Source organism: Nocardia sputi (assembly GCF_023501985.1).
In genome coordinates this window covers 57,672-101,687 of sequence record NZ_JAMFLC010000031.1, presented here as the reverse complement: position 1 = coordinate 101,687, position 44,016 = coordinate 57,672, and the positions used below count along the sequence as shown (strand labels likewise).

43 protein-coding genes (1 of these 43 cut by a window edge) are annotated in these 44,016 nt (G+C 68.9%); 35 read left to right on the top strand and 8 right to left on the bottom strand.

Annotation, left to right across the window (positions count from 1 at the left end):
- Positions 1-136: 136 nt before the first annotated feature.
- The 4 genes from M8859_RS32520 to ruvB all read left to right on the top strand — a co-directional run bounded on the left by M8859_RS32520 (position 137) and on the right by ruvB (position 2,919).
- Positions 137-580 carry an acyl-CoA thioesterase gene (locus tag M8859_RS32520; protein ID WP_195072347.1) on the top strand — a complete coding sequence of 148 codons (444 nt, stop codon included), beginning with the start codon at positions 137-139 and terminating at the stop codon, positions 578-580.
- Between the two features lie 81 nt (positions 581-661).
- Positions 662-1,231, top strand: coding sequence for a crossover junction endodeoxyribonuclease RuvC (gene ruvC / locus M8859_RS32515; protein ID WP_159920223.1), 570 nt, complete (start codon positions 662-664; stop codon positions 1,229-1,231).
- Positions 1,228-1,830 carry a Holliday junction branch migration protein RuvA gene (gene ruvA, locus M8859_RS32510; protein WP_195072348.1) on the top strand — a complete coding sequence of 201 codons (603 nt, stop codon included), beginning with the start codon at positions 1,228-1,230 and terminating at the stop codon, positions 1,828-1,830. Before ruvC ends, ruvA begins: the two co-directional genes overlap by 4 nt.
- A 6-nt stretch (positions 1,831-1,836) precedes the next feature.
- Positions 1,837-2,919, top strand: a complete 1,083-nt coding sequence (gene ruvB, locus M8859_RS32505) for a Holliday junction branch migration DNA helicase RuvB (RefSeq protein ID WP_195072349.1) — start codon at positions 1,837-1,839, stop codon at positions 2,917-2,919.
- A gap of 36 nt (positions 2,920-2,955) precedes the next feature.
- Here the strand turns inward: ruvB and M8859_RS32495 are convergent, their stop codons facing one another.
- Both M8859_RS32495 and M8859_RS32490 read right to left on the bottom strand, forming a co-directional pair.
- The gene (locus M8859_RS32495) at positions 2,956-3,519 is read right to left on the bottom strand and encodes a DivIVA domain-containing protein (RefSeq protein ID WP_159919398.1); all 564 of its coding nucleotides are present in this window, start codon (positions 3,517-3,519) and stop codon (positions 2,956-2,958) included.
- 151 nt (positions 3,520-3,670) lie between these two features.
- Positions 3,671-4,294, bottom strand: a complete 624-nt coding sequence (locus M8859_RS32490) for a TetR/AcrR family transcriptional regulator (protein ID WP_195072350.1) — start codon at positions 4,292-4,294, stop codon at positions 3,671-3,673.
- 78 nt (positions 4,295-4,372) lie between these two features.
- Between M8859_RS32490 and M8859_RS32485 the strand changes: the two genes are divergently transcribed.
- The 8 genes from M8859_RS32485 to M8859_RS32450 all read left to right on the top strand — a co-directional run bounded on the left by M8859_RS32485 (position 4,373) and on the right by M8859_RS32450 (position 14,261).
- A complete protein-coding gene (locus M8859_RS32485; RefSeq protein ID WP_159919394.1) occupies positions 4,373-5,863 on the top strand; it encodes a flavin-containing monooxygenase in 1,491 nt (496 codons plus the stop codon).
- Between the two features lie 185 nt (positions 5,864-6,048).
- On the top strand, positions 6,049-6,408 hold the full coding sequence (gene yajC, locus M8859_RS32480; RefSeq protein ID WP_159919392.1) for a preprotein translocase subunit YajC: 360 nt from the start codon (positions 6,049-6,051) through the stop codon (positions 6,406-6,408).
- 120 nt (positions 6,409-6,528) lie between these two features.
- Entirely contained in the window at positions 6,529-8,202 is a 1,674-nt protein-coding gene (gene secD, locus M8859_RS32475) for a protein translocase subunit SecD (RefSeq protein ID WP_159919390.1), read from the top strand.
- Positions 8,203-8,209: 7 nt separating this feature from the next.
- Complete coding sequence (gene secF / locus M8859_RS32470; RefSeq protein ID WP_195072351.1) at positions 8,210-9,445, top strand: protein translocase subunit SecF; 1,236 nt, start codon at positions 8,210-8,212, stop codon at positions 9,443-9,445.
- An 18-nt stretch (positions 9,446-9,463) separates the two neighbouring features.
- Positions 9,464-11,185, top strand: a complete 1,722-nt coding sequence (locus M8859_RS32465; RefSeq protein WP_249645402.1) for an ABC transporter substrate-binding protein — start codon at positions 9,464-9,466, stop codon at positions 11,183-11,185.
- Positions 11,186-11,222: 37 nt separating this feature from the next.
- Positions 11,223-11,795, top strand: a complete 573-nt coding sequence (locus M8859_RS32460; RefSeq protein ID WP_159919384.1) for an adenine phosphoribosyltransferase — start codon at positions 11,223-11,225, stop codon at positions 11,793-11,795.
- Between the two features lie 104 nt (positions 11,796-11,899).
- Positions 11,900-12,505: a DUF4291 domain-containing protein gene (locus tag M8859_RS32455; RefSeq protein WP_195072352.1), complete on the top strand. Its 606-nt coding sequence runs from the start codon at positions 11,900-11,902 to the stop codon at positions 12,503-12,505.
- A 166-nt stretch (positions 12,506-12,671) separates the two neighbouring features.
- Positions 12,672-14,261: an ATP-binding cassette domain-containing protein gene (locus M8859_RS32450; RefSeq protein WP_195072353.1), complete on the top strand. Its 1,590-nt coding sequence runs from the start codon at positions 12,672-12,674 to the stop codon at positions 14,259-14,261.
- A 53-nt stretch (positions 14,262-14,314) separates the two neighbouring features.
- On the opposite strand, the gene M8859_RS32445 is transcribed toward M8859_RS32450, so the two are convergent.
- Positions 14,315-14,728 carry a nuclear transport factor 2 family protein gene (locus M8859_RS32445; RefSeq protein ID WP_249645401.1) on the bottom strand — a complete coding sequence of 138 codons (414 nt, stop codon included), beginning with the start codon at positions 14,726-14,728 and terminating at the stop codon, positions 14,315-14,317.
- 79 nt (positions 14,729-14,807) lie between these two features.
- Between M8859_RS32445 and M8859_RS32440 the strand changes: the two genes are divergently transcribed.
- Positions 14,808-15,308, top strand: coding sequence for a winged helix-turn-helix transcriptional regulator (locus M8859_RS32440; RefSeq protein ID WP_195072354.1), 501 nt, complete (start codon positions 14,808-14,810; stop codon positions 15,306-15,308).
- A 308-nt stretch (positions 15,309-15,616) separates the two neighbouring features.
- Here the strand turns inward: M8859_RS32440 and M8859_RS32435 are convergent, their stop codons facing one another.
- Together M8859_RS32435 and M8859_RS32430 are read right to left on the bottom strand one after the other, a co-directional pair.
- Complete coding sequence (locus M8859_RS32435) at positions 15,617-15,949, bottom strand: YnfA family protein (protein WP_195072355.1); 333 nt, start codon at positions 15,947-15,949, stop codon at positions 15,617-15,619.
- The gene (locus M8859_RS32430) at positions 15,946-16,728 is read right to left on the bottom strand and encodes a metallophosphoesterase family protein (RefSeq protein WP_236565233.1); all 783 of its coding nucleotides are present in this window, start codon (positions 16,726-16,728) and stop codon (positions 15,946-15,948) included. The genes M8859_RS32435 and M8859_RS32430 overlap by 4 nt, the downstream gene beginning before the upstream one ends.
- Positions 16,729-16,892: 164 nt before the next feature.
- Between M8859_RS32430 and M8859_RS32425 the strand changes: the two genes are divergently transcribed.
- The 19 genes from M8859_RS32425 (at position 16,893) to M8859_RS32335 (ending at position 38,078) form a co-directional block, all read left to right on the top strand.
- Positions 16,893-17,870 (top strand): alkaline phosphatase family protein, encoded by a 978-nt coding sequence (locus M8859_RS32425; RefSeq protein WP_159919374.1) that lies wholly within the window; start codon positions 16,893-16,895, stop codon positions 17,868-17,870.
- 393 nt (positions 17,871-18,263) lie between these two features.
- Entirely contained in the window at positions 18,264-20,663 is a 2,400-nt protein-coding gene (locus M8859_RS32420) for a RelA/SpoT family protein (protein ID WP_159919372.1), read from the top strand.
- A 288-nt stretch (positions 20,664-20,951) separates the two neighbouring features.
- Positions 20,952-22,550 carry a cutinase family protein gene (locus M8859_RS32415; RefSeq protein ID WP_195072356.1) on the top strand — a complete coding sequence of 533 codons (1,599 nt, stop codon included), beginning with the start codon at positions 20,952-20,954 and terminating at the stop codon, positions 22,548-22,550.
- A 57-nt stretch (positions 22,551-22,607) separates the two neighbouring features.
- Positions 22,608-23,576, top strand: a complete 969-nt coding sequence (locus tag M8859_RS32410) for a DUF8176 domain-containing protein (RefSeq protein WP_159919368.1) — start codon at positions 22,608-22,610, stop codon at positions 23,574-23,576.
- A gap of 15 nt (positions 23,577-23,591) precedes the next feature.
- Complete coding sequence (locus M8859_RS32405; RefSeq protein WP_159919366.1) at positions 23,592-24,470, top strand: MinD/ParA family ATP-binding protein; 879 nt, start codon at positions 23,592-23,594, stop codon at positions 24,468-24,470.
- Positions 24,467-25,129: a DUF6668 family protein gene (locus M8859_RS32400; protein WP_159919364.1), complete on the top strand. Its 663-nt coding sequence runs from the start codon at positions 24,467-24,469 to the stop codon at positions 25,127-25,129. Before M8859_RS32405 ends, M8859_RS32400 begins: the two co-directional genes overlap by 4 nt.
- 51 nt (positions 25,130-25,180) lie before the next feature.
- Positions 25,181-25,477: a hypothetical protein gene (locus M8859_RS32395; RefSeq protein WP_159919362.1), complete on the top strand. Its 297-nt coding sequence runs from the start codon at positions 25,181-25,183 to the stop codon at positions 25,475-25,477.
- 8 nt (positions 25,478-25,485) lie between these two features.
- Positions 25,486-25,761 carry a hypothetical protein gene (locus tag M8859_RS32390; protein ID WP_223513292.1) on the top strand — a complete coding sequence of 92 codons (276 nt, stop codon included), beginning with the start codon at positions 25,486-25,488 and terminating at the stop codon, positions 25,759-25,761.
- 31 nt (positions 25,762-25,792) lie between these two features.
- Positions 25,793-26,449 (top strand): DUF8175 domain-containg protein, encoded by a 657-nt coding sequence (locus M8859_RS32385; RefSeq protein ID WP_223513295.1) that lies wholly within the window; start codon positions 25,793-25,795, stop codon positions 26,447-26,449.
- The gene (locus M8859_RS32380; RefSeq protein ID WP_159919358.1) at positions 26,446-27,258 is read left to right on the top strand and encodes a DUF8175 domain-containg protein; all 813 of its coding nucleotides are present in this window, start codon (positions 26,446-26,448) and stop codon (positions 27,256-27,258) included. Before M8859_RS32385 ends, M8859_RS32380 begins: the two co-directional genes overlap by 4 nt.
- Before the next feature lie 35 nt (positions 27,259-27,293).
- Positions 27,294-28,088, top strand: a complete 795-nt coding sequence (locus M8859_RS32375) for a DUF8175 domain-containg protein (RefSeq protein ID WP_504928424.1) — start codon at positions 27,294-27,296, stop codon at positions 28,086-28,088.
- The gene (locus M8859_RS32370) at positions 28,082-29,554 is read left to right on the top strand and encodes a hypothetical protein (protein WP_159919355.1); all 1,473 of its coding nucleotides are present in this window, start codon (positions 28,082-28,084) and stop codon (positions 29,552-29,554) included. The genes M8859_RS32375 and M8859_RS32370 overlap by 7 nt, the downstream gene beginning before the upstream one ends.
- The gene (locus M8859_RS32365) at positions 29,551-31,041 is read left to right on the top strand and encodes an SCO6880 family protein (RefSeq protein WP_159919353.1); all 1,491 of its coding nucleotides are present in this window, start codon (positions 29,551-29,553) and stop codon (positions 31,039-31,041) included. Before M8859_RS32370 ends, M8859_RS32365 begins: the two co-directional genes overlap by 4 nt.
- Positions 31,042-31,048: 7 nt before the next feature.
- Positions 31,049-33,193, top strand: coding sequence for a putative type IV secretion/conjugal transfer ATPase (locus M8859_RS32360; protein ID WP_159919351.1), 2,145 nt, complete (start codon positions 31,049-31,051; stop codon positions 33,191-33,193).
- Positions 33,190-33,498 carry a transposase gene (locus M8859_RS32355; RefSeq protein ID WP_159919349.1) on the top strand — a complete coding sequence of 103 codons (309 nt, stop codon included), beginning with the start codon at positions 33,190-33,192 and terminating at the stop codon, positions 33,496-33,498. The genes M8859_RS32360 and M8859_RS32355 overlap by 4 nt, the downstream gene beginning before the upstream one ends.
- 37 nt (positions 33,499-33,535) lie before the next feature.
- A complete protein-coding gene (locus tag M8859_RS32350) occupies positions 33,536-35,200 on the top strand; it encodes a peptidoglycan DD-metalloendopeptidase family protein (protein WP_249645399.1) in 1,665 nt (554 codons plus the stop codon).
- Positions 35,201-35,265: 65 nt separating this feature from the next.
- The gene (locus M8859_RS32345) at positions 35,266-35,820 is read left to right on the top strand and encodes a hypothetical protein (RefSeq protein ID WP_249645398.1); all 555 of its coding nucleotides are present in this window, start codon (positions 35,266-35,268) and stop codon (positions 35,818-35,820) included.
- 42 nt (positions 35,821-35,862) lie between these two features.
- Positions 35,863-37,695, top strand: coding sequence for a type IV secretory system conjugative DNA transfer family protein (locus M8859_RS32340; RefSeq protein WP_159919345.1), 1,833 nt, complete (start codon positions 35,863-35,865; stop codon positions 37,693-37,695).
- Positions 37,692-38,078 (top strand): DUF4913 domain-containing protein, encoded by a 387-nt coding sequence (locus M8859_RS32335; RefSeq protein WP_236565231.1) that lies wholly within the window; start codon positions 37,692-37,694, stop codon positions 38,076-38,078. The genes M8859_RS32340 and M8859_RS32335 overlap by 4 nt, the downstream gene beginning before the upstream one ends.
- A gap of 81 nt (positions 38,079-38,159) precedes the next feature.
- Here the strand turns inward: M8859_RS32335 and M8859_RS32330 are convergent, their stop codons facing one another.
- A complete protein-coding gene (locus M8859_RS32330) occupies positions 38,160-38,708 on the bottom strand; it encodes a hypothetical protein (protein WP_159919343.1) in 549 nt (182 codons plus the stop codon).
- Between the two features lie 409 nt (positions 38,709-39,117).
- Positions 39,118-39,996, bottom strand: coding sequence for a peptidylprolyl isomerase (locus M8859_RS32325; protein ID WP_159919341.1), 879 nt, complete (start codon positions 39,994-39,996; stop codon positions 39,118-39,120).
- 139 nt (positions 39,997-40,135) lie between these two features.
- Between M8859_RS32325 and hisS the strand changes: the two genes are divergently transcribed.
- From hisS to M8859_RS32310, 3 genes are all read left to right on the top strand, one after another.
- Positions 40,136-41,407, top strand: a complete 1,272-nt coding sequence (hisS, locus tag M8859_RS32320; RefSeq protein WP_195071719.1) for a histidine--tRNA ligase — start codon at positions 40,136-40,138, stop codon at positions 41,405-41,407.
- Between the two features lie 152 nt (positions 41,408-41,559).
- Complete coding sequence (locus M8859_RS32315; RefSeq protein WP_159919337.1) at positions 41,560-42,207, top strand: hypothetical protein; 648 nt, start codon at positions 41,560-41,562, stop codon at positions 42,205-42,207.
- Between the two features lie 241 nt (positions 42,208-42,448).
- Positions 42,449-43,387 carry a malate dehydrogenase gene (locus tag M8859_RS32310; protein ID WP_249645404.1) on the top strand — a complete coding sequence of 313 codons (939 nt, stop codon included), beginning with the start codon at positions 42,449-42,451 and terminating at the stop codon, positions 43,385-43,387.
- 24 nt (positions 43,388-43,411) lie between these two features.
- On the opposite strand, the gene M8859_RS32305 is transcribed toward M8859_RS32310, so the two are convergent.
- Positions 43,412-44,016: the 3' portion of a 2-oxoacid:ferredoxin oxidoreductase subunit beta gene (locus M8859_RS32305; RefSeq protein WP_195071720.1), read on the bottom strand. The gene runs 475 nt beyond the window's last position; only the last 605 of its 1,080 coding nucleotides appear in the window; the start codon falls outside the window, past its right edge; its stop codon occupies positions 43,412-43,414.

Sequence of the window (44,016 nt, the reverse complement as noted above, 5' to 3'; positions counted from 1 at the left end):
CGGCCGGCGCGCGGGACCCTGACCGCCGGTCAGACCAAGTGATGGTCAACCCAGCAGGGCGACAGTCGGTGCCAGAGACACGACGATCAAGATCTTTTCCATCATCAGTGTCGGTGCCTCCTGGCACAGTCGGCTCGTGTCGTTCAGTACTCGAATCGAAGTCCGCGTGTCCGATCTGGATCCGCAGTTGCACGTCACCGGCGCGGCCTACCACCAATTCGCCGACCACGCGCGTTTCGCGTGCGTCCAGGCGGCGGGTGTCTCGGTCGACGAACTGATCGCTTCCGGTCTGGGCCCGGTCAATCTGGAGACCGTGCTGCGCTTCCAGCGGGAACTGCGCGGCGGCGACTCGGTGGACGTGTCGTGCGCCTGGCAGCGGGGTGCGGGTAAGACCTATCGAGTCGAGCACGTCCTGACCCGTGCCGACGGGGTGGTCGCCGCGACGGTGACCAACATCGGTGGCTTGCTCGACCTGGCCGCGCGGCGCCTGGTCGCCGATCCCGCGCGGCAGTGGGCGATTCGCGCGAGCCGTCCCGAGCTGCTCGGGCTGCCGGGGGAGGCCCCGGAAGCGGGCGGATAGCCTGCCGTGTCGCTGGACGGCGAAAGGCCAAGCCTTCGCTAGACTCTCGAACAGTTGTTCGCGTCTGTGAGAGGGGTTGTCGTGCGGGTGATGGGCGTCGACCCCGGACTCACCCGATGCGGCCTCAGCATCGTCGAGGGCGGATCGGGGCGGAAGGTCACCGCCGTGGACGTCGACGTGGTCCGCACACCCGGGGATATGGATCTGGCCCACCGCCTGCTCGCGGTCGCAGACGCCGCCGAACGGTGGATGGACACCCACAAGCCAGGGGCCGTCGCCATCGAACGCGTCTTCGCCCAGCACAATGTCCGTACCGCCATGGGCACCGCGCAGGCGGGCGGAGTGATCGCGCTGGCCGCCGCGCGCCGGGGAATTCCGGTCGCGTTCCACACACCCAGCGAGGTCAAGGCCGCGGTCACGGGCAACGGCAGCGCGGACAAGAAGCAGGTCACCGCCATGGTGACCCGCATCCTCGGTCTGCCTGCCGCGCCGAAACCGGCGGACGCGGCGGATGCGCTCGCTCTGGCGATCTGCCATTGTTGGCGGGCCCCGCTGCTGGAGCGGATGGCGACGGCGGAGGCCGCGGCGGCCGCGGCGCAGCGCCGATACATCGAACGACTGGCCGAACAACGGAAGGCGGTGCACGGGTGATCGCGTCGGTACGCGGTGAGGTGCTGGAGATCGCCCTCGACCATGCGGTGATCGAGGCGGCCGGCGTCGGCTACCGGCTCAACGCCACGCCGTCCACGCTGGCCGGGCTCACCCGCGGCGAGGAGACCAGGCTCTACACCGCGATGATCGTCCGCGAGGACTCGATGACGCTCTACGGTTTCGCCGACACCGAGGCCCGCGACCTGTTCGGTCTGCTGCAAACCGTCTCCGGTGTCGGACCTCGTCTCGCCATGGCGGTGCTGGCGGTACTCGAGCCCGAGGCGCTGCGCAAGGCGCTGGCCGAAAGCAACGTGGCCGCGCTGACCAGAGTGCCGGGCGTCGGTAAGCGCGGCGCCGAGCGCATGGTGGTGGAACTGCGGGACAAGGTGAATCTCGTTCCGGTGCCCTCCGGTCCGCCCGGATCGGCGCCGGCGGCGGGCACGCCGGTGCGCGATCAGGTCGCCGAAGCGCTCGTCGGGCTCGGATTCTCCGCCAAGCAGGCCGAACAAGCGATCGATGCGGTGCTGGTCGACCAGCCCGCCGCCGACACCTCCACCGCCCTGCGGGCCGCGCTCGGCATGCTCGGCAAGAATCGGTAAGGCGTCATGGACCACCCAGAGGAACCCACCGAATCCCCGGTCAGCCCGGACTATCTGAATTCCGACGGTGAGATCGAGGCGAGTCTGCGGCCGAAGTCACTGGACGACTTCATCGGTCAGCCCCGAGTGCGCGAACAGCTCGCGCTGGTGTTGCGTGGGGCCAAACAGCGCGGCGGCACACCGGATCACGTCCTGCTGTCCGGCCCCCCGGGGCTGGGCAAGACCAGCATGGCGATGATCATCGCCGGGGAACTCGGCACCGCCCTGCGGATCACCTCCGGTCCCGCGCTGGAGCGGGCGGGCGACCTCGCCGCCATGCTCAGCAATCTGGTCGAGGGCGACGTGCTGTTCATCGACGAGATCCACCGGATGGCCCGGCCCGCCGAGGAGATGCTGTATCTGGCGATGGAGGACTTCCGGGTGGACGTGGTCGTCGGCAAGGGGCCGGGCGCGACCTCCATTCCTCTGGATATCGCCCCGTTCACCCTGGTCGGCGCCACCACCAGGTCCGGAGCGTTGACCGGGCCGCTGCGCGATCGTTTCGGTTTCACCGGGCACATGGATTTCTACGAGCCCGGTGAGCTGTTGCGCATCCTGCAACGGTCGGCGCACATCCTCGGCGTCGTCATCGAGGAGGAGGCGGCGGCGGAGATCGCGGGCCGCTCGCGCGGCACGCCCCGCATCGCCAACCGCTTGCTGCGTCGCGTCCGCGACTACGCGGAGGTCCGTGCCGACGGCCGGATCACCCGTCCGATCGCGCAGGCCGCGCTCGAGGTCTACGACGTGGACGTGCTCGGCCTCGACCGCCTCGACCGCGCGGTATTAGGCGCGCTCGTCCGCAGTTTCGGCGGTGGCCCGGTCGGGGTGTCCACCCTGGCCGTAGCGGTCGGCGAGGAGGCGGCGACCGTCGAAGAGGTCTGTGAACCGTTCTTGGTGCGTGCGGGCATGGTCGCGCGCACACCCCGCGGCCGGGTCGCCACCGCCGCCGCCTGGGAGCACCTCGGCCTCGTCCCGCCACCGGACCTGGTCTTCGGCTCCATCGAAGTGCGCGGTCGCGAGCCGCACCCCACCCTGGACCTGTTCGAGTGAACCGCGCGTTCGCGTGAACCGACCCGCGGTGGCGGGTCAACGGCGGCGGCGCAGCGCGGCGGCGACCAAGTCGAGGAAGGCATCGACCTCGTCGCGTTGATAGCCGCGCGTGCCGAGGCGAGCCTCGGTGAATCGGACCGCTTGGACGTCGTCGATGGTGAGGCTGCCCGGTCCGCCGTGCGCGAGGGTAGCGGTGACCAGGTCGAGGAACGCGGCGACCTCTTCCTCGTCGTATCCGCGTCGGCCGACCGGGGCATGGGTGAATCGCATGCGCCGCACGTCATCGGCGGTGAGCAGGCTGTGGCCGTCGCCGTTCGCGCCCGGCACCGGCCGGACGCCGCGTTGGCGGAACTCCAGCTCGACGCGCAGCTGATCGAGATACTCGTCCACCTGGTCGGCGCGGTAGCCGCGCCGGCCGAGCCGAGGCGGGCCGAAACCGACACGCCGCAGATCGTCGGCGGCGAGTTCGCCCTCCCCTGCCAAGGTCGCGGCGACCAGCTCGAGGAAGGCGTCTACCTCGTCCGCGTGGTAGGCGCGATGCCCGGGCGTCGGGGTCGCGAAACGGGTGCGGCGCACGTCCTCGGGGGTCACGGGCCACATTCTGTCAGGCTCGGTGCGTCGGGCCGCTCCGAAGGAAAATCTCGCGATTCCCTGGCCTCTAGCGAACAAGGGCCGTCCCCCTGGCGAAAGCGTCGGATCAGTGCGCCTCACCCTAGCGCCGGTGGTCGTGTCAGGGGGATTGCCGAGTTGCTCAGTCCTTGCGGACACCGTCCACGAGCAGGCGTCGGATCGCCTGGTTCAGCCCGGCGATCGCGGCCTCGTCCGGCTCCCGCAACGAGTACACGACGCCCCCGATCAGCATGCCGGTCACCGCACGCGCGGTGTTCACGGTGTCCAGGTCGGCGCGCAGGTAGCCCTGCTCGACACCGTGGTCGAGATAGCCCGCGGTCAGCGCGTCGGCGGTGTCGAGCAGGCCGTAGAGCCGCTGGGTGAGTTCGTCATCGATGCCGGTGGCGTGGAACAGCAACAGCTGGGCCACCCGGCGATCGGCCAGCAGGATCTCGGTGAGAGCCACGCCGATTCGGTCGATCTGGGCGCGGTATTCGTCGAGATCGGCGGCGGCGTCCGGGGCGTTCTCGGTGCCCAGCGCGGCGATGATGCGCGCGGCCAGATCGTCGATGACGTGATCGATGATGTCGCGCTTGTTGCTGAAGTAGCGGTAGAAGGTGCCGTGTCCGATGCCCAGCTGCCCCGCGATGTCGGCGATGCCGGTGGCGTGATAGCCCTTCTCCGCGAAACAGACGAACGCGGTGTCGATGATCTCCTGGCGCAGTTCGGCTTTGCGTCGCTCGGCACGCGTGGATGGCTTCGTCACCTAGCCGATGATACAGTCGTCAGCAACGGAATGATGTGTCATTCTGTGATATGCGGTTCAGCTAGCAGGAGGTTCGGTGTGGCGCCTCAATACGACGCGGTCGTGGTCGGTGCGGGGTTCGGAGGCATGGGAGCGGGCATTCAGCTCGATCGGCTGGGTCTGAGCAATTACGTCATCCTCGAACGCGAGGACGATCTCGGTGGCACCTGGCACGTCAATCACTACCCGGGTCTGGCGGTCGACATCGCCTCGGTCACCTACTCGTACTCGTTCGAGCCTTACCCGCACTGGTCTCGGTTGTTCGCGCCGGGCGCGGAGCTGAAGAAGTACGCCGAGCACGTCGCCGACAAGTACGGCCTGCGCAGGCGGATGCGCTTCGGCACCACCGTCGACGGCGCGCGCTGGGACGAAGAGCAGCAGCACTGGGTGGTCTCGCTGGCGGGCGGCGACACCGTCACCGGTCGCTATCTGCTGACCGCGACCGGCTTCCTGTCCCAGCCCTACACCCCGCCGTTCCCCGGCATCGACTCGTTCGCGGGCAAGATCATCCACACCACCGCCTGGGAGGACGACTTCGACCTCACCGGCCGCAGGGCCGCGATCATCGGCACCGGCGCCACAGCCGTGCAGCTGGTGCCCGAGGTGGCCGATAAGGCCGAGGCGCTCACGGTGTTCCAGCGGACCCCGATCTGGGTGGTCCCCAAGATCGACACCGCGATCCCCGCCGCGGTGCGGAAGCTGTTCGAACGGGTCCCCGCCACGCAGAAGGCCGCGCGACTGGTCAACACCAGCCTGCTCGAGGCGTTGATGGTGGTCGGTGTACTGCACTTCAAGCAGGCCAGGCTGATGAACAAGGGCGCGGCCGCGCTGGCCAAAGCGCACCTGCGGGCGTCCGTGCGGGACAAGCAGACGCGCGAGCAGCTGACACCGCACTACGACTTCGGATGCAAGCGGCCGACTTTCTCCAACCGCTACTTCACCACGTTCAACCAGCCGCACGTACGGCTGGAGACGAATTCGATCGACCACATCGAGCCCGACGGCATCGTCACCGCCGACGGGCACAAGACCGAGATCGACACGCTGATCCTGGCCACCGGTTTCAACCTGTGGGACGTGAACTTCCCGGCCATCGAGATCATCGGCCGTGACGGGGTGAATCTCGGAAAGTTCTGGCGGGACAACCGCTTCCAGGCCTACGAGGGCATCACGGTGCCGAAGTTCCCCAACTTCCTCAGCCTCAACAGTCCCTACTCCTACAGTGGCTTGTCCTACTTCACCACCATCGAAGCGCAGATGAAGCACATGGGCAGATTGTTCGGCGAGATGCGCCGCCGGGGCGAGACCACCTTCGAGGTCACCGAGCAGGCCAACGCGGCGTTCCTGGACCGGGTCACCGCCAAGCTCGGTTCCTCGGTCTTCTACGGCGGTGACTGCGCCACGGCGCGCAGTTACTACTTCAACCCGCACGGCGAGGCCGCCCTGTTGCGGCCCACCAGCACCCTCAACGCCCACCGCGAAGCGGTCGGCTTTCCGCTGGAGGATTACGTCTACGGCAAGACGGCCTGAGCCGGGGCCGGGCCGCGCCGCACACACGATCTCGCCCGCCGGAGTATGTTCCGGCGGGCGAGTCGCTGTGTGAAGGAACGTTGTAGCTGCCCAGCAGGTGTGCCGGTGTGGCACGCGCGCGGCGAACTGGCAGACTGTGTGGGTACTTGTCCATCCACCCACAACACTAGGGACTGACTTCGACGATGGAACTGCTGTTTCCGCTGCTACTGGTAGCCCTGCTCGTGCCGATGTTCCTCGGTGTCCGCCGTCAGAAGCGGGAGGCCGAGAAGGTCGCCAGCATGCAGGACAACCTGAAGATCGGCGATCAGGTCATCACCACGTCGGGTCTGTACGGCACCGTGGTCGAACTCGACGACACCACGGTCGACCTCGAGATCGCCGAGGACGTGGTCACCACGTGGTTGCGCCAGGCCATCCGTGAGGTGCGCGCCGACGACACGGCGAGCACCGAGGAGACCGGCGCGGACGCCACCGGCTCGGACACGCCCGAGGCCGTCGAGGAATCCACCGAGCAGACCGAGACCCGCCTGACCAAGGACTGATCGTCCGGTTGTGCCCCGGCTCGCCGGATTGTCGCCGCGGCCGTCCGTCCGCGCACCCGGCGTCGCTGGTGCATGCCCGCTTGTTCCATCCTCGACTTCCCGCCTAGGAGATGACGTACTGTGCCACCTTCCCAAGGATCGGCGCACCCGCTCCGGCTGCTCGGCGTCTATGCCGCGCTGCTGGCTGTGGTCTATGCGCTGGTGTTCTTCACCGGTGACAAGTCCCCGACACCCAAGCTCGGTATCGATCTGCAGGGTGGCACCCGGGTCACGCTGTCCGCACGCACGCCCGACGGCAGCAAGCCGAGCCAGGACAGCCTGAAGAAGGCGCAGGACATCATCGAGAACCGCGTCAACGGTCTCGGCGTCGGTGGCTCCGAGGTCGTCATTGACGGCGACAACATCGTGATCACCGTGCCCGGCGACGACGGGCAGCAGGCGCGCGCGCTGGCGACGACCGCCAAGCTCTACATCCGCCCCGTGCTGCAGGCCGTTCCCGCGACAGGACGCGGCGCCACCCCGCAGACCGCACCGGGCACGCAACCCGCCCCCGCCGCGCAGCCGGAGACGACCGCGACGCCGGACACGCCGGAGACGACGCAGCCCACGCCCGCTCCGCAGCAGCGTGTGTTCCCCGCCCAGCAGCCGACCCAGCCGCCGGCCGATCCCGCCCTGACGCCCACCGAAGAGGCCACCAGGGAGATCCAGGCCGCCAAGGCGCTGCGGCAGAGCGCCGATCCGGCCGTGCAGCAGACCGCGCTGGCCACCCTGGACTGCGCGAAGGCCGATCCGCTCATCGGCAACGACGATCCGGCGCTTCCGCTGGTCACCTGCTCGACCGACGGCACCGAGGTCTTCCTGCTGGACAAGAGCCGCATCGACGGCCAGGAGATCAAGGACGCCACCTCGGGCCTGAACCAGCAGCAGGCCAGGCACGAGGTCTACCTGGACTTCAAGTCCGGCGGCAGTGACGCATGGGCCTCGCTCACCGGCGAGTACGTCTACAAGCGGGTCGCCTTCGTGCTCGACTCGAAGGTGGTCAGCGCCCCGGTCGTGCAGCAGGGCCCGCAACAGGGCGGCCGCACCCAGATCTCGGGCAACTTCACCGCGACGTCGGCGAAGGAGCTGGCGAACACGCTGAAGTACGGCTCGCTGCCGCTGTCGTTCCAGACCTCCGAAGCCGAGACGGTCTCCGCGACGCTCGGCCTGTCGTCGCTGAAGGCCGGTCTGATCGCGGGTGCGGTCGGTCTGGCCGTGGTGTTGCTCTACTGCCTGGTGTACTACCGGATGCTGGGCTTCGTCACCGGCTTGTCCCTGGTCGCCTCCGGCTTGGCCGTCTACGGCATCATGGTGCTGCTCGGGCGCTGGATCGGCTTCACCCTCGACCTAGCCGGCATCGCCGGTCTGATCATCGGTATCGGTATGACCGCCGACTCGTTCGTGGTGTTCTTCGAACGAATCAAGGACGAGATGCGCGAGGGCCGCAGCTTCCGTTCCGCGGCCCCACGCGGCTGGCAGCGCGCCCGCCGGACCATCCTGTCCGGCAACGCCGTCAGTTTCATCGCGGCGGCCGTGCTGTACATCCTGGCCGTCGGCCAGGTGAAGGGCTTCGCGTTCACCCTCGGTCTCACCACGATCCTCGACGTCGTGGTGGTGTTCCTGGTCACCTCGCCGCTGGTGTTGCTCGCTTCGCGGACGGCGTTCTGGTCCAAACCGTCGGTGAACGGCCTCGGCGCGATCCAGCAGATCGCCCGCGAGCGGAAGGCGGCCCAGGCCGCCGTCGGGAAGGCGTGAGGACGCGATGACCAACAGCCACACCACTCCCTCGCTCGACAAGTCGAGCGCCACCGAGACCACCGACGTGTTCCCGGCGCTCACCGAGCCGCGGCCACCCGAGCACGGCTTCTTCACCCGCCTCTACACCGGCACCGGCGCGATCGACGTCATCGGCAAGCGCCGGATGTGGTATCTGATCACCGCCGTGATCGTGCTCGTCTCGCTGGCCAGCATCCTGTTCCGGGGCTTCAATTTCGGCATCGATTTCGAGGGCGGTTCGCGCATCCAGTTCCCCGCGGGGAACGCGACCACCAGCGCGGTGGAGGACGTCTACCGCGGCGCGATCGGCACCGACCCGGTCTCGGTGCAGACCGTCGGCACCGGGGCCTCGGCCACCATGCTGATCCGCTCCGAGGCGCTGGACCAGAAGCAGGTGGAGGCGGTGAACAACGCGCTGTTCGCCGAATTCCAGCCGAAGGACAAGAACGGCACCCCGAGCCTGGCCGCGATCAGCACCTCCGACGTCAGCGAGACCTGGGGCAGCCAGATCACCCGCAAAGCGCTCATCGCGCTCGCGGTGTTCCTCGTGCTCGTCGCGGTCTACATCGCGGTCCGCTTCGAGACGCACATGGCCCTGGCGGCCCTGGCGGCGATGGCCTTCGACGTCAGCGTCACCGCGGGCGTGTACTCGCTCGTGGGGTTCGAGGTCACCCCGGCGACGGTGATCGGCATCCTGACCATCCTCGGCTTCTCGCTCTACGACTCGGTCGTCGTGTTCGACAAGGTCGAGGAGAACACCCACGGGATCCTGCACTTGACCCGGCGCACCTACGGTGAGCAGGCCAACCTCGCGGTGAACCAGACACTCATGCGTTCGATCAACACCGCCTTGATCGGCATCCTGCCGATCGTCGGCTTGATGGTGATCGCGGTGTGGATGCTGGGCGTCGGCACACTCAAGGACCTAGCCTTGGTGCAGCTGGTCGGCCTGCTGGTCGGCACGTACTCCTCGATCTTCTTCGCGACGCCACTGCTGGTGTCGATCAAGGAGCGCTGGGGCCCAGTGGCGACCCACACCAAGAAGGTTCTGGCGAAGCGGGCCGGTGCGGCCGGCGCCCGTGCGGGTATCGCCGCCGAGCGCCGGGCGCGCGGGGCAGCGGGCCGGGACTTCGACGAGACTCCGCGCCGACAGCGCGAGGCCGCGCAGGCGCCGCGCCCCGGCGCGCGCCCGAGCGGGAAACGACACAAGAGGCGGAACTGACACCAGGCAGGGGGTTTCATGCGACAGCCACGCAGGGCGGTACGACTGATCGGAGCGCTCGTTGCGGGCACGCTGGCCGCCGGGCTGATGGTCGGCTGCTCGAGCAAGAACCAGGTGCCCTCCATCGGTTACGCGACCGATGCCACCATCGCCACCTATAACGGCGGCAGCACGCTAGGGGCCGGTTCCGGCTCCGTCGCGGTGTTCTCGCGGGTGCTCACCGGATTCTTCTACACCGGTCCCGACGGCCAGCAAGTCGCCGACACCGACTTCGGGACCGCCAAGGAGGTGCCGGGCGAGTCGCAGACCATCCAGTACCGCCTCAACCCCGACGGCGTGTACTCCGACGGGGTCCCGACCTCGTGCGACGACTTGGTGCTGGCCTGGGCCGCCCGCAGCGGGCGGTACACCAAACCTGGGGACCGGGGACCGGTTCCGCTCTTCGACGCCGCGGGCACCAGCGGCTACGACGCCATCGAGCGGGTCGATTGCCAGCCCGGCTCGCGGGATGCCACGGTGGTGTTCCGGCCCGGGCGCCGGTACCTGCCGTGGCGCAACCTGTTCGCGGCCGGTGAGCTGATGCCCGCGCACGTCGCGGCCCGGGTGGCGAACGTGCCCAACGTCGTTTCGGCGTTGCAGACCGGCGACCCGAACGCCCTCGGCCGGATCGCGGAGTTCTGGAACACCGGATGGACCATCCCGGCCGACGGCCGCTTGGACCTGTCGCGCTTCCCCTCGTCGGGGCCGTACCGCATCGAATCCTTCGGCAAGGAGGACGGTTTGGTGCTGGTCGCCAACGAGCGCTGGTGGGGCAACAAACCGGCGACCGGGCGAATCGTGGTGTGGCCGAAGACGTTCGATGTGCGGCAGAAGGTCGGCGAGAACGCCGTCGGCGTGCTGGACGTGGGCGCGAATTCGGTGAAAGACCTGAATCTGAGCGGCTTCTCGGTGCAGACGCTGCCCGGACGGGGCGCCGAGCAGTTGGTACTCACGACCGGTGGAGTGTTCGCCTCGGTGGAGGCGCGCCGTGCTTTCGCGCTGTGCCTGCCGCGGCAGACACTGTTCGACAAGCTCGGCAAGGTGCCCGACGCACCGAAGACCGGGCTCGGCTCCGGCCCGCTCAACGCCCACATCGTGCAGCAGGATTCCCTGCTCTACCCGGCGGTGATCAGCGCGTCGAACAAGTACTCCGGCGGCGACGTGGCGAACTCGACCAGGGCGGTCGCGGCCTCCGGTGCGCCGAACCCGACCGTCCGGATCGGCTACCTGGGGCCGGACGATCGCCGCGCGCAGACCGTCTCCATGATCGCCGAAGCCTGTAAATCGGCGGGTATCACCGTGGTGGACGCCGGCTCGTCCGATTTCACTCCCACCCGGCTCACCGAGGGCAAGGTCGACGCCGTCCTGGGCAGCACCGCGTCGTCTTCCGGTCCGGCGGGCTCGATTGCGGGAGTGGCCGCGACCAGTGCGTTGCGCACCGGTAGCGGGCTCAATTTCGGGCGGTTCGGCAACGGCCGTTACGATGCGATCACCGAGCAGCTCGGGGCCGACGACAGCTCGGCCGCCCAGCTGAATCTGCTCACCGAGGCCGAAAACCTGCTGTGGGCGGAGCTGCCGAGCATTCCGTTGTTCGCCACCCCGCGCACGATCGCCTTCGGCAAGGGGCTGCGCAACGGGATCGCCGCCCCCACCCAGGCCGGATCCGGCTGGAACATGGACCGGTGGGTGCTCGAGCGGTGACAGACGGTGTGGGTGATGTGATCATGGAGAGGTGTCGATGAGCAAGCATGCGGCAATCGAGTCCGAGGACATAGCCGCCGAACGGACCACCAATGCCGCACGAGTGGTCGACCGTTTGACCCGCTGGCACGACGACTTCCCCACACCGGGTGTGCGTTTCGCCGATCTCACCCCGGTGTTCGCCGACGCCGAGGGCTTCCGCGCGGTGATCGACTGCCTGGCCGCGTGCGCGCCCGACGCCGACCTGGTGGCGGGGGTCGACGCTCGCGGCTTCCTGCTCGGGGCCGGTGTCGCCGCGACCCTCGGCACCGGTGTGCTCGCGATCCGCAAAGCGGGCAAGCTGCCGCCGCCGGTGATCAGCCGGGAGTACAGCCTGGAATACGGCACCGCCGCGTTGGAGATTCCCGCGGACGGCATCGAGCTGGCGGGGCGGCGGATCCTGCTGCTGGACGACGTGCTCGCCACCGGTGGCACGCTGGCCGCGGCCGCCGAACTCTTCAAGCAGGCCGGCGCCGAGGTGGCCGCCGCCGCGGTCGTGCTGGAACTGGGCTTCCTCGGCGGGCGCGAACGGCAGGGCGACTACCCGCTGACCTCGATCGTCCACATCTGAGCCAGAGCAAGACCGGGTGCGCGGGATCTCCCGCGACCGCGGCCATCGGTGGCCGCGCGGAAACTTCGTTGCCCGCAACCGGCGTCGGCTGCCGGGATCGCGGCATGCGAACCGACGAGCCGCTGCGCCGGATCCGGGCGGTCTACGACGAGCACACCATCGTCGTCTACCAGGCGTACGCGCCGGAGATCGTCGAACCAGCCCTTGCCGCAGGCACTTTCGTCGCCCCGTTCCGCCGGGAGCGGATGACGTGGGTCAAGCCCTCGTTCCTGTGGATGATGTATCGCTGCGGGTGGGCGAGCAAGCCCGGCCAAGAGCGCGTCTTGGCCGTCACCATCACCCGAGCCGGGTTCGAATGGGCGCTGGCGCATTCCTGCCTGAGCCACTACGAGCCGAAACTCCATTCGAACCGAAAGGCATGGGCCGAGCGGCTCGAAGCGAGTCCGGTGCGCATCCAATGGGACCCGGAACGCGATCTCGGGCATCGGCCACTGTCGTACCGCTCCTTGCAAGTGGGCTTGGGCGGCATCGCCGTGGGGCACTGCGTCGACCGCTGGATCACCGGTATCCGTGATGTCACGCCGGAGGTGCGGCAGCTGCGGCAGATGGTAGCCGCCGGAAAGCTGGAGGCGGCGGCTCGTTGGCTTCCGGACGAGCGGCCCTATCCGCTGCCTGCGGCCGCGGCGGCCGTCGTCGGCGCGTCGTCCTGACCGCAGAAGTGTGATCCGGATCGCACTGGCGCATCCGGCCGAGTTGTGTTTAACCTGGATGAGTCTTATCCCCGTTGATCGGAGTTCTGCCGTTGCTCATCTGAGGTAGCCACTCGTACGGCCTGCATTCGCGCGCCGTGTTTCGTTGCAACCTCTGGGAGCTGGCATGACCAATCTGTCTTTTTCCGATCTCACTTTCGGCTGGCCGGACGGCACCCCGGTTTTCGAGGGGCTGGATGCCGTCCTCGGCCCTGGTCACATCGGCTTGGTCGGTGGAAACGGTGCGGGCAAGTCCACGTTGCTGCGATTGATCGCGGGGGAGCTGAGACCGATTCGTGGATCCATCACGGTCAGCGGGCAGCTCGGGTATCTGCGCCAGGATCTCGGTCTGGGCGCGGGCCAGCGCGTCGACGCGGTACTCGGCATCGCGGAAGTCCGAAAAGCGCTGCACCGCATCGAGTCCGGCCAGGGTGATGACGCCGACTTCGACCTCGTCGGAAACAACTGGGACGTCGAGGAGCGGGCGTTGGCGTTGTTGGCCCGGCTCGGCCTGCACTACGTCGCGGACTCGGTGCGACAGCTCGATCGCACACTCGACACCCTCTCCGGCGGCGAGACGGTGCTGCTCGGACTGGTCGCCGAGCTGCTCGCCGAGCCCGACGTGCTCTTGCTGGACGAACCGACGAACAACCTGGATCAGGTGGCTCGCGGGCGGCTCTACGAGGTGGTCGGTCAGTTCTCCGGCACAGTGCTCACGGTCAGTCACGATCGTGAGCTGCTGGAGCGGATGACGTCCATCGCGGAGCTGCGCCACGGCGAACTCCGGTTGTTCGGCGGGAATTTCAGCGAGTACGAGCGGATCGTCGCCGCAGAGCAGGAAGCGGCCCGCGCGGCGATCCGGGATGCGCGCAGCGACGTCCGCAAGCAGGCACGCGAACTCGTCGAGGCGCGCGTCAAGCTGGATCGCAGACAGCGGTACGGGCAGAAGATGTGGGACCAGAAGCGGGAGCCGAAAATCATCATGGCCGAACGCAAACGGCAGGCGCAGGTGTCGGCCGGCAAGCTGCGCAACAACCACATCGAAAAGCTCGACACCGCCAAGGAACAGCTCGAGCAGGCCAAGGAGCTGTTGCGCGACGATCGGGAGATCCGGGTGGAGCTGCCCGACACGCGGCTGTATCCCGGCCAGGACGTGATCGAGCTGGACCAGGTCGAGCTGGCGTGCGGGCCGACGGTGACGTTGCGGATCTGCGGGCCCGAGCGGATCGCGTTGACCGGCCGCAACGGCGTCGGAAAGACGACGCTGTTGCGACGCGTCGCACAGGAAGGGCCGAAGGTGCCGTGGCGGATGCTGCCGCAGCGCCTGGACGTGTTCGACGAGCGGCGATCGGTGTTCGAGAACGTCGCCTCGACGGCGCCGCACGCGTCGGCGGAGCGGATCCGGGCGCAGTTGGCCCGCTTCCTGTTCCGGGGCGCGGACGCCGACGTCGCAGCAGCGGCGCTGTCCGGCGGTGAACGGTTGCGTGCGGCGCTGGCCATGCTGCTGCTGGCCGATCCGGCGCCGCGGCTGCTGCTGCTGGATGAGCCGACCAACAACCTCGACCTGCCCAGTCTGGAGCACCTCACCCAGGCGCTGGCCGGCTTCGAGGGCGCGCTGATCGTGGTCAGTCACGATCCGCGTTTCCTCGACGAGATCGGGGTGACCCGGCGCCTCGAGCTGACCGCGGAGGGGCTGTCGGAGACGCTGGTGACCTGACTCGCCGTCGATCCGGCCACGGTGGCCGGTACGCGGTGGCCGGTACGCGGTGGCTACGCGGCCTGGGCGGCGCGCCGCAGGACGCCGGGGTGCCGGAACAGGCCGGGTGCCAACCGCACCGCGAGGTAGGTGAGCGTGAGCCAGGGTCGTAAGTGCGGCTGCAACGTGCGGATGCGCCCGTGCTCGTCGAGGCCGAGCACCAGCGCCTCGGTCAGCCGGAACGGCCCGATCGTGGCGCTGGCAAGCAGGACGCGCCGCGTGCCCGCGCCGATCTCTTCGGTCCAGCGCAAGCCGGTGAGGCTGCCGTAGGCCGCCGAGAGCAGCACCCGCAGATCGTCTCGGCCGCGGAACACCAGCCGGCCCGACAACGGCGAGATCAGTTCCGCGTCAGGCGCCAAGACCTGCGTCAGCGCATCGATGTCACCGGTCTCGGTCGCCCTGCGGAACTCGGCGATCGCATCGGACATGTCCGCTCACCCCTTTTCTCGTCGATCGTCCGAACCTAGTTCAAGTCACTTGCAAAAAGCAACGGACTAGACTGGCCTGATGGCCAAGGCTGCTTTCTCCGACATCGTCTGCTCGATCGCGCGCACGGTCGACGCGATCGGAGAGCGCTGGACGCCGCTGATCCTGCGTGACCTGTTCGTCGGGCTGACCCGGTTCGAGGATCTCCGCCGCGATCTCGGCATCGCCTCGAACGTGCTGGTCGCGCGTCTCGATGGGCTGCAGAAGCACGGCATCGTCGAAAAGCGCGCCTACCAGTCGAATCCGGTGCGCTACGAGTACCTGCTCACCGAACGTGGGCGCGACTTGTATCCAGTGCTCACCATGTTGATCAGCTGGGGCGACAAATGGCTGGCGGGCGTGGAAGGGCCGCCCGCCGTCGTGGTGCATCGCGAGTGCGGGCGGCCGACGGCCGGGGTGGTGGTGTGCCGGGAGTGTGGCGAGCCGCTCACCGCGACCGACGTCCGGTGGATGCCCGGCCCGGGTGGCAGGCAGGGGCCGGGAACGATGCTCATCGGCGGCTTGCTCGACGCCGAGAACTGATCCGCGCACGCCTCATGTGTCGGAATGGGTTGCCACGCTGAAGATCTACCTGCCCGGAAGGTGACTCCGAACGTGCTCGATCGAGCCCGATAGTCGAAGGCGCCGTGCGGGCGACTTTCCCTGGCGGCCCTCCCGGGTCTGGCGCGTACCGGCAAACACCGTCGAAGCGACCGGCCGGCCTGCCGCGGTATGGGCCTCCGGCGCTCAGGAATGAACGGCGTACTCACCGCGGGGCGGGTTGTTGCCCGCATCGCGGTTCGGACGCGGACCGGCACCACCACGGTTCCGTGTGGGCCCGGATACTTCGGTCAGCGGCGCGGCGCGTACATGATGACGGCGACGCCGACAAGGCAGATCACCGCACCGAGGTAGTCCCAGCGATCCGGGCGGAACTTGTCCACCAGCACGCCCCAGGCCAACGAGCCCGCGACGAAGACACCGCCGTAGGCGGCGAGGATGCGACCGAAATTCGGGTCCGGCTGGAAGGTGGCGACGAAGCCGTACGCGCCGAGAGCGAGGACGCCCGCGGCGATCCAGACCACACCGCGGTGTTCCCGCCAGCCCTGCCACACCAGCCAGGCGCCGCCGATCTCGGCCAGCGCGGCGAGGGCGAACAGGAGCAGCGAGCGGGCGAGCGTCATGGCGGCGAGGGTACTTGCCCGGCGGTTGCCGGACGCGGGTCAGGGCCGGTCTCGTAGACGGCGTAGGCGCGCCCGAGCACCGGATAGGAGACATTGCGCACCGGCACACCGCCTTGGGTCCGGCCGAATTCCGTTCCGCCGTGCGCATGTCCGTGGACGGCGAGCAGTGCCCCGCCCGCGTCGACCGCCCCGGCCAGATCATGGCAGCCGAGACCGGCGAAGATTTTGGCTGGTTCACCGGCCAAGGTGTCTACGACAGGCGCGAAGTGCATGAGGGCGACGCGAGTTTCGCAATCGAGTGTGTCCAGTGCCTGCCGCAGGCGCAGCGCGTCGAGCGGTCCGCGGCGCATACGCGCGCGATGCTCGGCGGACCCCTCGTCAGGGTTGCCGGGATGGCCGGGGAAGCCGCCGCTGCCGCCCATGACTCCGGCGACGCCCAGCCGGATCCCGTTGAGCTCGAGGGTGATCGCGGTGCCGTCGAGCACGTGGACGCCCAGCGCGGTGAGCCGCGCCGCGATCAGGTGGCCGGAACCGTCGTCGTGGTCGTGATTACCCAGCACGGCCACCACCGGCACCGGGAGATCATCGAGTTCGGCGCACAGCAGATCGGATTCGGCTGGGGTGCCGCCATCGGTCAGATCGCCTGCGAGTAACAGGACGTCGGCGTCTGCTGCCAGGCGGAGGAAATCGGGACGGAAATGTCCGGCCACGGCCGCGCGCATATGCAGGTCGGCGACGGCCGCGACGCGAATGCACCGTGCGGTGCGCGCTGCGGTCACGACGACTAGCCAGCCATATCGGCGGAGGACGTGTCAAAGGACGCTATGTCTCGTTCAACGGCTGTTCAGCGAGGCTACGGGCAGTGCGGCCCTCGATGAAACGTCCGTGAACATTGCCGTGACGGGCTATCGGGCGCACCGGTCGGTCCCGCATGGTTCGCGGTATGAGCCGAGCGCGACTGCTGTCGGAAGTCGTTGCCGTCGTGGCGATCCTGTTCCTTCCGCTGTCCGCCGCGATCGGAGTCGCCGAGGGCGAGGCTCCGGTCGCCAAAGTAGTCGTGATCGGGTTGGACGGGCTGATGTACAACAAGATCGAGCATGCGCAGGCGCCGAATCTGTTGCGACTGGCAGGCGAGGGCCTGCTGAGCCGTTCATCTATCGCCCCGCACATCACCATCTCGGGGCCGTCCTGGGCCAGCGTGCTGACCGGGGTGTGGGATCGTAAGCACGGCATCACGAACAACCAGTTCACCGCCGCGCCGTTCGCGCGGTACCCGACGGTCTTCACCCACCTCGAACGGGCGCGGCCGTCACTGAAGACCCAGTCCATCGCCACCTGGGACCAGATCGCCACCATGACCGGCAGCGGCAGCCCGCGCGCCGACGTGGTCGTCTCCACCGCACCGGTGCCCGACGACCGCGACGAGTCCCGCACCGACGCCGCCACCACCGACGCCGTGGTCACCGCGATCGGCAGATTCGCGCCCGACCTGCTGTTCACCCATCTGGACCAGGTGGACCGCGCCGGTCACGACGCGGGCGGCGCCTCCGGCGCCTACCTGGACGCCGTGAGACGCATCGACGCTCTGGTCGGCCGCGTCGTCGCCGCCGTCGACGCCAGGGCCGCCGCCCACCCCGCCGAGCGGTGGACCGTCCTCGTCACCGCCGACCACGGCCATACGCCGAAAGGCGGGCACGGCGGTCAGTCGCCGGACGAGACGACGAATTTCGTCATCGCGCGCGGCCCGGACTTCCGGCCCGGCGCCACCAGCACCCGAGCGACCCTGGTCGACATCACCCCCACCGTGCTGGACCTTCTCGACGTGGCCCCCGCCTCCGATCTCGACGGCCTCTCTCTTCGTCCCGAGCCCGTACCCGCTCGACCTCCGTCGGCCGGACCCCAGCCCGCCGCGATTCGCTGACCGAGCCCCGGACACCCGCCCCACGCGTCCACTTCCGGATCTCGGGTCTCGCTTCCGGTCGATCGTCCCGCTCGGGGTGATTGCCGCGCTGAGCGCCGCGGGGCTATGTCTCATCGGGCGAACGCGCTGGTTGACGCAGGGGGACACGGTGTGGTGGGTCGGCGTGTCTCAGGAGAACGGCCGAGTCCGGCGGGCGTGCGCGCCCGATATGCGGCGTCTGTCCGGGTGACCGGAACAGCACCGCGCCCACGTCCTTTCCTCGTCCGAGGACTCCGATGCGCATCCTTGGTCAGCTGATCGGACGTCGGTGCTCCGGCCGGACTAAAGTTGGTGGTCCGGGAGGTTGCACCGGTCGGATAGGGTGGTCCGATCGAGGCGCGGAGAGGTGGTGGCATGACTCGGCATCTGGGCGAGGCGAAGGCCGAGCAATCGACAGGCCCGCAGTCGAACGGCGCGGGCGCCACCGATGCTGCGCTGCCCGCGAAACCACCGGCCGGTCCGACGCCTCCGCGTCAGCCGGGCGCCTCCGCCGCCGTCCCGAGCTCGGCTTCACGCCGGGTACGTGCGCGTCTGGCACGCCGCATGACCGGTCAGCGTGGCATCGCCGCGGTCAAGCCGGTGCTCGAGCCGCTGGCCACCGTGCACCGCGAGCTGTACCCGAAGGCGAACCTGACCCTGCTGCAGCGCGCGTTCGACGTGGCCGACGAGCGGCACAAGCATCAGTTCCGCAAATCCGGCGACCCTTACATCACCCATCCGCTCGCCGTCGCCAACATCCTCGCCGAGCTCGGCATGGACACCACCACGCTGGTGGCCGCGCTGCTGCACGACACGGTGGAGGACACCGGTTACAGCCTCGACCAGCTCACCCAGGACTTCGGCTCCGAGGTCGCCCACCTGGTCGACGGCGTCACCAAGCTGGACAAGGTCAATCTGGGCGCCGCCGCCGAGGCCGAGACCATCCGCAAGATGATCATCGCGATGGCCCGGGACCCGCGCGTGCTGGTGATCAAGGTGGCCGACCGGCTGCACAACATGCGCACCATGCGTTTCCTGCCGCCGGAGAAGCAGGCGAAGAAGGCCAAGGAGACGCTGGAAGTCATTGCGCCCCTTGCCCATCGCCTCGGTATGGCGACGGTGAAGTGGGAGCTGGAGGACCTCGCCTTCGCGATCCTGCACCCGAAGAAATACGACGAGATCGTCCGGCTGGTCGCCGACCGCGCGCCCTCGCGCGACACCTACCTGGCGCGGGTGCGCGCCGAGATCGTCAACACGCTGGCCGCCTCCCGGATCAACGCGATCGTCGAGGGCCGCCCTAAGCACTACTGGTCGATCTACCAGAAGATGATAGTCAAGGGGAAAGACTTCGACGACATCCACGATCTGGTCGGCATCCGCATCCTGTGTGACGAGGTGCGTGACTGCTACGCGGCCGTCGGCGTGGTGCACTCGCTCTGGCAGCCGATGGCGGGCCGGTTCAAGGACTACATCGCCCAGCCGCGCTACGGTGTCTACCAGTCGCTGCACACCACCGTGGTCGGCCCGGACGGCAAGCCCCTGGAGGTGCAGATCCGCACCCAGGACATGCACCGCACCGCGGAGTTCGGCATCGCCGCGCACTGGCGCTACAAGGAGACCCGCGGCAAGCACTCCAACGACACCGCCGAGGTCGACGACATGGCGTGGATGCGCCAGCTCTTGGACTGGCAGCGTGAGGCCGCGGACCCGGCCGAGTTCCTGGAGTCGCTGCGTTTCGATTTGAAGTCGCCGGAGATCTTCGTGTTCACGCCGAAGGGCGACGTGATCACGCTGCCGCAGAAGTCGACGCCGGTGGACTTCGCCTACGCCGTGCACACCGAGGTGGGCCACCGCTGCATCGGCGCCCGGGTGAACGGGCGCCTGGTCGCGCTGGAGCGCCAGCTGGAGAACGGCGAGGTCGTCGAGGTGTTCACCTCCAAGGCGCAGAACGCCGGACCCAGCCGCGACTGGCAGAACTTCGTGGTGTCGCCACGCGCCAAGGCCAAGATTCGCCAGTGGTTCGCCAAGGAGCGGCGCGAGGAGGCGCTGGAGAGCGGCAAGGAGCAGATCTCCAAGGAGGTCCGCCGTGTCGGGCTGCCGCTGCAGCGGTTGATGAGCGTCGACGCGATGACCGCGGTCGCCCACGAGCTGCACTACACCGACATCTCCACGCTCTACACCGCCGTCGGCGAGCACCAGGTCTCCGCGCATCACGTGGTGCAGCGGCTCATGGCGCAGCTCGGTGGCATCGGCGACGTGGAGAACGAGCTGGCCGAGCGCTCCACCCCGTCGACGACACCGAGCAGGCAGCGGGTCACCGGCGATGCGGGCGTGCTGATCCCCGGTGCTCCGGGCACGGTCGCCAAGCTGGCGAAATGCTGCACCCCCGTGCCCGGTGACGAGATCATGGGCTTCGTGACCCGCGGTGGCGCGGTGAGCGTGCACCGCACCGACTGCACGAACGCCGGTTCCCTGCGGGAGCAGGCCGAACGGATCATCGAGGTGTCCTGGGCGCCGTCGCCGTCCTCGGTGTTCCTGGTCGCCATCCAGATCGAGGCGCTCGATCGCACGCGGCTGCTGTCCGACGTGACGAAGGTGCTGGCCGACGAGAAGGTCAACATCCTGTCCGCGTCGGTGGCCACGCACGGCGACCGGGTGGCGATCAGCAAGTTCACCTTCGAGATGGGCGATCCGAAACACCTGGGCCACTTGCTGAACGTGGTGCGCAACGTCGAAGGCGTCTACGACGTCTACCGCGTCACCTCCGCGGCCTGACAGTTGCGATAGCTGTCTATTAACTGTTGGCGCAACCGGTTTCGGCCGCGCGCGCTCCGGCTCCGGGTTGCCTTTCGTTGTGCGCTACCGGAAACTTGTCGGACTGAAACCGGGAACGTGCCACGGTGTGTCGCGTTCCTATCGGCGTGTCACGAAATTTTTCCGGCGATGCGGCAGTAATAGCCGGAATCTGTTACGGTCTATTGCGTTTCATGGCGTTGAGGGTAGCTGCGGCAAACGACTTGATTGCGGATCGCTATGACTGGATACACGGCAAGACTCTCGGGGATGCTGGTCGCACTCGCCGTGGCTGTGGCGACCGCCGGTGTCGCCACGGCGGAGCCGTCGAATCCGGCGGGCCCCTCCACGAATCTCCGCATCGCGACATGTCCGGCGTTGTACGCCTTGGGAATTCAGGGCACCGGTGAATCGTCGCCCGACGCCGCGCCCACCACCGACACCGGCATGCTCTCCACGGTCTTCCGGCCGATGATGGCGAAAGCTCCCGAGACCGGCTTGGTCGACCGTGCCTATGTGCCATACGAATCCGGCTTCGGCGGTGCGACAGCCGGTGGCGTGGTGCCCTACTCGGAGTCAGTGGCCGGTGGCCTCACTCGTTTGCGGAGCATGGCCGAGACCGTCGCCGCCACCTGCCCGGACAGCCGCTTCGCGGTGGTCGGTTATTCGCAGGGCGCGCATGTCGCCTCGGTGTTCGCGCAGGAGATCGGCCAGGGCCATGGCGTGCTGCCCGCCGAGAAGGTGGCCGCCGTCGCGCTGTTCGGCGACCCCACCCGCAATCCCGGCGCACCGCTGTTTCCCGGCGCGCCGGGCAAAGCGACCCCGGACCCCGCGCCAGGCACCTCGGGTGACCGGCTGGAATCCATCGCCGCCCTGCCGCAGGCGCCCGCCGCCGGCGGTGGCATCGGCCCGGAACGCGACAAGGCCGCCAACTTCGGGGCGCTCACCGGCCGGGTGGCGAGTTTTTGCGCGGCGGGCGATCTCGCCTGCGACGCCCCGGACGGCGCGCCCATTTTGAAGGCGGTCGCCAACGTGGCAGGCCAGTCCAAGCTCAGTGGCGGCGACCCGATCGCGTCGCTGGTGTCGATCGCACAGGCGCTGGCGTTCACCTCGATCAAGACCGCGACTCGGGTGGTCGCCGAGGATATTCAAGGCAATTCACTGGCCACCCTGGCGATATCGCCGCAGAAGTCGATCTCGCAGCGCCTCGCCGACGCCTCCGACCCGCGCACGCCGCTGAATCTGCCCGGCGCGCTGCAGGCACTGCTCAAGGTCGGCATGATCGGCTTGAACTCCGTGATCACCGTGGTTCGGTCGGTGCTCGCCCCGGCGAACATCTCCGAGCTGGCCACCGCGGGCCTGGCGAACCCGCCCGCCGCACTGCTGTCGCTGGGCGCCAAGCTGCTCGGCGCCATTCCCCAGCTGATTCCGCCGACCACCGGGGTGCGGCTGGTCACCCAAGCGTTCGACGCGGTGGTGCAGAACATCACCGACAACAGTGAACTGCTGAACACGACCACCTGGGTGCGCTACTGGGACACCGTGCAGCGCCACACCGCCTACACCAGCGCGACCGTTTCGGCGAACGGTGACGCTCCCACGCAGTTCGTCGCCGACTGGTTCGCGGCCGTCGCCCGCGACATCGCCGACGCCTTCGGCAGCGAGCTCCAGCCGCGGGGAGTGCTCGAGAAGCAGCCGACGGGATTCTTCGGAGACGGCTCCGGCGCGTCTCCCACGCCGAGTTCGTCCGGTACGGGACAATTTCCGTTCGGGACAGGAGCCGATGGCGCCTCATCCGGCGGCGTGACATCGATTCCGCCCACCGACCGACCCGGCACACCCAACGCCTACCCGTTCTCCACGAACTGATCGCCGAGAGGGTCCGACGATGCGATACTGCGTGCCCTGCTCTGCGGGAATGGGGGAATGTTGAAGTCGTACAAACAGCTTTCCCGCTGGTACGGCGCTTTGGAGCCGGAGACCGGTGCGCCGGAGGCAGGCAAGCGGGACGGGGCGAACGCCATCATCCCGGTGGATGACGACGGCCCTTCGCGCTATCCGGACTACATTCGCGACGACGACGAGCCGTGGCAGCGCAAACCCGAGGACGCCCCGGCGGATCTGCCCGCGCAGCGCAGCGAGTTCACCGGCGGGTGGTCGGATTGGGTGGTGACCGGGCACGCTCCCGGTCCCGACGACGACTACGTCGCGCCGAGGCAGGCCGGTCCCGCGCAGTTCCCATGGGCGGATGACGACGACCACGAGCCCGTCGACCGGCCACGCCCCGCGGTCTCGCGCGGGCTGCGGCAAGCCGCCCGCGACCACCCCGCCATGCGCCGGGCCCGCGTGCTGCTCATCGTGATCGCGGCGGTGCTGATCGTCGCCGTGGCAGCCGTGTGCGTCCTGTTCCTGCTGCGCGCCGCGGGTGATCGCGCCGCGCAGCCGCGAGACTCGCATGTCTCCGCGTCGGTCCAGCTCACCGTCGGCAGCGCGCAGGCGGGAAGCAATCCGCGCGCGGTGAGCGCGGGCGCCTGCCCCACCGAGCGCAGCGACGCGATCGTGCGCAGCGCGGAGGCGGGGGGCACGGGGTCCGGGCCCGACGCGGTGCTGTCGTTCCAGTACGCGTACTACGTGGAGCGCTCCGGGGAACGGGCCCGCGCGGCCGTCGCCCCGGACGCCGACGTCCAGCCCGCCTGGGTCATCCAGCGGGGCATCGACTCGGTTCCGGCGGGCACCACGCATTGCGTGCGGATCGTGACCGTCGGCGACAACCGGTATTCGGTCGAGGTCACCGAGTATCGGCCCGGCGGCGCGCCCGCCACGTACAACAGGCAGGTGGTCACCACCGCGGTGATCGACGGCCGCACCCTGATCACGGGTATCGCGGCCGGATAAAGGAGAGCAGAGGCGATGGGAGAGGACTGGAGCCGCTGGCTCGACGAAGCGCCCGGCGAGGGTGCGGCGTCGAGCCGGCCGGTGCGCTCCAAGGCTCCGGTGGTGCGGTTGCGGCGCCGCAAGGGTGACGGCTCCGAGGCGGATCATCCGGTGCAACGGCCGATCCTGGTGGTCGGCGGATGTGGTGGTGCGGGAACCACCACGACAGCGTTGGGCTTGGCGGGTGAACTGGGTACGGCCGGGACGCCGACAGTCGCGGTGGACGCCACCACGGCGGGCAGCGATCTCGCGCTGCGCGGCGCGGACGAGCATCTGCACCCGATCAGCTTGCAGTCCTGGTTGTATGGACGCGGTGACGACGAACCCGCGCCGCTCAAGGAGTGCCTGTCACGCGCGACTTCCGGCATCGGGCTGCTCTGGCGTGATGCCGCGCCGTTGCGCAGGCGTGCGACGTATCTCACGGTCGCCCGCGCGGTGCACGACGCCGGATACACCGCCGTCTACGACGGGGGACATCCGATTGCCGCGAGGCAACTGACGCCCTTGCTCGACGACGCGGATGTTGCTCTGGTACTTGCCATTCCGGCCCGCACCGACGCGGCCAACCGGTTGCGGGTCGCGCTGGAATGGCTCGATGACCAGTTCGGTGACACCGGAGAAGGGCACGGCGGCGGCGTCGTCGGCGATACCACCATCGTCGTCTCCCACCAGTATCCGGGTGACGACTCCCGGGTAGCGGATCATTTGCGTGAGCACCTGTCCGGCTGGGTCCGCGATATCAGGGAGATTCCCTACGATCCGCATCTGGCCCGCGGTGAACTGGTGCGGCACGCCTCGTTGGCCGCCGAGACGCGCCGGGCATATGGGCGCCTGCTCGCCGGGGTGGCATCATGACCGCCGCCATGATTTTTCCGCGTCAGCCCGACCCCGCGCCCGCCGGTGTGATCGCCCCGCCGGAGTCCCGCCGTGCCGCCGTCTGGGACCGCCCCGTCCCCGGTGTCGGCCGTGCGCCGCTGGTCTGGCTGCTGGGTGTGCACGGCGGCGCCGGAGCCAGTACCCTCGCGCACGTGCTTGCGCCCGCGGCGGATTCGGGCCGCCGCTGGCCCGGCGTCTTCGACCGCGAAAGTCCGTTCGTCGTCCTCGTCGCCAGGGAGACCATCGCCGGGCTGTCCCGCGCGCACGACCTTCTGCGCCAGCATCTTTCGGGTTTCGCCGGTCCCTGCGACGTGCTCGGCCTGATCACCGTCGCCGCGCGGCCCGGCCGGATGGCTCCCGAGATCCGGCGCTACCGCGACGTGGTCGGCTCCCTGGCCGGGCAGGTGTGGCAGGTGCCGTGGTACGAGGAGTGGACGCTGGTCGAACCCGAGCAGCTGCCGGTGTGGTCGCCCGGTGACCCGCTGCCGCCCAAGAAGCGCAAGCTCGATCTGCTGGAGGAAGTCCCGCTCGATGTCCGGGAGCTCGGCGCCGACATCGTGGCGGCCGCTCGGACGGCATTGGAGGAGGCCAGCTACGACCGCCGGTCACCCGATCTCCGCAAGCCGTCCGATGAGTGAACGTCCGCATCGCATCGGCGACAACCACCCACTATTCGAGAAAGGCACCCGATGAGCATGATCCTCCTCGCCGTGCAGGACACGTACGGCACCGTACTCGCGCAAGTCGGTAATCCGACGCCCGAGGCGCCGCCGGGCTCGGAGAAGATCCTGCAGCTGGTGCGGTATCTCACGTGGTTCGTCCTGTTGTCCGGGATCTGCGGGATCATCTACGCCGGCGGTAGGTTCGCCTGGGAGAAGTGGACCGGCGGTGGTCTGGAGTCGCCGAAGATGGTGGCGGGCGCGATGATCGGCGGCGTGGTCGCCACGAGCGCGGGCACCATCATGAACGCCGTCATCGGCACCTGATGTCGGCGATGAGTACTGTGCGCATGCCCGCGGCGCAGCTGCTGGCCTACAAACAGATGCCCGCCGACGTTCTGGCACCGCTGATGCAGCTGCTGAACTGGCTGCTGTGGTTCGTCCTGCTGGTGTGCCTGGCCTGGATGATCGTGTCCGCGGGGAAGCTGTGGCTGACCTTCCGCAGCGATCTGGCCATGAACGATGCCTCGCACGGCGTCCTGATGAGTCTGCTGGGTGCCGTGGTGGCGAGCACGGCGTCGGGGATCGCCCTGGCGTTCCTGCCCGCGTGAGCCGCCGGATCGGGACGGGGACGACGCGGGAATGAATTCGACAGTACTGCGGCCTGCGGACTCCGCGGCGTGGCGGCGCGACATCCGCCGCCCCGCGGCCGGAGTCGTGGGCGCCGCGCTGCTGTTCGCGGCGGTCGGCTGTGGCGGTAACGAGGACTCGGCGGGGCCGGATCTGTCGGCCGCTCCCACCAACGTCCGGTGGCAGCCGTTCCAAGGTGTGCCGCTGCCGCACACCGACCAAGGGCCGCGCTCGACGGCCGACGGCGCGGCGACCGGTTTCGACCACTCGCCACGCGGGGCGGGCATCGCCGCGCTGACCCATTCGGTCCGCTTGGCGGTGGCCGCCGATACCCAGTGGGCGAAAGTGGCTGCCAGGGAAGTGGTTCCGGGCCCGGCCAAGGACGAGTGGGCGATCAACCGGGTGCAGCTGTCCATCACCGGCCCGGCGGGACCGGAGTTCGCTCCCCGCTTGCTGGGATACCGGATCACCGGTTACACCGAGCGGCATTCCACCGTCGACGTGTACACCGAATACTCCGACAGCTCCAAGGCGGTGCACCACACGGCCGTCGAATGGTTCGGCGACGACTGGAGATTGCGGCTTCCCGATCCGGACTCGACCGCACGACCCATCGACTCGATCGACGCATTACCCACCGACATAGTGAAATTGGAGGCACCGACGTGAGCGACAGGGAGTCGTACGCGCGCGACCGTGTCTCCTTCGGTGTCGTCGCCTCCGCCGCCGTGCTGGCGCTCATCGTGGTGGTCGGCATCTTCGTCTTCGTCGGCCGCGACGACGAGAGCATCAGCGGCGCACCGGCCGTCACCGAGGGCTCGGGCGGCACCGGCTTCGCCACCCCTGAGGTGGACATCCTCGGCAGACGGGTGGATATCCCCAACAATGCGGCCGGACAACCGCTTCCGCAGGACCCCTCCCGCCAGCGCAAGCCCACCGATCCGGATTGGCTGACCGCGGCGCCGGAAGGCACCACCGAACCGCACGGCTGGCAGCGGGTGTACGGCGCCTCCGTCCCGTTCTCCACCTCCGACGGGCCGACGCGGATCGAGGACGACCTGGCCGTCGGCTACTCGCACACCCCGCAGGGCGCGGTGCTGGCCGCGGCGCAGATCACCTACCGGCTCAACGCGCGTCCCGCCGACCGTGACCTGTACGTGCGGCAGGTCCGAGTCTCCGCCCAGCAGATCGCCGCCTACGACAAGGCGCTGGCCGACGACCGTCTGCCGCAGCAGCAGCCGGAGAAGGTGACCCGCTACTTCGTCGCCTCGGACGCGTTCAAAGTGGACGACTACGCCGACGATCTCGCCATCATCCGGCTGGCAACCAGGGGACCGGTGGTGGACGGCAAGCAGCTGTGGGCGGCGACGCGCCTGGTCATGGTGTGGGATGCAGGGGACTGGCGCCTGAAGCCCTCGACCACCAACAACGCGCAGACCGAGTACCTCGAATCGTTGACGGGGTGGACGAGATGGTGACCACGCGCAGATCCGGCCGGATGCCCTTGGCGCTGATGGGCGCGGGCGCGGTGATCAGTGTCGCGCTCGCGGTTGCACTGACGACTGTCGCTCTGCGAGACAACGCATCCGGAGACGAACCGGTCGCTGCGACGGGCACGACATCGGGCACCGCTGTAGATCCCGGCGGCGCGGCCTTCGGTAATCCCGAGAACGACATGTTCGGCCGCCGGGTCGATGTGCCGATCCGCGCGACAGGTGTTGTCCTGCCCCAGCATCCGGACCAACAGCAGCGTCCGGGCACGCCCGGATGGATCTCCGCTGCACCCACGCCGTCGAGCGGCGAGGGCGTATGGCAGCGGGTGTTCGGTGGTCCTGTCGTGCGCTTCTCCGCTTCCGACGGCCCCGCTAGGATCGACGGCTCCGCTGCCCTGGGCTTCGCGCACACTCCGCAGGGCGCCGCGCTGGCCGCCGAGCAGATCTACTGGCGGACCAACGCCAATCCCAAAGATCGTGACCTGCTGATTCGGCTGGTCGATGTGACGCCGCAGTACTTGACCGAGTACGACCGGCTCGTCGCCGAGGGCAAAGTGTCCGACCGCCTGCCCGACAAGCTGAGGCCCCTGTTGTTCGCTTCGGATGCGTTCCGGATCGAAAGCTATGCAGATGATTTCGCGAAAGTGCAGTTTGCGAGAAAGGCTCGAGAAACAGTTGATGGCCAACCAACATGGGTGGGCATGCGCCTGGCGGTCCGGTGGCGAGACGGAGATTGGAAGCTCACCCCGGTGACAGGTGACGAGCGAGTACAGATCGAGTCCCTGCGGAGCATCGAGGGGTGGACACAATGGTGAGGCGCCTAGTCACGATATTCGCGGTCATCTTCACGGTGATGATCGCGACGCCGACCGTGGCCTACGGCCAGACCTACGGTTTCGACGAGACGTGCAACGAGATTCATGACACGCTCGACAACGTCGGACTGCCCGGCATTTCTCTCGGTGACGCCGCGTCCGCCGCGTGCAAGGCGGGCAATGCCGCCTCGCATCCCGGCCAGGCCGCCGAGGCGGTGAAGGACAAGGCCTGGGACTCGACCTTCGGCAAGGTGGTCGATTCGCTGATGAACGGTCTCGGCCAGGCCATCATCCTGGCGTTGACCTTCTGGATGAAGGTGCCCAACGAGGCGGTCAGCGACTCCGGCTCACTGTTCACGAAGATCAACGACTACACCTATCAAGCGCAGATCCTGCTGTTGATAGCGTCGGTGATCCTCTCCGGCGCGCGATTGGCCGAAGCCAGACGCGGGGCCACGATGAACGAGGCGGCCGAATCGTTCCGGATGTTCACCCGCGTCGTGTTCAGCTCCTGGATGCTGGGCGCGGTGATCGTGGCGGGCACGCAGGCGTCGGATCGTTTCGCGGAGTGGATCATCAGCGACTCGACCAACGGCAACGCCAAGGACCTCGCCGAGCTGATGGTGAAAACCAGCAAGCTGCAAGCTTTTTCACCGGGCCTGGTGCTGATCATCGCGATCGTCGGCCTGCTCGGCGCCCTCGCGCAGATCGTGCTCGCCATCGTCCGGCAAGGTCTGCTGGTGATCGCGGCGGGCGTGTTGCCGCTGGCGGCGGCGGCCTCCGGCATGAACGTCGGCAAGCAGTCCTATCAGAAGCTCATCGGCTGGATCATCGCCTTCATGCTGTGGAAACCGGTGGCGGCGATCGTCTACATGATCGCGTTCACCACCGCGGGCCATGTCGACTCGCTCACCCCGACCGGCGGTCTGCCCGACGGTGAGCAGGCCCAGCGCATGCTGGTCGCGATCGTGCTGCTGTGCAGCGTGGCGTTCGTGCTGCCCGCGCTCATGCGACTGGTCACTCCGGCCGTCGCGATCGTCGGCAGCGGCGGTTCGGGTTTCACCGCGGCGGGCGGCACCCTGGTCGGTGTGGCGGCCCTGGGCGCGATGGGCACCAAGGCGGTCGGCGTCAAGGGCGCCGCGGCGGCGGGCGCGCCCGGCTACGTGGGCGGCAGCGGCACCGGGCCCCGGCCCGGCGGCCCGGCCGGACCGCGTGGCGGCGGCGCACCGCGGCCGACCCCGCCACGAGGTGGCGGCGGTGGTCAGGGTGGTGCGGCACCGCGCGCCTCCGGACCAGCGGGCGCGGCGGGAGTAGCGTCCGGAGCGGCCAGGGCGGCCGGCCGGATCGGCGCGGCGCGCGCCGCGAGCGGCGGCCTGAGCCGGGCCGACCAAGCCATGGGTGACGTCGCGGGCGATCGCTGGACGAACCGTTCACCCGACCTCGGGAGGAGCACCATTCCGCGATGACACTCACCGACACCTACGAGCGGCGCTCGTACGGACTCTGGCAGAAGCCGCGCAGCGCGGGTCTTTTCGGCCTGCGCTGGGAGGAAACCGTTCTCGGCTTCGCGGTCGTGATCACGGCGTTGATCACCGCGATGGTCGGCGGCTTCCAGTGGGGTCTGATCGTCGGCGGCACCGGTGTCGTCGTCATGGTCCCGCTGGTGTGGCGGACCGGAGGTCGTTCGGGCTACGAGACGGGATTGATGATGTTCAACTGGATGCGCTCGCGCAGTCGCGGCGAGCACGTGTACCGCGGTGGCCGCTTCTCCCGGATCCCGGGCGGCGTCACCCGATTGCCCGGACTGCTGGCGCCCTCGAAGTTGTACGAGGGCATCGACGCGGGTGGCTACAGCTTCGGCATGATCCACCTCCCGCAGTTCGCCCAGTACACGGTGGTGCTGCGCGCGTGGCCGCAAGGACACGAGGCGGTGGACCAGCCGGTGATCGACCGGTGGGTGTCGGCGTGGGGCACCTTCCTGGCCTCGGTGGGACAGACCAGCGACATCGTCGCCGTGGTGCCGGTCATCGACACCGTGCCCGAGACCGGAAACCGCCTGCTCACCGAGGTTTCCACGATCACGAGGCCGGAGGCGCCGGAGCTGGCCCAGCAGGTCATGTACGAGCTGGCCACCGAATTGCCCCAGGAGCGTGTGCAATTGCTGCCGCGTGTGGCGATCACGTTCAAGGCCACCACCGCCGAGCGCCGCAAGAACCCGGCGGAGGAGGCGGTCGAGATCGGCCGTCGGCTGCCCGGGATCTGCGCGGCGCTCGCCGAAGCCGGTGTGCGCGCACAGCCGATGTCGGCCGACGAGGTGATCTCGTTCATCCGCCGCAGTTACGATCCCGCCTCGCAGGCCGACCTGGAAGTGGCCGCGGGCGAACCCGAGGGCCACGGTTTGGACTGGGCGGACGCGGGCCCGGTGTCCCATGACGAGAAGTGGGATCACTTGGTGCACGACGGCGGCCGGTCGGTCACCTGGGAGATGGACGCCGCTCCCGAGGGCGCGGTCGACGAGCGGGTGCTGCAGCGGCTGCTCGCACCGAATCCCGAAGTCCCGCGCAAACGTATCGCGATCGTGTACCGTCCGCACTCAGCCGCCGACGCCGCCGAAATCGTCGACGACGACTTCAAGAACGCGTTGGTGGCCCAACAGAGCGAACGCGGGGTCGTGTCCGCGGCGGCGACGCTGCGGGTGGGCGCGACTCAGCAGGCCCGCGAAGAGCAGGCCAGGGGTCACGGTGTGACCCGCTTCGGGGCGCTGGTGACCATCACCGAGCCCTTGCGCGGCGACCTGCCGCGCATCGAAGCCATCACGCGCGACCTGTCGACGCAGGCGCGTCTGAAGATCCGGCGGTGTTACCGCTACCAGGCGGCGGCCTTCGCGGCCTCGCTCGGTTGCGGGGTGATCCTGCCGGAACACGCGACTATTCCGAAGGCACTGGCGGGGTGAGCGATTCATGGCACGGGACTACGAGCCACCCGTACGGGAACGGGACGAGGACGCACGTCGCAGGCGGCTCGAACAATCCGGCCGGGACGAGTGGGGACAGCGGCCGGAGCGCCGCCGCCCCGCACGGGATTCGGCGCGGGTGAACGGCGAGGACCGGCCGGGCGTCGACGCGCCCGATCGGCGGACGGCGGAGCGGCGGACGCGAGCGGGCACGGGCCGGTCCGACGGCGTGCGCGGCGACCGGGCGCACGCCGAACGTCCACGCGGTGAGCGGAACTCTCGGATGTCCCGTGACGCGGTCACCGAGCGCATCGCCGCGCGGCCGGAACGCAACGGCGGCAGGAACGGCCGGGTGGCGCGGTCGGCGAAGGTCGACTACACCGCCGACCGCGCCATGGGCGCCCCGTACACGGACAAAGCGGCTCGCCGCGCGAAGGCGAAAGCGGATCGGCGCAAGCAGTCCGGTCCGCCGCTGCTGGACGACGCCACCCGCGCCAAGCTGGAGATGATCGCCCGCGAGGGCAGTGGCCTGCGTGCGGCGTGGGCGCAGTTCCGGGTTCGCACCGACGACATCCGCCGCCGCAACTACGCGGCCCGCGCGGAGCAGACGATCGAGGACGGATTCGACCGCAGCACAGCCCAGCTCACCGACCGCGGCTACGCGGGACCGGGAGGCGGGCGCATGAACGTGGTCGGCCGCCCGGTGGAGTACCGCGCCACCACCGCCCAGGTCGCCGGCCTGTGGCCGTGGTCGGTCGGCGCGGGCGCGCCGCTGATCGGCACGCCCCTCGGTTCACATCTGCACACCGGTGCGCCGGTCTGCTTCGATCCGATGAACTGGTTCATGCGCGGCAGTTTCATCACCGCCCCCAGCCTGTTCGTACTCGGCCTCAACGGTTTCGGCAAGTCCTCGCTGGTGCGCCGGATCGTGCTCGGCGGCATCGCGCAGGGGATCACGCCGTTGATTCTCGCCGACGTCAAACCGGACTACCGCAAGATGGTCGAACTGGTCGGCGGCCAGGTGATCGATCTGGGCTACGGGCACGGCAAGCTGAACCCGCTGGCGGCGGGCGTGCTCGGTGCGGTGGTGCCCCGACTGGAGGAGTTCCCGGCACTGCAACTGCAGGTGTTGCAGGACCTTCGGGCCCGGCAGGTGACGCTGATCGCGGGTCTGGTCGAATTGGTGCGCGGCGACCGCGTCCGCGACTACGAGGAGACGCTGATCTCCACCGCGCTGCGCATCCTCTACCGGCCGGGCAGCGGATACACGCCGGACAAACCGCCGATCATGGAGAACCTCCTCGAGGTGATCGTCGGCGGCGGTGAGGAATTGATGCTCGACGCCGGTTCCGACAATCCGGCCGAATACCAGGAAGCGATCAAGGGGCTGCGCCGCTCCCTGCGCGCGCTCACACAGGGCCCCTTCGGCGCGGTGTTCAACGGCCAGACCACCGTGCCGATCGACACCAGCGCGGTCGCGGTGTGCATGGACGTCTCGCACATCCCGACCGGCGACAAGAAGCTCAAGGCCGCTGTCATGCTGGCCTGCTGGGCCGACGGATTCGCCTCGGTCGAGGCCGCGCACGTGCTCGCCGACGCGAAACTCGGCCCACAGCGCTATTTCCAAGTGGTGATGGACGAGCTGTGGCAGGTGCTCGGTCTCGGCGACTTCATGGTCGACCGCGTCGACGAGCTCACCCGGCTGCAGCGCGGCATCGCCACCGCGCTGATCATGATCAGCCACACCATCAAGGACCTGCAAGCGCTCGGATCGGAAGCCGCCATCGCGAAAGCGCTCGGTTTCCTCGAGCGGGCGCGCGCCAAGATCTTCGGCGCGCTCCCGGCCGAGGAGATCAAACGGCTCGACAGCACGGTTCCGTTCACATCGGCCGAGGAGGAGATGGTGACCGGATGGTCCGCACCGCAAGCGCTGACCGGCGAGGCGCTCAAACCGGGGCAGCAGCGCCCTTCCCCGCCCGGCACCGGAAAGTTCCTGCTGAAGATCGGCGAGGACCGTCGGCCCGGCATCCCCTTCCACATGGAATTCACGCTGTCGGAGAAGGAAAGCGGAATCCACGACACCAACCAGCGGTTCAGCGAGTTCACCGAATCGACTTCGCGCGGATCGAATTCGCCGGGGAGCGCCGCATGATGCCGCACCGGTCCTACCGCCGCGTCTCACCGGAGGTACGCCAAGCGGCGGTCGAACAGGTCATCGCGCTGACCGGCAAGCTGCGCAGTGAATCGGAGGCCTGCCGCGTGGTCGCCGAACAGATCGGCGTGCACACGAATTCGGTGCGGAATTGGGTGCGCGCGGCCGAGGGGCCGAGTCTGGAGCGGATGGACGCGACGGCGCTGCGGCGCAAAGTCGCACTGCTGCAACAACAATTGGCGGCCGCCGCCGAGATGAACCGCACGTTGGCCGACACCCTCAACGAAGCCCGGCGCCGGACGTGAAGCACGGCTGCGCGCGGCACGATGCCGGAGTGCGGCGATGAGCGGCAAATCGGCGTTGTGGACGGCGCTGGGCGCGGTGCTCGGCCTGATGACCATCGTGCTGGTCATCGTCATGCCCGCCGTGGACGATGCCTGCGAGGGCGGGTCGGTGCTGGGCTCGCAGTCGGCGCTTCCGCCGCTGGGCGGTTACGCGCCGGGCGATCGGCGCGCTGCCGCGACCACGGGTCCCGGCGCGACACAGACCAATCCGGCGGCGACCGCCACGCCCTCGCTCGCCGCGGGCGCCGGTCCGCTGCGCCGCACGCTGCCGATGGCCACCGGAACCTTCACGGTGTCGGACACCTTCGGCTCGCGGGGTGGCGCGCACCGGGGCATCGACTTGGCCGCGGCCGACGGCACGCCCATCTTCTCGGTATCCGACGGCCGGGTCGTCGCCGCGGGTCCGGCGTCGGGATTCGGCAACTGGATCGTCGTCGATTCGGTGGATACCAACGGCCGTTCGTACTCGGCGGTCTACGGACACATGTGGGACTCCGGCGTGTTCGTCCGTGCGGGCGACACGGTGACCGCGGGACAGCACATCGGCGCGGTGGGTTCGGCGGGTGAATCCAGCGGCCCCCATCTGCATTTCGAGATCGTCCCGGGCGGCCGGTTCACCGGAGGACGTCAGATCGACCCGCTGCCCTGGTTGGACGGCGCGCCGACCCCGGATGTCGGCGGTGCGCGCGCCTTCTCCAACGATCCACGCTGTACTCTCGGCTTCGGCACCGCCGGTGGCGCGCTCGCCGCGGGGAAGGTGCCGCAGGAACTGGAGATCTGGTACCGCCGTGCGGGTTCGATCTGCCCGCAGGTCACGCCGTCGCTGCTGGCCGCGCAGGGCAGGCAGGAGTCCGGTTTCCGGCGCGGCGCGACCTCCCCCGCCGGTGCGCAGGGGCTGGCGCAGTTCCTGCCGACCACCGCGGTGAGCATCAATCCCGACGACGGTCAGCCCTACGTGATCGACGCCGACGGCAACGGCGTGGCCAGTGTGTGGGACGACGGTGACGCGATCATCGGTCAAGGGCGCTACATGTGCGCGATCGCGCACAAGATCCAGCGGTGGCAGGCCGAGGGCCGCGTGCAGGGCGATCTCGTCGCGCTGGCACTGGCGGCGTACAACGCGGGCGAGGGCGCGGTGCTGGCCTCCGGCGGCATGCCGAACCAGCTCGCGGCACACTATGCCGAGACCCAGCCGTACGTGCGCAACATCCTCGCGATGGAGGCGCAGTACCGAGCGCCGGGTTCGGTCGGCCGATTCACCCCCGGGCAGGGGTCGACAGGCGACCAGATCGTGGAAGCCGCGCACGAATGGCTCGGCACCCCTTATGTCTGGGGCGGCGGCGGACCCCAAGGACCCACCGGCGGAGGACTGGACGGACCGGGCTTGACCGCGGCGGCGGTGTTCGCGGCGTCCTCCGGCACGGTGACGCTGCCGCGCACGGCCGAACAGCAATGGGAGGCGGGTGCCGAAGTGCCGATGAGCAAGGCGCGGCCGGGAGATCTGGTGTTCAGCTCGTTCGGTCCGCGTGGTCCCGCGCAGGTCGGTGTCTACGCCGGGAACGGGCGGATGATCCAATCGGTGCCGGGTGCGGATTCCCGCTCCGCGGGCGGTGTTTCGGAAGTCGCGGTCCCGGGGGACGGACGTGCGAGGAGGGTGTTGTGAGCGTCCACCGGTCCGAACACGCGGCGGCGGGACTGCCGCGCCGCCCCGGTATGCGGCTAGCCTGGATGGATAGAGCAAGTGCACGCGCGAAACTGGTGGTGATGCTGGTGGTGAGCGTCGCGGTGCTGAGCGCGGCCTGTGGCGGCGTGGACGCGGGATCCGATGCGGCGCGCCCCGCTACGTCCACACCCCGGTTGCTGGAAGGCGTGCCCGCCCCCGACCCTGTGACGCCCGACGGCGTCGCGGTCGCGGCGCTGCGGGAGATCTACAGCTGGCAGCCCGCCACGGAGAGCCAAGGCGCCTCGCTGAGCCGGGCTCGGAAGTTTCTCGGCCCCAGCCTGATTCGTATGCTGGATGCGGCGCCGACCGCGGTGGAGACGCCGAAGTCGACGCTGCAATGGGCGGATTGGGCGAGGGAAGGGGCGCGCGTGGAGGCGTTCACGTTCGCGTCAGGGGAGAAGGCGCCGACTCTCAGCGACCCGAACGTCCAGCAGTTCAAGATCGGGATCGAGCAGACCGTCGTCTATCCGGACGGGCGCAAGGAGCCGCTGCCGCCCGCGACGGTGATCGCCACCGTCGTGCGCACACCCGATGGCTGGCGGCTCGACGCATTCCGCTGACCACCCGCTTTCCGTACCGGACGGCCGACCCAGGAGGCACACATGGCGAAGAAGAAAAAGGTGACGGATCCGGCCGTGCCCGGACCCGATGTCAGCCTGCTACTGACCTACGCCGGCTTCGCGATCTTCGGAACCCTCTGGCTCGCGCTGCATCTGGGCAACCTGCTGGCAGGCAGCCCGCAGAAGGTCCCGTTCAACCCGATCGCCATCGCGGCCGATCTGGCACGGGGCAAGCTGCAATGGCCGGGCGCGGCCACCGCGATCATACTGCTGGTGATCCTGAGCGTGATCGCCTATCTGGTGATCCGCAAGCGGTTGCAGAAGCACCGGACGAAGGGCAGGCTGCCGGTCGACGACAAGGCCGACGTGATGGGCAACGGCGGCGCGATCTCGATGCTCACCGAGGCGGGTGTCCGGGAGAAGGCCCAGCAGCTCGGCGTGAAACTCGGCTACGACGATCTTCCCGGCGTGCCGATCGGTATCGGTGTGGCCGACGGGGTGATGCTCTACGGCTCCTATGAGGATCTGCATCTGGACATCTGGGGTCCCCGTCAGGGCAAGTCGACATCCCGCGTGATCCCGGCGATCCTCACCGCGATCGGCCCGGTGCTGGCCACCTCGAACAAACGCGACGTGGTCGACGCCACCCGAGACGTCCGCGAGGCCAAGGGAAGTCCCACCTTCGTCTTCGATCCGCAGGGCGTCGCGGGCGAAGAGCCGACCTGGTTCTGGGATCCGCTGTCCTGGGTTGATGCCAAGCGCGAGGGCTGTGAAATGCGCGCGGCGCGCTTGGCGGGGCACTTCGCCGACGGCGACGACGGCCGCGACACCAAGACCGACGCGTTCTTCGATCCCGAGGCCGAGGACCTGCTGGCCGGACTGTTCCTCGCCGCCGCGGTCGGCGATCGCAACGGCAGCAGGCCGATCGTGCAGGTGTGGGAATGGGTGACCAACCCGCAGGACACCGAGCCCATCGAACTCCTGCGCGCCGCCCGCCATCACTACACGGCCTCGGGTCTGTCCTCGCAGTACAACACCGACCCGCGGACGCGCAGCGGCATCTTCGGCACCGCCAAGAAGATGATCCGCTGCCTGAAGTTGTCGAACGTGCATCCGTGGATCACCCGCGGCGGCGACCGCAGGGAATTCGACGAGCTGGAGTTCCTGGACAACAACGGAACGCTCTACAGCCTGTCGCTGGAAGGCCGCGGGTCGGCCGCCCCCCTGGTGAGCGCGCTCACCGAGGCGGTAGTGGACGTGGCGATGCGGAAGGCGTCGCAGTCGGCCGGTGGGCGACTGGCGATCCCGATGCTCGCGGTGCTCGACGAGGCCGCGAACGTGGTGCGCTGGAAGGATCTGCCCAAGCAGTACAGCCACTTCGGCTCGCGCGGCATCGTGGTGATGACGGTGCTGCAGTCCTGGGCGCAGGGCGCGCGCTGCTGGGGCGAGAGCGGCATGAACGCGCTGTGGTCGGCGGCGAACATCAAGGTGCTCGGCAGCGGCGTGGACGACACCAAGTTCCTGCAGGAACGTTCGGACGTGCTCGGCGATTACGACGCGATCTCGCAGTCGGTCTCCGAATCCAAGGGTGGCAAGAGCTACTCGCGTTCGCTCAGCTCGTCCAAGACGTTCTCGGTCAACGGTTTGGCGACGCTGCCGCGCGGCCGGGCCATCCTGTTCCCCTCCGGTGCGCCACCGGTGCTCATCCGGACCGTGCCGTGGTGGGAGGGTGAGTACGCTGCCGACGTGAAGAAGTCCATCTCGCGTCACGATCCGCAGCGCAAGACGGAGATCACGGACCTGGGCTCGCCGTCGCTGACCAAGTCGACGCCGCCGCAGGAACAGGGACAAGTCGAGGAGGTTCGGCCGCTGTGACCGAGCAGCAGCAACAACCGATGATCTACGCGAGCGTGGTGGAGTTCGTCGAGAACTATCTCAGCCTGGTCTACCGGCGGCAGGTCACCGATCTCAGTGACACGGTGTGGTGCCCGGAGTGGTGGCAGCATGCCGAGGCGGTCGCCCGCCTGGACGCACTGTGGCGGGCCTGGGAGCACTACCGGCTGGACGGGCGGACCGGATTGAGCGTCTGGTTCCTGGATCACGCGGACCCGCACATGTCGAAGCTGTTCGACCCCAAGGGGCCGTTCAAGTACTGCAGTGTGCGCAACGGTCACAAGGACATGCTCAGCCCGCTGCCCCTGAAGTCGCCGCAGCACGGCATGTTCGGTGATCCCACAGTGGGTGACTTCCGCACGTGAATTGCTGTGCTACAGCGGTTCTCGCGAGAGTCCCGGAACGACGAACGCCCGCCGGAATCCGGCGGGCGTTTGTTCGTTCGGCTACCTCGTGCGTTCCAGGCCGCGGGATTCCTGTTCCCTCGCCCTGGTGACCGACGGCGCCTCGTCGGGGCGGCCGCGTACGGCTTCGCCCGGCGGTTGCGCCTGCCCTACTTCGATCAGCATCCGTACCGCCGCGAGTTCCGGCGCCACACCCATTTTGGCGAGATGGGCGGCGATCGCCATCCGCCGTTCCGCGGAATCGTATTGCATAGCAGGCTTGGCGGTGGCGGCGGCATTGGCCGCCATCCGTCCTGCCTCGGCCTGCGCGGAGAAGCGGTCCTTCTCCAAAGACACACCCTTTTCCGCGAGCGGCTTCTCGATCAGCCTGGCCAGCTCGGTATTGCGCGGGTCCTTGGCCTTCGCGTCCCTGGCTTCACGGAGCTGCAATTCCTTGGCCTCTTTGATACGGGCCTCGGTGAGCTTGGCGCGCGCTTCGGCTTCCTTCTGACCACGCTCGCGGGTCCGCAAGGCGACGAGCGTCGCAAGCTGCAACATTGTCCTCATCATGGCCGCGGTTTCCCGGCCGATGTCGTCCAGTTCCTCGGACATGGCTGCTCCCCGATGCTGCAGTGATCACTATGGATGATTGTGGTGCTTCGTTACGGACGCCGCCACGCGAACTGTAGTCCCGTGCAGCGGGTCCCGCCTGCAAACGTGGACACCCGGAGCGCTCGCGGCGCGGCACTCCCAGGGCGGGATCACCCGGCCGAGGGGGTACTGCGCTGCGGGAACTCCTTGTTTCGAGATTACCCGACAAAGGTCGGCACAATCGAACGAGCGTGCTGCTTTATCAGCATATATCGCACATTTCCGGCGTGTCTGCGGGCGCGCCGGATGATCTTCGAACTGAGGGCATCCTATCCGAAGAAAGGTTCGACTATCCTCGCTCCGGCCGGACGGGGCCGGATATGGCTCGGGCCCGCGGCCGGAGATCGGTGGCGGGCCCGGGCGCTGCGGCTCAGCGGTCGATGCGAACCGACTGGATCGTGACCGGCTGCTTCGGCTTCCCATCGCCGGGACCGTTGGAATCGTCCTGGCCCAGCTCGGCGATCTTGTCCAGGGTGCCCAGGCTGTTGTCGTCCACCGTGCCGAAAATCGTGTATTGCGGCGGGAGCTGCGAATCGGAGTACACGATGAAGAACTGGCTGCCGTTGGTTCCGGGGCCCGCGTTGGCCATGGCCAGTACGCCGCGCTTGTACGCGATCGGCTCGGAGGTCGCCGCCGGATCGGTTGGAGCGTACTGATCGGTCGGGTATTCGTTGTCGAATTCGTAACCGGGCCCGCCCATCCCGGTGCCGGTGGGGTCGCCGCACTGCAAGACCTTCAGGCCCTCACCCGCGGTCATCCGGTGACAGCTGGTGCCGTCGAAGTAATTCTGTGCCGCCAGGCTGACAAAGCTGTTCACCGTGCACGGCGACTCGGCGTTGTTCAGGGTCAGGCCGATCGGGCCCTGGCTGGTCTCCACGCTGACGCTGACCTTCGCGTCGACGCCGGTGGTCGGGATGCCGTCGGCTTTCGGCTTGGTGGCCTGCTTGTCCGCGGGCTTGGCGCTGTCGCGGTAGGCGCAGTCGACCGTCGCGGGTTTGGCCTTCGCGGCGGGCGGCGCGGCCGCGGTGGGGGCGCTGGACAGCGAGGGGTCGGCGGCGTCGGAACTGCCGCTGTCCTCGCCGCGAGTCAGGAAATACACCCCGGTCACGGCGGCGACCACGACGACGACACCGAGCACCGATCCGGCGATGGTGAGTTGCTTGCGCCTGCGCGCCCGCTCGGCCCGGTTGGCGAGCTGACGTTCCAGCTTGCGTTTCGCCGCTGCTCGTCGCTGTTCGTTGCTCGGCACTACCACGTTCCTCCCGTATCCGGTTACATCGGGTAAGAGTGTGCCATTTCTTCCTGAGACTGCTCCGCAACCTTCCCTCAGGGGCGGTTCGGCGAACCGGTTGGACTTGCGGGGGCGTAGTGGTGGAAACTGGAGCATCGTGACCAAGACCAGCAGCTTTTCCGCCCCGAAGGGGGTACCGGACTACGTGCCACCCGGCTCGGCCGAGTTCGTCGCGGTGCGCGACGGTCTGCTCCGCGCCGCCCGACTGGCCGGGTACGGGCATATCGAGCTGCCGGTTTTCGAGGACACCGGCCTGTTCGCTCGTGGTGTCGGCGAGTCCACCGACGTGGTCACCAAGGAGATGTACACCTTCCCCGACCGCGGCGACCGCAGCGTCACCCTGCGTCCCGAGGGGACCGCGGGCGTGATGCGGGCGGTCATCGAGCACGGCCTCGACCGCGGGCAGCTGCCGGTGAAGTTGTGCTACGCCGGTCCCTTCTTCCGCTACGAGCGGCCGCAGGCCGGCCGGTACCGGCAATTGCAGCAGGTCGGCATCGAGGCGATCGGCGTCGACGATCCGGCGTTGGACGCCGAGGTGATCGCCATCGCCGATGCCGGGTTCCGCGGGCTCGGACTCGACGGGTTCCGGCTCGAGATCACCTCGCTCGGCGACGAGACGTGCCGTCCGCAGTACCGCGAACTGCTGCAGGACTTCCTGTTCGGGCTGCCGCTGGACGAGGAGACCAAGCGGCGCGCCCAGCTCAACCCCCTGCGCGTGCTGGACGACAAGCGACCCGAGGTGCGTGCGATGACCGCGGACGCGCCGCTGATGATCGATCACCTGTCGGAGTCGGCCAAGGCGCACTTCGAGCAGGTGCTCGGCCACCTGGAAGCGCTGGGTGTGCCGTACGTGGTGAACCCGCGCATGGTGCGCGGCCTGGACTACTACACCAAGACCACGTTCGAGTTCGTGCACGACGGTCTGGGCGCGCAATCCGGCATCGGCGGCGGCGGCCGCTACGACGGTCTCATGGCCGAACTCGGCGGACAGCCGCTGTCGGGTATCGGGTTCGGCCTCGGCGTCGACCGCACCATGCTGGCGTTGGCGGCCGAGGGCAAGTCGGCGGGCAACCCGGCGCGCTGCGAGGTCTTCGGCGTGCCGTTGGGCGACGCCGCCAAGCAGCGGCTGGTCGTGGTGGCCGCGCAGTTGCGCGCGGCGGGCGTCCGGGTCGATCTCGCCTATGGCGGGCGCGGCGTGAAGGGCGCGATGAAGGCGGCCGACCGCTCCGGGGCGAAGTTCACGCTCGTGCTCGGTGATCGCGATCTCGCGGACAACACGATCGGGCTCAAGGACATGGCCACCGGTGACCAGCGGCAGATTCCGCTGCCCGAGGCGGTCGGCGTGATCCGGGAGTCGCTGGCCGGGTAGCGGCGCGGCGGCTGCGCGTGCCGTCGGGTATCGCGGCACAACCGCCGCGCGCACGGAACTGTGCGTCGAATCCGTCGCAGGACGGGTGGTGGGCGCGGTAGCGTGACCGGCGCGCACACCACCGGCGGCCGGAGTCGCGAGAGGGCGGAGCAGTGTCCACGAATTCTGATGACCAGCGGGCGGTCGCGCCGGTGGGGCTCGATCTGGTCGCGCCCGAGTTGTACGCGCCGATGCTGCGCCGCCTCGCGCTGGCCGCGGCGGGCATCGGGCTCGGCGCGGCGCTGCTGGCCGCGACCGTGGTGAGCTGGCCGATCGCGGTGGCCGTCGGCATCGTCGTCGGCGCGCCCACCGTCCTGTACGCCCTCGCGCTGCGCCGACGGCGGATGTGGTTGACCGGCACGCGGATTCACGCCCGCAGGCTGTTCGGCGAACGACAGGTGGAGATCTCGGCGGCGACCGGAGTCGAGATCCTGGTGTATCCGGCGCGGTTGAGCCGGATCGCCCTTCGGGTCACCGCGGGGGAGGTGTCGCAGGTCGTTCCGCTGGCCATGTACACCGACGCGGGCAGCGGCCGCGAACTGCATCTGCTCGGCCTGCGCAGGCTCGCGGACGCGCTCGCCGCGAGTCGGTTGGCTGCGGCGGTGGCCGTTTCGGAGATGTTGGTGCACCAACTGCGCGCCGAGGCGCGCGACGCCGGGCTGGAGGAACGGCCGCTCTACCGCGCCGTGCGGCTGGCGCGGGCAAAGGACGTGGTGTCGCCGATCGTTCTGACCGACACCGAGGTCGCCACGCTCGGCTGACCTCCGTGCCGCTGTGCCTCGTAGCGTGGACGCTCGTATCTGCTCCGGGCCGCTCCTCCTCCCCGAGCTCGGTACCGGGTCGCGGCGGGTGTCGTGTGGCTCACCGTGGGCATCGAGAGGCGGTGAGTGTGGTTAGGGTGGGCAGCGAGAGTCCGCCGACCGCAAGGAGTTCGTCGTGAGCACCGCCGCTGGGACCGTGACCGTCACCGTGACCGGAGCCGCGGGCCAGATCGCCTACGGCATGCTGTTCCGGATCGCCTCCGGCGCGATGCTCGGCCCGGACACGCCCGTGCGTCTGCGGCTACTGGAAGTCCCGGCCGCCGTGGCGTCACTGGAGGGCGTCGCGATGGAGCTGGAAGACGGCGCGTTCCCATTGCTGAAGTCCATCGACTTCAGCGACGACCCATGGATCGGCTTCGCGGGCGCCGACATCGCCCTGCTCGTCGGCGCCCGGCCGCGCACCGCCGGAATGGAACGCTCGGATCTGCTCGCCGCCAACGGCGCGATCTTCACCGAGCAGGGCGCCGCGATCAACGCCAGCGCCGCGGACGACGTGAAGGTGCTCGTGATCGGCAACCCGGCCAACACCAACGCCTTCATCGCCATGAGCAACGCGCCCGACGTGCCCGCCGAGCGTTTCACCGCCATGACGCGTCTGGACCACAACCGCGCCATCGCGCAACTGGCCGAGAAGACCGGTGCGGCCGCCGCCGACATCGCGCGAGTCGCGATCTGGGGCAACCACTCCGCGACGCAGTATCCGGATATCGCGCACGCCACCATAGCGGGCCGTCGCGCCCTCGACCTCGTCGGCGATCCCGCGTGGCTGACCGAGGACTTCGTGCCCACCGTTCAGCAGCGTGGCACCGCCATCATCCAGGCCCGCGGCGCGTCGTCGGCGGCCAGTGCGGCCAGCGCCGCGATCGATCACATCCACGACTGGGTGCGCGGCACCCGGGACGGCGACTGGGTCTCCATGGCCGTTCCCTCGGACGGCTCCTACGGCGTGCCCGAAGGGCTGATCAGCTCGTTCCCGGTCACGTGCGCGAACGGCGAGTACACGATCGTGCCCGATCTGGCCATCGACGACCTCGCCCGTCCCCGGATCGACGCCTCGGTCGCCGAGCTGGAGCAGGAACGCGACGCCGTCGTCGAGCTCGGCTTCGCCAAGCGCGGCTGACCCGCTGCACGGGCACCCGGCCGGTTATCCGACCGTCCAGGTCTCGCGCCCGGTGAGCAGGGACTGGAGCGTGTCGGGACCGATGGGGCTCTTTTCCCGGGCCGTGTCGGTCTGGTAGCGCACCGCGTCGTCGTAGGTCGGCCGCGAGACGCTGCGGAAGATGCCGGTGACGACGTGCTCGAGCCCTTGGTCGGACAGGCGCGAGAGCGCGTACGCGTATTCCGGGTCGTCGGCGTAGGCGTCGTGCACGACGATGTCGGACTCCGCGACGCTGTCGGTGCGGGCCACCGCGAGCCCGAAACCCTTTCGTACGACCGCGAATTCGCCCTCCGCGCCGAAACGGATCGGCTCGGCGTGTCGCAGGGGGATCAGATGGTCCGCGGCGTTCTCCCGGCGCAGCACGTCGAAGGAGCCGTCGTTGAAGATCGGGCAGTCCTGCAGGATCTCCACGAACGACGTGCCGCGGTGCTCCGCGGCGGCGCGCAGTACCTCGGTGAGTCCCGCGCGATCGGAATCCAGCGCGCGGGCGGCGAAGGTCGCCTCGGCCCCCAGCGCCACCGAAAGGGTGTTGAACGGATGGTCCACCGAGCCCATCGGGGTCGACTTGGTGACCTTGCCCTGCTCCGAGG

Bases quoted from the DNA above. Each gene is read 5' to 3' on its own strand.
- secF (WP_195072351.1), top strand. From the start codon at position 8,210: ATGACCAACAGCCACACCACTCCCTCGCTCGACAAGTCGAGCGCCACC.
- M8859_RS32405 (WP_159919366.1), top strand. From the start codon at position 23,592: ATGGGAGAGGACTGGAGCCGCTGGCTCGACGAAGCGCCCGGCGAGGGT.
- M8859_RS32435 (WP_195072355.1), bottom strand. From the start codon at position 15,949: ATGACGCTCGCCCGCTCGCTGCTCCTGTTCGCCCTCGCCGCGCTGGCC.
- M8859_RS32395 (WP_159919362.1), top strand. From the start codon at position 25,181: ATGAGCATGATCCTCCTCGCCGTGCAGGACACGTACGGCACCGTACTC.
- M8859_RS32495 (WP_159919398.1), bottom strand. From the start codon at position 3,519: ATGTGGCCCGTGACCCCCGAGGACGTGCGCCGCACCCGTTTCGCGACC.
- M8859_RS32310 (WP_249645404.1), top strand. From the start codon at position 42,449: ATGCTGTTCCGGATCGCCTCCGGCGCGATGCTCGGCCCGGACACGCCC.
- M8859_RS32370 (WP_159919355.1), top strand. From the start codon at position 28,082: ATGGTGAGGCGCCTAGTCACGATATTCGCGGTCATCTTCACGGTGATG.
- M8859_RS32400 (WP_159919364.1), top strand. From the start codon at position 24,467: ATGACCGCCGCCATGATTTTTCCGCGTCAGCCCGACCCCGCGCCCGCC.
- ruvB (WP_195072349.1), top strand. From the start codon at position 1,837: ATGGACCACCCAGAGGAACCCACCGAATCCCCGGTCAGCCCGGACTAT.
- M8859_RS32375 (WP_504928424.1), top strand. From the start codon at position 27,294: ATGGGCGCGGGCGCGGTGATCAGTGTCGCGCTCGCGGTTGCACTGACG.
- M8859_RS32440 (WP_195072354.1), top strand. From the start codon at position 14,808: ATGGCCAAGGCTGCTTTCTCCGACATCGTCTGCTCGATCGCGCGCACG.
- M8859_RS32345 (WP_249645398.1), top strand. From the start codon at position 35,266: ATGGATAGAGCAAGTGCACGCGCGAAACTGGTGGTGATGCTGGTGGTG.
- M8859_RS32340 (WP_159919345.1), top strand. From the start codon at position 35,863: ATGGCGAAGAAGAAAAAGGTGACGGATCCGGCCGTGCCCGGACCCGAT.
- yajC (WP_159919392.1), top strand. From the start codon at position 6,049: ATGGAACTGCTGTTTCCGCTGCTACTGGTAGCCCTGCTCGTGCCGATG.
- M8859_RS32365 (WP_159919353.1), top strand. From the start codon at position 29,551: ATGACACTCACCGACACCTACGAGCGGCGCTCGTACGGACTCTGGCAG.
- M8859_RS32350 (WP_249645399.1), top strand. From the start codon at position 33,536: ATGAGCGGCAAATCGGCGTTGTGGACGGCGCTGGGCGCGGTGCTCGGC.
- M8859_RS32360 (WP_159919351.1), top strand. From the start codon at position 31,049: ATGGCACGGGACTACGAGCCACCCGTACGGGAACGGGACGAGGACGCA.
- M8859_RS32410 (WP_159919368.1), top strand. From the start codon at position 22,608: ATGTTGAAGTCGTACAAACAGCTTTCCCGCTGGTACGGCGCTTTGGAG.
- M8859_RS32455 (WP_195072352.1), top strand. From the start codon at position 11,900: ATGCGAACCGACGAGCCGCTGCGCCGGATCCGGGCGGTCTACGACGAG.
- M8859_RS32330 (WP_159919343.1), bottom strand. From the start codon at position 38,708: ATGTCCGAGGAACTGGACGACATCGGCCGGGAAACCGCGGCCATGATG.
- M8859_RS32390 (WP_223513292.1), top strand. From the start codon at position 25,486: ATGAGTACTGTGCGCATGCCCGCGGCGCAGCTGCTGGCCTACAAACAG.
- M8859_RS32460 (WP_159919384.1), top strand. From the start codon at position 11,223: ATGAGCAAGCATGCGGCAATCGAGTCCGAGGACATAGCCGCCGAACGG.
- M8859_RS32420 (WP_159919372.1), top strand. From the start codon at position 18,264: ATGACTCGGCATCTGGGCGAGGCGAAGGCCGAGCAATCGACAGGCCCG.
- M8859_RS32415 (WP_195072356.1), top strand. From the start codon at position 20,952: ATGCTGGTCGCACTCGCCGTGGCTGTGGCGACCGCCGGTGTCGCCACG.
- M8859_RS32355 (WP_159919349.1), top strand. From the start codon at position 33,190: ATGATGCCGCACCGGTCCTACCGCCGCGTCTCACCGGAGGTACGCCAA.
- M8859_RS32445 (WP_249645401.1), bottom strand. From the start codon at position 14,728: ATGTCCGATGCGATCGCCGAGTTCCGCAGGGCGACCGAGACCGGTGAC.
- M8859_RS32465 (WP_249645402.1), top strand. From the start codon at position 9,464: ATGCGACAGCCACGCAGGGCGGTACGACTGATCGGAGCGCTCGTTGCG.
- M8859_RS32425 (WP_159919374.1), top strand. From the start codon at position 16,893: ATGAGCCGAGCGCGACTGCTGTCGGAAGTCGTTGCCGTCGTGGCGATC.
- M8859_RS32450 (WP_195072353.1), top strand. From the start codon at position 12,672: ATGACCAATCTGTCTTTTTCCGATCTCACTTTCGGCTGGCCGGACGGC.
- M8859_RS32385 (WP_223513295.1), top strand. From the start codon at position 25,793: ATGAATTCGACAGTACTGCGGCCTGCGGACTCCGCGGCGTGGCGGCGC.